Source organism: Kitasatospora sp. NPDC001132 (assembly GCF_053598415.1).
Genome location: NZ_JBSFKF010000006.1, coordinates 1 through 57089 on the forward strand (window position 1 = coordinate 1; position 57089 = coordinate 57089).

The 57089-nt window shown below is 73.0% G+C and carries 49 protein-coding genes and 1 pseudogene (1 of these 50 running past the window's edge); 21 read left to right on the forward strand and 29 right to left on the reverse strand.

From position 1 onward, the window contains the following. Together ACWDBE_RS10115 and ACWDBE_RS10120 are read left to right on the forward strand one after the other, a co-directional pair. A pseudogene (locus ACWDBE_RS10115) lies at positions 1 to 82 on the forward strand (ABC transporter ATP-binding protein); the annotation flags it as partial. Between the two features lie 57 nt (positions 83 to 139). Beyond that, positions 140 to 2704, forward strand: a complete 2565-nt coding sequence (locus tag ACWDBE_RS10120; RefSeq protein ID WP_449807685.1) for an ABC transporter permease — start codon at positions 140 to 142, stop codon at positions 2702 to 2704. Between the two features lie 101 nt (positions 2705 to 2805). Here ACWDBE_RS10120 and ACWDBE_RS10125 read toward each other — a convergent pair whose 3' ends face one another. The 6 genes from ACWDBE_RS10125 to ACWDBE_RS10150 form a co-directional block, all read right to left on the reverse strand. Then, positions 2806 to 3417 carry a DUF4232 domain-containing protein gene (locus ACWDBE_RS10125; protein WP_449807686.1) on the reverse strand — a complete coding sequence of 204 codons (612 nt, stop codon included), beginning with the start codon at positions 3415 to 3417 and terminating at the stop codon, positions 2806 to 2808. A 229-nt stretch (positions 3418 to 3646) separates the two neighbouring features. Continuing rightward, positions 3647 to 4492 (reverse strand): iron uptake transporter permease EfeU, encoded by an 846-nt coding sequence (efeU, locus tag ACWDBE_RS10130; RefSeq protein WP_449793306.1) that lies wholly within the window; start codon positions 4490 to 4492, stop codon positions 3647 to 3649. 49 nt (positions 4493 to 4541) lie between these two features. Continuing rightward, positions 4542 to 5843: an iron uptake transporter deferrochelatase/peroxidase subunit gene (gene efeB / locus ACWDBE_RS10135; protein WP_449793305.1), complete on the reverse strand. Its 1302-nt coding sequence runs from the start codon at positions 5841 to 5843 to the stop codon at positions 4542 to 4544. Between the two features lie 116 nt (positions 5844 to 5959). Then, a complete protein-coding gene (gene efeO / locus ACWDBE_RS10140) occupies positions 5960 to 7108 on the reverse strand; it encodes an iron uptake system protein EfeO (protein ID WP_449793304.1) in 1149 nt (382 codons plus the stop codon). A gap of 129 nt (positions 7109 to 7237) precedes the next feature. Further along, complete coding sequence (locus tag ACWDBE_RS10145; RefSeq protein WP_449807687.1) at positions 7238 to 8062, reverse strand: ABC transporter ATP-binding protein; 825 nt, start codon at positions 8060 to 8062, stop codon at positions 7238 to 7240. A gap of 158 nt (positions 8063 to 8220) precedes the next feature. After that, a complete protein-coding gene (locus tag ACWDBE_RS10150; RefSeq protein WP_449807688.1) occupies positions 8221 to 8622 on the reverse strand; it encodes a GNAT family N-acetyltransferase in 402 nt (133 codons plus the stop codon). Between the two features lie 159 nt (positions 8623 to 8781). Between ACWDBE_RS10150 and ACWDBE_RS10155 the strand changes: the two genes are divergently transcribed. Further along, positions 8782 to 10377 carry a M4 family metallopeptidase gene (locus ACWDBE_RS10155; protein WP_449793301.1) on the forward strand — a complete coding sequence of 532 codons (1596 nt, stop codon included), beginning with the start codon at positions 8782 to 8784 and terminating at the stop codon, positions 10375 to 10377. A gap of 207 nt (positions 10378 to 10584) precedes the next feature. On the opposite strand, the gene ACWDBE_RS10160 is transcribed toward ACWDBE_RS10155, so the two are convergent. The 3 genes from ACWDBE_RS10160 to ACWDBE_RS10170 form a co-directional block, all read right to left on the reverse strand. Beyond that, positions 10585 to 11607 carry a hypothetical protein gene (locus tag ACWDBE_RS10160; protein ID WP_449807689.1) on the reverse strand — a complete coding sequence of 341 codons (1023 nt, stop codon included), beginning with the start codon at positions 11605 to 11607 and terminating at the stop codon, positions 10585 to 10587. Positions 11608 to 11650: 43 nt separating this feature from the next. Further along, complete coding sequence (locus ACWDBE_RS10165) at positions 11651 to 12046, reverse strand: hypothetical protein (protein ID WP_449807690.1); 396 nt, start codon at positions 12044 to 12046, stop codon at positions 11651 to 11653. Between the two features lie 72 nt (positions 12047 to 12118). Next, complete coding sequence (locus tag ACWDBE_RS10170; protein ID WP_449807691.1) at positions 12119 to 12508, reverse strand: hypothetical protein; 390 nt, start codon at positions 12506 to 12508, stop codon at positions 12119 to 12121. A 74-nt stretch (positions 12509 to 12582) separates the two neighbouring features. On the opposite strand from ACWDBE_RS10170, the gene ACWDBE_RS10175 reads away from it, so the two are divergent. The 4 genes from ACWDBE_RS10175 (at position 12583) to ACWDBE_RS10190 (ending at position 16235) form a co-directional block, all read left to right on the forward strand. Then, a complete protein-coding gene (locus ACWDBE_RS10175) occupies positions 12583 to 13536 on the forward strand; it encodes an oxidoreductase (protein WP_449807692.1) in 954 nt (317 codons plus the stop codon). 137 nt (positions 13537 to 13673) lie between these two features. Then, positions 13674 to 14303 carry a histidine phosphatase family protein gene (locus ACWDBE_RS10180; RefSeq protein WP_449793297.1) on the forward strand — a complete coding sequence of 210 codons (630 nt, stop codon included), beginning with the start codon at positions 13674 to 13676 and terminating at the stop codon, positions 14301 to 14303. Positions 14304 to 14475: 172 nt separating this feature from the next. Continuing rightward, positions 14476 to 14703: a hypothetical protein gene (locus tag ACWDBE_RS10185; RefSeq protein ID WP_449807693.1), complete on the forward strand. Its 228-nt coding sequence runs from the start codon at positions 14476 to 14478 to the stop codon at positions 14701 to 14703. Positions 14704 to 16028: 1325 nt separating this feature from the next. Next, positions 16029 to 16235 (forward strand): hypothetical protein, encoded by a 207-nt coding sequence (locus ACWDBE_RS10190; protein ID WP_449807694.1) that lies wholly within the window; start codon positions 16029 to 16031, stop codon positions 16233 to 16235. A 405-nt stretch (positions 16236 to 16640) separates the two neighbouring features. Here the strand turns inward: ACWDBE_RS10190 and ACWDBE_RS10195 are convergent, their stop codons facing one another. The 5 genes from ACWDBE_RS10195 to ACWDBE_RS10215 form a co-directional block, all read right to left on the reverse strand. Further along, positions 16641 to 17015 carry a hypothetical protein gene (locus tag ACWDBE_RS10195; RefSeq protein WP_449807695.1) on the reverse strand — a complete coding sequence of 125 codons (375 nt, stop codon included), beginning with the start codon at positions 17013 to 17015 and terminating at the stop codon, positions 16641 to 16643. A 766-nt stretch (positions 17016 to 17781) separates the two neighbouring features. Next, a complete protein-coding gene (locus ACWDBE_RS10200) occupies positions 17782 to 18651 on the reverse strand; it encodes a hypothetical protein (RefSeq protein WP_449807696.1) in 870 nt (289 codons plus the stop codon). A gap of 579 nt (positions 18652 to 19230) precedes the next feature. Beyond that, positions 19231 to 19854 (reverse strand): class I SAM-dependent methyltransferase, encoded by a 624-nt coding sequence (locus ACWDBE_RS10205; protein WP_449807697.1) that lies wholly within the window; start codon positions 19852 to 19854, stop codon positions 19231 to 19233. Then, entirely contained in the window at positions 19851 to 20375 is a 525-nt protein-coding gene (locus tag ACWDBE_RS10210; RefSeq protein WP_449807698.1) for a hypothetical protein, read from the reverse strand. Before ACWDBE_RS10210 ends, ACWDBE_RS10205 begins: the two co-directional genes overlap by 4 nt. Before the next feature lie 39 nt (positions 20376 to 20414). Next, on the reverse strand, positions 20415 to 20645 hold the full coding sequence (locus ACWDBE_RS10215; protein WP_402413853.1) for a hypothetical protein: 231 nt from the start codon (positions 20643 to 20645) through the stop codon (positions 20415 to 20417). 125 nt (positions 20646 to 20770) lie between these two features. On the opposite strand from ACWDBE_RS10215, the gene ACWDBE_RS10220 reads away from it, so the two are divergent. Further along, complete coding sequence (locus ACWDBE_RS10220; RefSeq protein ID WP_449793290.1) at positions 20771 to 21388, forward strand: hypothetical protein; 618 nt, start codon at positions 20771 to 20773, stop codon at positions 21386 to 21388. Here the strand turns inward: ACWDBE_RS10220 and ACWDBE_RS10225 are convergent. From ACWDBE_RS10225 to ACWDBE_RS10235, 3 genes are all read right to left on the reverse strand, one after another. Then, entirely contained in the window at positions 21379 to 23697 is a 2319-nt protein-coding gene (locus tag ACWDBE_RS10225; protein WP_449807699.1) for an acyltransferase family protein, read from the reverse strand. The two genes, ACWDBE_RS10220 and ACWDBE_RS10225, sit on opposite strands and share 10 nt — an antisense overlap. Positions 23698 to 23831: 134 nt before the next feature. Then, a complete protein-coding gene (locus tag ACWDBE_RS10230) occupies positions 23832 to 25568 on the reverse strand; it encodes a glycosyltransferase family 2 protein (RefSeq protein WP_449793288.1) in 1737 nt (578 codons plus the stop codon). Positions 25569 to 25836: 268 nt separating this feature from the next. Beyond that, a complete protein-coding gene (locus ACWDBE_RS10235; RefSeq protein WP_449793287.1) occupies positions 25837 to 26406 on the reverse strand; it encodes a GNAT family N-acetyltransferase in 570 nt (189 codons plus the stop codon). A 343-nt stretch (positions 26407 to 26749) separates the two neighbouring features. Here ACWDBE_RS10235 and ACWDBE_RS10240 point away from each other — a divergent pair, with 343 nt between their 5' ends. Continuing rightward, entirely contained in the window at positions 26750 to 27634 is an 885-nt protein-coding gene (locus ACWDBE_RS10240) for a lysozyme (protein WP_449807700.1), read from the forward strand. 151 nt (positions 27635 to 27785) lie between these two features. Here the strand turns inward: ACWDBE_RS10240 and ACWDBE_RS10245 are convergent, their stop codons facing one another. The 3 genes from ACWDBE_RS10245 to ACWDBE_RS10255 all read right to left on the reverse strand — a co-directional run bounded on the left by ACWDBE_RS10245 (position 27786) and on the right by ACWDBE_RS10255 (position 32233). Then, on the reverse strand, positions 27786 to 29474 hold the full coding sequence (locus ACWDBE_RS10245; RefSeq protein WP_449807701.1) for a S53 family peptidase: 1689 nt from the start codon (positions 29472 to 29474) through the stop codon (positions 27786 to 27788). A gap of 198 nt (positions 29475 to 29672) precedes the next feature. Then, positions 29673 to 31508 (reverse strand): M1 family aminopeptidase, encoded by a 1836-nt coding sequence (locus ACWDBE_RS10250; protein WP_449807702.1) that lies wholly within the window; start codon positions 31506 to 31508, stop codon positions 29673 to 29675. A 95-nt stretch (positions 31509 to 31603) separates the two neighbouring features. Continuing rightward, positions 31604 to 32233 (reverse strand): maleylpyruvate isomerase N-terminal domain-containing protein, encoded by a 630-nt coding sequence (locus ACWDBE_RS10255; protein WP_449792161.1) that lies wholly within the window; start codon positions 32231 to 32233, stop codon positions 31604 to 31606. Positions 32234 to 32344: 111 nt separating this feature from the next. On the opposite strand from ACWDBE_RS10255, the gene ACWDBE_RS10260 reads away from it, so the two are divergent. The 5 genes from ACWDBE_RS10260 (at position 32345) to ACWDBE_RS10280 (ending at position 35754) form a co-directional block, all read left to right on the forward strand. Beyond that, positions 32345 to 32470, forward strand: a complete 126-nt coding sequence (locus tag ACWDBE_RS10260) for a hypothetical protein (RefSeq protein ID WP_449807703.1) — start codon at positions 32345 to 32347, stop codon at positions 32468 to 32470. Further along, positions 32467 to 33084: a LysE family transporter gene (locus ACWDBE_RS10265; RefSeq protein ID WP_449792159.1), complete on the forward strand. Its 618-nt coding sequence runs from the start codon at positions 32467 to 32469 to the stop codon at positions 33082 to 33084. Before ACWDBE_RS10260 ends, ACWDBE_RS10265 begins: the two co-directional genes overlap by 4 nt. Positions 33085 to 33533: 449 nt before the next feature. After that, positions 33534 to 34256: a TetR/AcrR family transcriptional regulator gene (locus ACWDBE_RS10270; protein WP_449807704.1), complete on the forward strand. Its 723-nt coding sequence runs from the start codon at positions 33534 to 33536 to the stop codon at positions 34254 to 34256. 80 nt (positions 34257 to 34336) lie between these two features. Continuing rightward, positions 34337 to 34666 (forward strand): hypothetical protein, encoded by a 330-nt coding sequence (locus tag ACWDBE_RS10275; protein ID WP_449792157.1) that lies wholly within the window; start codon positions 34337 to 34339, stop codon positions 34664 to 34666. A gap of 14 nt (positions 34667 to 34680) precedes the next feature. Next, the gene (locus ACWDBE_RS10280) at positions 34681 to 35754 is read left to right on the forward strand and encodes a M14 family metallopeptidase (protein WP_449792156.1); all 1074 of its coding nucleotides are present in this window, start codon (positions 34681 to 34683) and stop codon (positions 35752 to 35754) included. Positions 35755 to 35956: 202 nt separating this feature from the next. On the opposite strand, the gene ACWDBE_RS10285 is transcribed toward ACWDBE_RS10280, so the two are convergent. After that, on the reverse strand, positions 35957 to 36583 hold the full coding sequence (locus ACWDBE_RS10285; protein WP_449792155.1) for a TetR/AcrR family transcriptional regulator: 627 nt from the start codon (positions 36581 to 36583) through the stop codon (positions 35957 to 35959). Positions 36584 to 36818: 235 nt separating this feature from the next. Between ACWDBE_RS10285 and ACWDBE_RS10290 the strand changes: the two genes are divergently transcribed. The 4 genes from ACWDBE_RS10290 to ACWDBE_RS10305 all read left to right on the forward strand — a co-directional run bounded on the left by ACWDBE_RS10290 (position 36819) and on the right by ACWDBE_RS10305 (position 40424). Further along, entirely contained in the window at positions 36819 to 37577 is a 759-nt protein-coding gene (locus ACWDBE_RS10290) for an SDR family oxidoreductase (RefSeq protein ID WP_449807705.1), read from the forward strand. Between the two features lie 53 nt (positions 37578 to 37630). Then, on the forward strand, positions 37631 to 38422 hold the full coding sequence (locus ACWDBE_RS10295) for an SDR family NAD(P)-dependent oxidoreductase (RefSeq protein WP_449792164.1): 792 nt from the start codon (positions 37631 to 37633) through the stop codon (positions 38420 to 38422). Next, the gene (locus ACWDBE_RS10300; RefSeq protein ID WP_449807706.1) at positions 38419 to 39390 is read left to right on the forward strand and encodes an NADPH:quinone oxidoreductase family protein; all 972 of its coding nucleotides are present in this window, start codon (positions 38419 to 38421) and stop codon (positions 39388 to 39390) included. The genes ACWDBE_RS10295 and ACWDBE_RS10300 overlap by 4 nt, the downstream gene beginning before the upstream one ends. Positions 39391 to 39464: 74 nt before the next feature. Continuing rightward, positions 39465 to 40424, forward strand: a complete 960-nt coding sequence (locus tag ACWDBE_RS10305) for an ADP-ribosylglycohydrolase family protein (protein ID WP_449792152.1) — start codon at positions 39465 to 39467, stop codon at positions 40422 to 40424. Between the two features lie 192 nt (positions 40425 to 40616). Here the strand turns inward: ACWDBE_RS10305 and ACWDBE_RS10310 are convergent, their stop codons facing one another. The 6 genes from ACWDBE_RS10310 to ACWDBE_RS10335 all read right to left on the reverse strand — a co-directional run bounded on the left by ACWDBE_RS10310 (position 40617) and on the right by ACWDBE_RS10335 (position 48058). Then, positions 40617 to 41093: a hypothetical protein gene (locus tag ACWDBE_RS10310; protein ID WP_449792151.1), complete on the reverse strand. Its 477-nt coding sequence runs from the start codon at positions 41091 to 41093 to the stop codon at positions 40617 to 40619. A gap of 255 nt (positions 41094 to 41348) precedes the next feature. Next, positions 41349 to 41792, reverse strand: a complete 444-nt coding sequence (locus ACWDBE_RS10315; protein WP_449807707.1) for a hypothetical protein — start codon at positions 41790 to 41792, stop codon at positions 41349 to 41351. Positions 41793 to 41962: 170 nt separating this feature from the next. After that, the gene (locus tag ACWDBE_RS10320) at positions 41963 to 43861 is read right to left on the reverse strand and encodes a putative Ig domain-containing protein (RefSeq protein ID WP_449807708.1); all 1899 of its coding nucleotides are present in this window, start codon (positions 43859 to 43861) and stop codon (positions 41963 to 41965) included. A gap of 461 nt (positions 43862 to 44322) precedes the next feature. Further along, positions 44323 to 45615: an alpha/beta hydrolase family protein gene (locus ACWDBE_RS10325; protein ID WP_449807709.1), complete on the reverse strand. Its 1293-nt coding sequence runs from the start codon at positions 45613 to 45615 to the stop codon at positions 44323 to 44325. Positions 45616 to 45781: 166 nt separating this feature from the next. Next, positions 45782 to 47023, reverse strand: a complete 1242-nt coding sequence (locus ACWDBE_RS10330; protein WP_449792147.1) for an acyl-CoA dehydrogenase family protein — start codon at positions 47021 to 47023, stop codon at positions 45782 to 45784. 6 nt (positions 47024 to 47029) lie between these two features. Then, positions 47030 to 48058, reverse strand: coding sequence for a phosphotransferase family protein (locus tag ACWDBE_RS10335; protein ID WP_449792146.1), 1029 nt, complete (start codon positions 48056 to 48058; stop codon positions 47030 to 47032). A gap of 293 nt (positions 48059 to 48351) precedes the next feature. Between ACWDBE_RS10335 and ACWDBE_RS10340 the strand changes: the two genes are divergently transcribed. From ACWDBE_RS10340 to ACWDBE_RS10350, 3 genes are all read left to right on the forward strand, one after another. Next, on the forward strand, positions 48352 to 49575 hold the full coding sequence (locus tag ACWDBE_RS10340) for a hypothetical protein (protein ID WP_449792163.1): 1224 nt from the start codon (positions 48352 to 48354) through the stop codon (positions 49573 to 49575). A gap of 226 nt (positions 49576 to 49801) precedes the next feature. Then, entirely contained in the window at positions 49802 to 51049 is a 1248-nt protein-coding gene (locus ACWDBE_RS10345) for an MFS transporter (RefSeq protein ID WP_449792145.1), read from the forward strand. Between the two features lie 119 nt (positions 51050 to 51168). Next, positions 51169 to 52101, forward strand: coding sequence for a LysR family transcriptional regulator (locus tag ACWDBE_RS10350; protein ID WP_449792144.1), 933 nt, complete (start codon positions 51169 to 51171; stop codon positions 52099 to 52101). 104 nt (positions 52102 to 52205) lie between these two features. On the opposite strand, the gene ACWDBE_RS10355 is transcribed toward ACWDBE_RS10350, so the two are convergent. Together ACWDBE_RS10355 and ACWDBE_RS10360 are read right to left on the reverse strand one after the other, a co-directional pair. Beyond that, positions 52206 to 55265, reverse strand: coding sequence for a hypothetical protein (locus ACWDBE_RS10355; protein WP_449807710.1), 3060 nt, complete (start codon positions 55263 to 55265; stop codon positions 52206 to 52208). Positions 55266 to 55779: 514 nt separating this feature from the next. Continuing rightward, positions 55780 to 57089: the 3' end of an ATP-binding protein gene (locus ACWDBE_RS10360; protein WP_449792142.1), read on the reverse strand. 1681 nt of this gene lie beyond the right edge of the window; the window shows 1310 of its 2991 coding nt (coding positions 1682-2991); the start codon falls outside the window, past its right edge — the gene reads right to left on this strand; its stop codon occupies positions 55780 to 55782.

Consider the following 57089-nt stretch of genomic DNA (forward strand, 5'->3'; position numbering starts at 1 on the left):
CGTCGACGAGCTCCACCACCCCACCGCCGACACCGTCCTGGACCGCATGCGCCGCTTCGACGCCAAGGGCCGCACCAGCTGACACACCGGCAGCCCGGCAAGCACCCGTCCCCGAGTACCCCAGGACTGACAACCCCTCATGTTCCGCACCGCACTACGCAATGTGCTCGCCCACAAGGGCCGGCTGCTGATGACGGTACTGGCCGTCATGCTCGGCACCGCCTTCGTGGCCGGCACGCTGGTCTTCTCCGACACCGTGGGCAACGCGCTCAGGACCCAGAACTCCAAGAGCTACACCGACATCGCCGTCACGGTCAGCGACAGCGAGGCCGCCGGCCGCGCCTACGGAGGCCATGACCAGGTCACCACCGGCCCGACCCTCACCGAGGAGACCCGGACGAAGGTCGCCGCGCTGCCGGGCGCCGCCGAGGTCCGCGGCGTGGTCAGCGGCTTCGCCGGCATCGCCGACAAGAAGGGCGCGCTGATCGGCAACGGCTTCTCCACCACCGGCACCAACTACGTGCCGGGCACCGACGGCAAGGACCCGCGCTACCCGCTGGTCGAGGGCCGCGGCCCGAAGGACGCCACCGAGATCGCGCTGGACGCCAGGACGGCCGAGAAGGGCGGCTACAAGGTCGGCGACACCGTCCGGGTGGCGGTCAACGGCCCGGTGATGGAGCTCAAGCTCACCGGCACCGTGCACACCAACGACCCGCGCGTGATGGCCGGCGGCTCGTTGGCCGCCTTCGACACCGCCACCGCCCAGCGGCTCTACCTGACCCCGGGCCGCTTCGCCCAGCTGGACGTCAAGTCGAAGCCGGGAACCGACGACGCCGCGCTGCTCGCCGCCGTCAGGCAGGTCGTCCCGCAGGACGGCATGATCGAGACCAAGACCGGCCGCGAACTCGCCGCCGAGCAGGACCGGATGATCAAGCAGGCCACCCGGTTCCTGAACACCTTCCTGCTGGGCTTCGCGGGCATCGCGCTGTTCGTCGGGATCTTCATCATCGCCAACACCTTCTCCATGCTGGTCGCCCAGCGCACCAAGGAGCTGGCCCTGCTGCGCGCCGTCGGCGCCACCCGCCGCCAGATCACCCGCTCGGTGCTGATCGAGGCGCTGCTGGTCGGCCTGACCGCCTCGGTGACCGGCCTGCTGGCCGGCATCGGGATCGCCGTCGGGCTCAAGGCGCTGCTCAACGGCCCGATGGACGCCAACCTGCCGGACGGCCCGCTGATCGTCGCGCCGAGCACGGTGATCACCGCGATCGTGACCGGCGTGCTGGTGACGGTCGTGGCCGCCTGGCTGCCCGCCCGCCGCGCCTCCCGGATCGCTCCGGTCGCGGCGATGAGCTCGGTCGAGCAGCCCGCCACCCAGAAGGGCCTGCGGGTCCGCAACACCATCGGTCTGCTGTTCTCCGTGGCCGGCGTCGCCTCGCTGGCGGCCGGTGTGGGCGGCAAGGAGGTCAAGCTGGTCGGCCTCGGCGCCGGTGCGCTGCTGATCGGTGTGTTCGTGCTGACCCCGCTGCTGTCCCGGCCGCTGATCGCGCTGCTCGCCCCGCTGCTGCGCGCCGTGTACGGCGCACCGGGCAAGCTGGCCCAGGAGAACGCCGTCCGCAACCCGCGCCGCACCGCCGCCACCGCCGCCGCGCTGACCATCGGCGTCACCCTGATCACCTCGCTGACCGTGATCGGCGCCTCGGTGAACCAGGCCGTGGACAAGGCCACCGCGACCGACGTCAAGTCCGACTACACGGTCGCGATGCAGAACTTCTCGACGCTCTCCCCCGAGGTCGCCGCCCAGATCGCCAAGGCCCCCGGCGTCAGCGCGATGAGCGCCCAGCGCACCGTCCCGCTCACCATCGGGCAGGGGCAGGAGGACAGTGAGTGGGTGACCGCGGTGGACGCCGCGACCATCGACCAGCTGGCCACCGTCAAGGTCAAGGAGGGCTCCGCGGACGCCCTCAAGCAGGGCAAGCTGCTGGTGAGTTCGGGCCGTGCCGAGCACGCCGGCTACAAGGTCGGCGACACCCTCGCCGTCACCTACCCGGACGGCGCCAAGGGCTCGCTGACCGTCGGCGGCATCCTGGAGGCCAACTCCGCGATGGCCGGCATCGTCGCCCCCGAGGCCGTGGTCGGCCCGCACGCGCTGCCCGGCTCCGGCCTGGACAAGGTCCTGGTCAAGGGCGTCGACGGCCCGACCGAGACGCTGAAGCAGGCACTGCGCGACGCGACCGGCGGCAACCCCCTGATCGCGGTCAAGGGCCAGAAGGAGATCAAGGCGGAGAGCCGCCAGATGGTCACCGACATCCTGAACATCATGTACGGGCTGCTCGGCATGTCCGTGGTCATCGCGGTGCTCGGCGTGGTCAACACCATGGCGATGTCGGTGTTCGAGCGCCGCCGGGAGATCGGCATGCTGCGGGCGGTCGGCCTGAACCGGCTCGGCATCCGCCGGATGGTGCGGCTCGAGTCGGTGCTGATCGCGCTGTTCGGCGGGCTGGTGGGTGTCGGCCTCGGCATCCTGGTGGCCTGGGCCGGCGTGCGGACGCTGGCGGACAGCCTCAAGGGCATCACCACCGTGGTGCCGCCGGTGCAGACCGTCGGCTTCCTGCTCGCGGCCGCCGCGATCGGCCTGCTGGCCGCGCTCTGGCCGGCCCACCGGGCGGCGAAGCTGGACATCCTGGACTCGATCAAGAGCCAGTAGCGGCCCGCCGGTAGCGGTCCGGGAGTACGAAGCCGGGAGCCCCCGGAGCGGTTCCGATCGAACCGCCCCGGGGGCTCCGTCGTGTCGTCAGCCGCGGAACGTCAGTTGAACAGGACCTTCTCGTTGTTCGGCTGCAAGGTGCCGGTCGTCAGCCCGGCGGCCGAGACCAGCAGCTGGCCGGCCGGCTTGCCGTCGGTGCCGAGCACCTCGGCGGTGACCGGCGTGGTCTCGTCCGGCGCGGTGACCTGGAGGCCGGTGAGCACGTGGCAGTTCGCGTCCGACTTGTCGCAGGCGCTCCACTTGAGGCCCGCGTAGCCGGACTTGTTGGGCTTCAGGGTGACCAGCACCGCCGGCCCGGGGTGCGCGTCGCGGTTGGCCGCCAGCGCGTCCGGGCTGTTGTCGGCCTTCAGCCCGCCGAAGCCCGGGTAACCGTACAGGGTGCAGTTGTGGTCGCTCTTGTTCTTGATCGTCAGCATGGCCGAACCCGCGCCCTTGAGCTGCACGGTGGCGGTGATCTCGTCGCTCTTGCACCGCGAGCCGGCCGCCTGACCGGCCATCGGGTCGCCGGGGACGGTGGCCCCGGCGGCGCTCGCCTTCGGGTCTCCCGGCTTGTCGTCGGTGTACTTCACGTCGTCGCACGCGGTCAGCACGACGGTCGCCGCGAGGGCGGCGACACCGACGGCGACTAACCTGGCAGGCCTGCGAACGGTCATGGTCCCCCCAAGGGTGAGTAATGGCATGGTGCTGTCACCCTAAGTACGAAGGCCGTGGCAGAACGGTTCCACTGGGACTGCAGCTTGTCAGAGCTGACCGTTTTCTTCCGTTTCCTGACTGATTTCGGCCGCTCATGGCGAGAACCGGCCGCGGTCACGCGAAACCGCCCCGCCCGGCGGGTGCCGGGCGGGGCGGTACGGGTGTCGACCCGGGGGTCGAACGGCCGGATCAGGCGGCCGGCTTGGCGGTCACCCGCTGGGCGGGCTTGGCCTTGTCGCCGCCGAAGAGGTTGAAGAACACGGCCAGCGTCGGCAGCAGGTAGAGCAGCCAGACCACCAGCTGGAGCACCGTCGGATCCGGCTGGAAGTTGAAGACGCCCTTCAGCAGGGTGCCGTACCAGCTGTCCTTGGGGATGGTGCTGGAGATGTCGAAGGCCACGCTCTGCAGACCGGGCAGCCAGCCGGCCTCCTGCAGGTCGTGCACGCCGTAGGCGAGGACGCCGGCCGCGACCACGACCAGCATCGCCCCGGTCCAGGTGAAGAACTTGGCCAGGTTGATCTTCAGCGCGCCGCGGTAGAACAGCCAGCCGAGCACCATCGAGGTGAGCAGGCCGAGCGCGGCGCCGAGCAGCGGGTTCCAGCCGTCACCGGTGGCCTGGACGGCCGTCCAGATGAACAGCGACGTCTCCAGGCCCTCGCGGCCGACGGCCAGGAACGAGGTGACCACCAGGGCGGTGGTGCCCATCGCGATCGCCGCGTCCAGCTTGCCGTGCAGCTCGGTCTTCAGGTGCCGGGCGGTGCGCCGCATCCAGAACACCATCCAGGTCACCAGGCCGACCGAGATGACCGACAGCGTGCCGCCGAGCGCCTCCTGGGCCTCGAAGGTGAGCTGCGAGGAGCCGAACTGCAGCACGGCGCCGAAGGCCATGGAGAGCGCCACGGCCGAGCCGACGCCGACCCACACCGGCGCCAGCCTGTCCTTGCGGCCGGTCTTGACCAGGTAGGCGATCAGGATGCAGACGACCAGGCTGGCTTCGAGGCCTTCGCGCAGGCCGATCAGGTAGTTGCCGAACACGCGGGCTCCTGGGGGGGTGTAGAGGTGGGACCGGGGGAAGCGGGAGGTGTCAGCCGAACAGGGCCTGACCCCACCACTCCCCCGGCTTGCGCACGCCCGCCGGGCAGGCGAAGTGGGCGGAGCCGACGTGCTGGATGTACTCGTTGAGCTTGTCGCTCGCCGCGAGCTTCTGCTGGAGCGGGACGAAGGCCTTGCGGGTGTCGCGCTGGTAGGCGAGGAAGAACAGCCCCGCGTCCAGGCGGCCGAGGCCGTCGGTGCCGTCCGTGAAGGAGAAACCGCGGCGCAGGATCATCAGGCCGCCGTTGGCGTCCGGGTGGGCGAGGGCGACGTGCGAGGTCGCGGGCATCGCCGCCAGGTCCGGGGCGTCGTGCTCCTTGCCCTTGCCGTACGGGGCGCCCTCGCCCTTGGTGCGGCCGAAGGTGTCCTCCTGGTCCTGGAGCGAGGCGCGGTCCCAGGTCTCGATGTGCATCCGGATCCGCCGGGCGACCAGGTAGGAGCCGCCGGTCATCCACTCCGGGCCGTCGCCGGGCGCGGCCCAGACGTGGTCGGCGAGCTTCGCGGTGTCGGTGCCCGCGATGTTGTGGGTGCCGTCCTTGAAGCCCATCAGGTTGCGCGGGGTCTGCTCGTCCGGGGTGGTCGAGGAGGTCTTGCCGAAACCGAGCTGCGACCAGCGGATGTTGACGGTGCCCATGCCGATCCGGGCCAGGTTGCGGATCGCGTGGACGGCGACCTGCGGGTCGTCGGCGCAGGCCTGGACGCAGAGGTCGCCGCCGCTGCGGTTCGGGTCGAGCTTGTCGCCCTTGAAGTTGGGCAGGTCGATCAGGGCCTCGGGGCGCTTGGCCCGGAGACCGAAGCGGTCCACGCCGTCCTTCTCGAACAGGCTCGGGCCGAAGCCGATGGTCAGGGTGAGCCGGGAGGCCGGCAGGCCGAGGGCCTCGCCGGTGTCGTCCGGCGGCGCCTCCGGCGAACCGGGCACCGCGCCGGCGCCGACCTCACGGCCGCCGGTCATCGCGGCGGCCGCCTTGGTCCACTCCTTGAGCAGCTTGACCAGGGACTCCCTGGTGGCCTTCTCGGAGACGTCGAAGGCGGCGAAGTGCAGCCGGTCCTGGACCGGGGTGGAGATGCCCGACTGGTGCTCGCCGTAGAACGGCACCTCGGCGCCGACCTGGGCGGCGACCGGGACGGCGTCGTCCTGGCGGGTCGCCGCGGCGACCGAGCCGACGGCTGCGGCGCCGAGCGCGACGCCCGCGCCGGCCCAGCCGATGACGGCGCGGCGGCTGACCGCGCCCTTGGTCGCGGTGGCGTCGGCGGCGGCCGGCGTCCCGTTCTGCTGCTCGTTCTCCGCGTCCATCGGCGGGCGGGCCCTTCTCCTGTGCTGGGGACTTCTGTGCTGGCCCGCCGAGGCCGTGGGCCCGGATCGCGGGCCGCCACGGCGTCGGCGGGGTGGTACGGGGTGTGCCTGGCCGGTTACTTGACGACCACGGCGGCGGCCAGCTTCGACAGCGGCTCGCCCAGCGAGTTGACCGCGTCGGAGAAGGTCTTGCGCTCGGCCTCGGTGACCTTGTCGTAGGAGGTGAAGGTGCCGTCGGCCTGCTTGGACTTGGCGAGCAGGGCGTTGATCTCGGTGAACTCGGAGTCCAGCGTCTTGGCCAGCTCCGGGTCCTTCTCGGCGGCGACCGGCTTCAGCAGCTCGTAGGCCTTCTGGGCGCCCTCGACGTTGGCCTGGAAGTCGGCCAGGTCGGTGTGGCTGTAGCGCTCCTCCTCGCCGGTGATCTTGTTGGTCGCCACCTCGTCCAGCAGCTCCTTGGCGCCGTTGGCCATGCTGGTCGCGGTGATCTCGGCCTCGGGGATCTTCTTCTGCCAGTCCTTGAGGTCGGCGACCAGCTGGTCGGCGAGCTTCTTCTCGTCGTCGCCGATCTTCGCGTCGACCCAGAGGGACTTCTCCAGCTTGTGCCAGCCGGTCCAGGCCTGGCCCGGCTCCAGCTTGTCCTCGCGGGTGTCGGTCTTCGGGTCGATGTCGCCGAAGCTCTCGGCGACCGGCTCGGTGCGCTCCCAGCCGGTGCGCGAGGGCGCGTACAGCGACTTGGCCTTCTCCAGGTCGTCCGCCTTGATCGCGGCGGCGAAGGCCTCGACGGCCGGGATGGTGGCGTCGGCCTGCTCCTGGGCGTACTTCCGGTAGGCGTCGACGGCGGCGGCCAGGCGCGGGTCCGCCGACGCGGCGCTGCCGCCCTCACCGGTGACGGTGATCTTCTGGCGGATGCCGTCGCCGACCATGCCGGGCTTGCAGGCGATCTCGTACGAGCCGGCCTTGATCTCGGCGTTGATGCTGGCCTTGGTGCCGGGGCCGATGTTCTCGCGCTCGGTGACGATCTTGTCGCCGGCGCCGTAGACGTAGACCTCGGTGGTCTTCGAGCCCTTGTTGCTGATGTCCAGCACGACGTGGCCGGCCGGGAAGCTGGTCTTGGAGACCTCGCAGGCGGTGTCGGTCGCGTTCACCTTGACCGCGTCGGAGGAGGCCGCCTTGTCGTCCTTCTTGGACGCGCACCCGGCCAGGGTGGCGGTCGCCACGGCGAGGGTGAGCAGCGCGGCTGCGGTGGAACGGCGACGGGCGGACATGCGGGCTCCAACGGAAAGAGGCATGGGTGTGCCAAGGCGGTGCGGCCGGCCGGGGACCAGCAGACCATCATTAGCTAAGGCATACCTTACGTAAAGACCGTTTACCGTCTACACCCACCCCCCGAACCGTTACCTTTCCGGAGTCCGGCGGGCCGCGGCCCGGGCCGTCCAGCGCCCCTCGTGGCGGCTGATCCGGATCGGGTGGCCGAAGGTCTCGCTGATCATCTCCGTGGTCATCACCCCGTCCACCGGTCCGGCCGCGACGCACTCGCCGCCGCGCAGCAGCAGGGCGTGGGTGGTGCTCTCGGGCAGCTCCTCCAGGTGGTGGGTGACCAGCACGCTGGCCAGTTCCGGGTGCTGGTGGCGCAGCAGGTCCAGGCTGTCCAGCAGCAGCTCGCGGGCGGTCAGGTCGAGTCCGGTGGCGGGTTCGTCGAGCAGCAGCAGCCGGGGGCTGGGCATCAGCGCGCGGGCGATCAGGGCCCGGCCGCGCTCGCCCTGGGACAGCGTGGTCCACGCCGCGTCGGCCATCGCCCGCATGCCGAGGGTGTCGATCAGCAGTTCGGCCCGCTCCAGCGCCTCCGGGGCGGGCTTGCGGTGGAACTCCGGCTCGATGGTGTTCGTGTGACCGGTGAGCACCACCTCGCGCACGGTCAGCGGCGAGCGCAGCGGGTGGCGCGGGTTGACGTGCCCGAGGTGGGCGCGCAGCTCGCGGATGTCCACCCGGCCGAGCCGGCGGCCGAGCACGTCCACCTCGCCGCGGGTGGGGTGGGAGACCGCGCCGAGCAGCGCGAGCAGGGTGGACTTGCCCGCCCCGTTGGGGCCGAGCAGCGCCCAGTGCTCGCCCGGGTGGATCTCCAGGGTGATCCCGCGCAGCAGGTGCCGGCCGTCGCGCACGACGTCCACGTCCCGGGTGCGCAGCAGCGGCCCGTCGAAGTCGGGGGCGGATGAGTTCACGGGACTCCGATCGCGGCGCCGGGCAGGGGTGCGGGCGGGGCGGCGTGCCGGGCCGGCGCCGTCCGTCCGCGTGCAGAGTACAACCGCCGGCCTGGGCCGGCCCCGGCCGTCCGAGGGGTGGACGCGCCATGACCCGTCCGCCCGGCGGGAGTTGGGCGTCAGAGCGCCAACAGCCCCGCGTCGGTGGGGCGCAGGCCGCAGGCGTCGAGGTAGAGGGGGCGCAGGTGCGGCTCGAAGTCGACGTGCAGCCAGCCGCAGCCGGCCGCGCGGGCGCCGTCGGCCGCCTCCGCGACCAGCCGGGTGGCGACGCCCCGCCGCCGGACGCCAGGGGCGACCACGGTGTCGAGCAGGAAGGCGTGGGTGCCGCCGTCCCAGGCGAGGTTGACGAAGCCGACCAGGGCGCCGTCGGCGGTACGGCGGGCGGTGACCCAGCCGAGGCTGTGCCGCTCCAGCCGGGCGAGCCAGTCGCCGGGTCGCACCGGGCGGCCGAAGCCCTCGGCGTGCAGGGCGTCGAGTTCGGGGTCGGCGAGCGGGCCGCGCCACAGGTAGTCGATCGTCACGACGGCACTGTAGAGCGCTTGTTAACTTCTGATCATTTTTTATCGACCAAGGACACGACTTGGCAAAGTTATGACCTTTCCTCTAGCTGAATCTGACTGAACCCCGTCAATCTCTGACGCAGCTCCTTTCCCTGCACAGCTACCCCCACTGGAGTCAGAGTGACCCCCACGCCCTCCTCCCGCCGTGCCCGCGTGGCCGCTGCCGTCGCGGTCGTCGCCGCCCTCGCCGGCGCCACCGTCCCCGCCGCCACGGCGTCCGCCGCCCCCGGCATGCGCGAGGCCGCGATATCCCAGGCCCGCGCCAACGTCGCCCACAACGCGGGGGTGTTCGGCTTCGGCTCCGGCCAGGACCTCGTGCTCAAGGACGTCGTGCTGGACGCCGACGGCGCCTCGCACGTGCGCTTCGACCGCACCTTCCAGGGCCTGCCGGTGGTCGGCGGCGACCTCGTCGTCCACCAGGACGCCAAGGGCCGGCTCAAGGACTCCTCCCGGGCGGCCGCCCACGACGCCGCCGTGAAGTCGACCGTGCCGAAGGTGAACGCCCAGTCCGGCGCGGCCGGCGCGCTGGCCGCCGCCCCGGGCGTCAAGGACGCCGTCAGCACCCCCGAGCTGGTCGTCTGGGCCGCCGACGGCACGCCCCGACTGGCCTGGCGCACCACCGTCGAGGGCACCGGCGAGCACGGCCAGCCGGCCGGCAAGGTGGTCGTCACCGACGCCACCACCGGCGAGCAGATCGAGTCCTACGACGCCGAGCACCAGGCGGCCGGCACCGGGAACTCCGAGTACACCGGCACGGTCACCATCGACACCACCGCCAAGTCCGGCGGCGGCTACACCCTGACCGACCCGGTCCGCGGCCACGTCACCAAGGACGCCAACAACCTCTCCGCGAGCTCGCTAAAGGCCTCCTCCGGCACCGCGTTCAACAGCACCACCAACGTCTGGGGCGACGGGAAGAAGTTCTCCTCCGACCGCTCCACCGCCGCCGTCGACGCCCACGCCAACACCGCCTGGACGTACGACTACTACAAGAACGTCCACGGCCGCAACGGCATCAAGAACGACGGCAAGGGCGCCACCGTCTTCGTCCACGTCGGCACCAAGTGGGACAACGCCCAGTGGTCCGACGCCTGCTTCTGCATGATGACCGGCGACGGCGACGGCAGCACCGACCCGGAGCAGGTGGACCTCGACACCATGGGCCACGAGATGACCCACGGCGTCACCAGCGCCACCGCCAACCTGCGCTACAGCGGCGAGTCCGGCGGCCTCAACGAGTCCACCAGCGACATCTTCGGCACCATGGTCGAGTTCTACGCCAACAACACGGTCGACACCGGCGACTACCTGTTCAGCGACCAGTCCACCCCGCCGTGGCTGCGCCGCTTCGACAAGCCCTCGCTGGACGGCGGCTCCGCCGACTGCTGGAGCAGCAGCGTCGGCAAGCTCGACGTGCACTACTCCTCGGGCGTCGGCAACCACTGGTTCTACCTGGCCGCCGAGGGCAGCGGCAGCAAGACCATCAACGGCGTCACCTACAACAGCGCGACCTGCAACGGCTCCACCGTGACCGGCATCGGCCGCGACAAGGTCGCCAAGATCTGGTACCGCGCGCTGACCGTCTACATGACCTCCACCACCAACTACAAGGGTGCCCGCGCCGCCTCCCTGAACGCGGCCCGCGACCTGTACGGCGCCGGCAGCACCGAGTACAACGCGGTCGCGGCGGCCTGGAGCGGGGTCAACGTCAGCTGACGCCCCTCAGCCCGTCGAACGGGCCGTCGTCACCGGGGAGATCGGACGGCGCCGGGGCGGGCGGCGAAGGTGTCCCGGTCGGCCGGGTCCGTCGACCCGTACCCATCGGTGGTTCGTGCTGGTCCGCGGGCATGGACCGGATCCTCCGGGAGGAGCGCGATCGGGCGCGGCCGTCGAATGACGGTGCGTTCGACGGGCCGCAGGGCCTCAGTGGTCGAACCCCACGTGGCAGTGGTCGTGGTGGGTGTCGTCGGTGAAGAACTGGTTCCCGGCGCCCCGGAGCGCCACCGGACCGCCCACGTTGTACGAGCCGGCGGCGGCCGCGTCCCGCATGAAGGACGCGATCAACTGCCGGGACGTCCCCGGGGCGACCACGGCCAGCCCGTCGATCCGCCAGACGTCGAAGGCCCGGCCCAGCGGATGGTCGCTGGGCCGGGTCGTCCCGAAGACGCCCAACGGGTGGCCGGTCCGCACCACGCTCACCGAGAGCATGTACGGGCCGGCCAATCGCAGCATCGCCTCCAGCACGCTGTCGTGGACGGTGCCGCTGCGCAGGTCGGCGGCGGCCTCCGGCGGCAGCTCGATCCGGGGTTCGGCCAGCACCCGGGCCACCGCGGGCGGCGGCGCGGCGGCGGCCGGCCCGGCGTCCCCCGGACGCAGGTCGGTGACGGTCCAGCGCGGCTCGGCCCGGCCGAGCCGGACGTCCACCGTGGTGCCGCCCTCGACCACCGAACCGTCCGGGCCGCGCCGCCACTGACGACACACCACCAGCACGCTCGCCGAGTCGTCGAGGATCCCGCCGTACTGGGCGACGATCACCTCCAGGCTGGCCTCGGTCGCCGCCGGGGCCAGCGGGCCCGCCTGGTCGGCCAGCGCGGGCGGCAGGCCGAGCGCCGCCACCCGGGCGCGAGCCGCCTCCACGCCCTGCCCGCCGGGCGGCCAGGCGCCGAGCGCGGCGACCAGTTCGACGGCGCGGCGCTTGACGTCGGGCTGGATCTCGCCGGGACCGGGCTGCCAGAGGGGCGGCTGGGGCAGCGGGGTGGGTGTGGGTGCCGGCGTCTCGGTGGGCCGTTCGGTGGGAGTCCCGGCCGGGCTCGTGGCCGGACTCGTGGCCGTCGGCTGCGGCCTGGTGCCTCCCGTACACCCCGCCGTGCCCAGCACCAGCGCCGCCGCGCCCGCCTGCAGGATCCCACGTCGCCCCGGGCCCCGGCCGCCGTCTCCACCCGTCATGCCGTCAGTATGCGGCTCCGGGCGGCCCGGCGCTGCGGGCGGGCTATTGCCGTTCCGGGGGCAGCAGGCCGTAGCCCTCCTCGGTCCGCACGATCCAGGAGGGCTCGCCGAGCTTCACCCTCAGCACCGCCGTCAGGTACCTCAGCTCGTGGGTGTGGAACGGCGTGCCGTAGACCTTCCACATGATCGCCTCCGGCTCGTGCACGCCCTCGCCCAACTCGATCAGGCCGCACAGCAGTTTGACGTCGGAGCGGTTCAGCCGCGCCTCGCGGCCGTCCACGGTGACGAGGCGGGTGTCCAGGTCGACGACGAGGCGACCGTCGAAGGCGGTCAGCGAGCCCCGCGACTCCGGCACCACGCCGAAACGCTCGCGGATCCACTCCGCCACGACCCGGTCGTCCGCCGGCTGGGCGTCCCGCGCCGCGTTCTCCTCCACCACGCGGGGCAGCCTAACCGGCGGCGCCCGACACCGACCAGACCACGTTCCGACCGGGCGGGAGGAGCACCCCGATCATCCCTCCCCCAGCGGTGCCGGCGGCGCCAGCAACGCCTCCGCCGAGGCCGTCCGGGCATAGAGCACCTCGAGGTCGCGGCGGACCCGCTCGGCCGGGGTGGCCCGGATCGCGGCCAGTTCGTCGGCCAGCGTGGGGGCGGGCCCGGCGGGGGCCGGGTTGAGGAAGTCCGGCACGTGCCCGGCGGGCCGGACGAGCTCGGCGAGCAGGGCGTACGCCGGGCCGAGCGCCGCCAGCCGGGGTCGCACCTGCTCCGTCCAGGGCCGGTGGACGGGGTGGGCGAGCCCCGAGCGCAGCAGCCGCAGGCTCGGCCCGACCTCCCACATCGGCGAGACCGCGAAGCGCATCCGCGCCAGGTCGCCCACCGTGAACAGCAGCTCGGCCGCCACCGCCCCACCCCTGTGGATTCACACATGTTCGAATCGTTGGCGGTCAGGCTAGTGCAGTGGAGATCATCATGGGCATGACTTCGAACGCCGTCGTGCACACCCCCGCCACCGCCCCCGCCACCGCCGGCACCGCCCCTGTCACCGCCGCCGCCTCCGGCACCTGGAAGCTCGGCGACCGCACCGTCCACCGGATCGGCTTCGGCGCGATGCGCCTGCCGCAGACCGGCCCGGCGCTCGTCCCGCACGCCGTCCCGCGCGACCGCGAGCAGGCACTGCGGGTGCTGCGCCGCGCCGTCGAGCTGGGCGTCGACCACATCGACACGGCCGCCTTCTACTTCTCCCGGCTGCGCTCCGCCAACGAGCTGATCAACCGGGCGCTCGCGCCGTACTCCGACGACCTGGTGATCGCCACCAAGGTCGGCCCCGGCCGCGGCCTCGACGGCGAGTGGGTCGAGCACGCCCGCACCCCCGAGCGGCTGCGCGCCCAGGTCGAGCAGAACCTGCGCCAGCTCGGCCGCGACCACCTCGACCTGGTGAACCTGCGGATCCTCGGCACCGACTCGGTCGCCGAACGCTTCGGCGCGCTGGCCGAGTTGCGCCAGGCCGGACTGATCCGGCAACTCGGCCTCTCCAACGTCCACCCGCACCAGCTCGCCGAGGCACAGACCATCGCGCCGGTGGTCTGCGTGCAGAACCCGTACGGCATCGGCGCCACCTCGGAGCAGGACGAACTGCTGCGGATCTGCGGGGAGCAGGGCATCGCCTTCGTCCCCTTCTACGCGATCGCCGGAGCCGGACGGCAGGACGGCGCCGGCGGGACCGAGCCCGCCCAGGTCCTGGCGGTGGCCGAGTCCCGCGGGGTGAGCACCGCACAGGTACGGCTGGCCTGGACGCTGCACCGCGGCCCGCACGTGCTGGCCATCCCGGGCACCGGGGACGTGGCGCACCTGGAGGACAACATCGCCGCCGGGGCGCTGCGGCTGTCGGCGCAGGAGCTGGCGCTGCTGGACGAGGCCCCCGCGGGCTGAGGGCTTACGGGCTCGGGCGGACGGGCTCACAGGCTGACCGGCTGACCGGCTCACGGGCTTGGGCGGAACCGGGCGCCGCCCGCCGCGCGTCGCCCCGGGGAAAGTCGATCTTCGTCCACCACGAGGAGTCCCCGAACATGACCGACCTTGCCACCCGCTACCTCTACCTGGCCCGCCACGGTGAGGCCGCCTCCGAAGGCGACGGCAGCGGCCTCACCGCCGCCGGGCGACGGCAGGCCGCCCTGTTGGGCCGACGGCTGGCCGGCCGCCCGATCTCGGTGCTGCACCACGGCCCGCTGCCCCGGGCGGCGGAGACCGCGCGGCTGGTCGCGGAACAGCTGGCCGGCGTGCGGCCGCGGCAGTGCGAGGAGGCCGGCGACTTCCTGCCGCACGTTCCCGAGCGGGAGGAACTCCCCGAGGACAGCGCCGAGTTCGTGCTGAACCGCCTCTCGGCCACCACGGCGGAGGAACGGGAGGAGGGCGCCCTGCTGGCCCGGCGGGCCGTCGAGCGGTTCACCGGGCCGGTGCCGGGCGGCGAGGAGAGCCACCAACTGGTCGTCACCCACGCCTTCCTGGTCGGCTGGCTGGTCCGGCACGCCCTGGACGCCCCGGCCTGGCGCTGGCTCGGCGTCAACGCCGCCAACGCGGCACTGACCGTCCTGCGCTACACGCCCGGTCGACCGCCCGCCGTGCTGCTCCTCAACGACCAGGGCCACCTCCCGGAGGAGCTGCACTGGACCGGCTACCCGCCCCAACTCCGCTGCTGACAAAGGGCGGAGGTCCGATCGGCGGCACCCGCCGGGCCCGTCGAACAAAATGCAGACCGGCCCACCATCGCCGCGTGGGAGTCAAGGGCGAGGCGAGCAGGGCTCGACTGACGCCGGGCCCAGGGAACCGATCGAGGCGCAGGGCTACTCCGGCACCGGACTCAACCGGATCGTGGCCGCCACCGGCGCCACGCGCGGCGAGCGCCACTTCCCCGGCGGCAAGGACCAGTTGGTGGCCACCGCGCTCACCCAGGCCGGCCAGGAGGTCCAGGCGCTGCTCACCGGCCCGGCCAGCGAGGGCGCCGACACCGCCACCCTCGCCGAGCGGCCCCTCCCCTCGCGTGACGCTCCCACCTTCAAAGATGACCCGCCGTCAGTTTCGCAAGCTGGGCGGCGATGACACGGCTGAGGCCCGGCCCCGCACAGGCGGGGCCGGGCAAGCACCTGACGGGCAGCGAACGGAGGCCATCCCCGGCGTTCTCCGACCGCGGGCTCCCCCCGTCGGTCCAACCATCGTGCCGACGACCCCCGGCCGGTGTCGCCCTCCTTCGGCGTCACCCGAATCACGGACAATCGGGGCCTCCTCCGCGCACCACCCGAAATCCCCTTGCCGCGGCGTGGGCATCGCCGAAGCGCCAGCCGTCGAACCCGTCGAGCCAGCGCCGGCCCGACACCCCGCAGGAGGCGCGCGTTGGTGTCCGACGGGGTCGAGGAGCACGCCCTCGGGTGATCGGCTCGTCGGGTGCGGCCGAGCCGTCCCGGTCGATCTCCGGGCGGGGAGGAGACCCTTCGAGTGAAGAACCGGGGCAAGGCCGCCTGATTGGCGGTTCGCTGGCTGCCGGGGGGTTTTCCAGACCATACGTTCAACTCCGGCGCTCACGGCGGCGGCACTCGTGCGCAGAGTTCGTCCGCACCTGCCACAGACCACGAAGCCAGGAGGAACAGTCATGCGCCTGACCCGCTGCGCTCTCGCTGCCGCATCGGTGGCGGCTTCCGTCTCGGCCTTCGGCCTGCCCCTGTTCCTCATGAACCGGACGTCCCACGGTTCCGATGACACGCGGGTCCGCATGGTCGGATCCTCCGGCACGTCGCTGAGCAGGGCCGAATCGTCCTGGCCACTCTCCACGAATCCGGGCCCGCAGGAATCAGTGCGCCCCTGTCAAAGCTACGGCGGCCCCTACTGCGTTTGGGTGGGAAAATACTGGGGCGGCTGTGACCGGGAGTGGGGACTGAGCTTCGGAATCAAGAGCCCCAACTTGATCTGCCCCCACGACCCCCGCCCGAGTTCCTCGGCCACGTCGGAACCCTCCGCAAGCAGCAGTCCCTCCTGACCGGTTCCGCCGGGAGGGCGGCCGTTCGGTGTCGCTACGGCTGGGTCGGCGGCACATCGGGCTCCTGATCCGATGTGCCGTCAGGGGTCGAAGGTGCTGCCGGTCCCTGTTCCGGCCGAGTGACACGCTGCCGACGGCGGCGGTTGAGCCAGGCCGCAGTCAGCGCTCCCAGAACCACCAGCAAGCCGCCGGCCGCGATCCCGATGCGCTTCGCACCCAGGCGGCCAACGCTCCCACCGCCGGCCGCGCCATCGGGCGGAGGAGCCAGGCTGGTGCCGCCGGGGGCGGGAGCATCCGGCGCGGGCTGGCCGTTGGTCCCATGGTCCCCTCCCGGGGGCGACGGGGCGCCGGACGGGCCACCCCCCTCGGCAGCCACACCATCGTGCGGACGGGCGTGGTCATCGCGGTCACCGTCGTCGTGGTGCCCGTGGTCGTCGTCGTAGAAGTCGTCGACGCAGCGGGCGGCTGCGAAGGGGAAGACCTGCTCATGGCGGTCGAAGGCCTTCACCACGAAGACCGGGTGTTCCCTGAAGAAGCCACGGATCTGAAACTCATACTGGCCGCTGGTCTGGGCGGGATAATTTACGTTCAAATACGTTGAAACGGAAAAATTGTCCCACGGTGCCTCCGGCGACGAGGACGAAGACGACGGACTCCCCTGGAGAACGAGAGCCTCCGGCCCACGCCGGCTATTGGTCAGAATCGCCCTGAGGGTGGGGTCGATGAGCACGACGCGGCGGGCGCTGAAGCAGTGGCGCCAGGGACTGTAGTGATGGCGGTACCCCTCCCCGTTTTCTTCTCCTGCCCCTTCCCCGTCCTCTTCCCAGGACCATGAGGAGTCGGGCGCGTGCAGTGTGGACGCCTGCGCGGCGACGCCTGCAGGCGCAGGAGCAAGAGCGATGGCCACACCGGACAGGGACGCTGCAACCCAGGGTCGAAGAATCATCAGATGACCTCCAGCGGTGACGGACGCGGGCAACCGCCGGCCGGGCAATACAGTCGAGTATCAGAAGAAGTTAAGAGGGCTCGACTCGTCACACCGTGAACATTCTCGGGAAGCCGCACCCTTGTCACTCAGCCGCAGCAGTTTCATGCCCCGACCGGCCGGGACTTCGAGGCCCTGGCCGGCGGCACAGTCACCGACGATCCCCACTACGGCGAGGAGAGCCGTGAGGATGAGGACCAGGCCGGAGTACAGCGGGCTGTAGCCGAAGCCGGTCTGCACGGTGAGGCTGATGACGAAGACGAAGCCGGCGAAGAAGGCCATGAAGACGGGGACGGCGGCGGCGAGCATCGCCCAGGCCCACAGCGGCCGGCCGGCCTCCCGGCCGAGGACGAGCGGGACGAGGGCCAGGGCGAGCGAGCCGGAGACCGCGGGCACGCCGATGCCGTCGAGGGCGGGGCGGCGGCCGGTGGTGGTGCGCGGCAGGGTTCGCGCACTGATTCACTCCGCCGGGATCGTGGCCGCGATGAGCCACCTGCGGAAGCAGGTCCCGCGGCTGAGACTGCGGGATGCAAGCGCGGGCGCACCGCGAGAGCACGATGTCGAGGACGCGCAGCATCCGGGCCCCGCCCCGGCCCACCGACACGACGCCGACCGCCGACACGACGCCGACCGCCTCGACCAGGTGCTGCAGCAGCAGGTCCGTCGCTGGTACCGCACCGTCAGTCCAGGTACCCGGTCGGCGAAGGCCACCTTCGGACAGGCCAGGTGTTCGCAGTACAGACGTCGTACAGTCAGGTCGGTCTGAACCGGCCGACCGCCGACCGTGGCGTCGGCCAGCAGCCGCACGTAGCGGCGCTGGCCCCACTCGCTCAACGCTCCAGCCCGTACACGCCGCCGGACCACCGGACCGGGTGCGGGCGCGGATCACCACGACAGCACCGAAGACCTCGACCGAGACAACCAGCACATCGGCCAGGTGCGGTAACAGCGCTGTCAGTTCACCATGACACAGTCAGAGGTTGCCCACTGGCGAACCAGCAGACCGCCGCTCCGGGATGATCTCTGCCTATGAAAACCTTGCCAGAGCCACCTTCACCTGTACGCCGACAGCAGGTGCTGGTGCACGTGGGCGGCGGGCTCGGAGCCGTGTCGCGCCCGCTTCCGGCGGGCCGGGATCGCTCCCGTGCTCCGGACGGTGCTGTCACCACTCCCCGCGGTGGCCGATCACCCGGAAGCTGCCCACGACGCCCTCGCAATCGAAGGCGCCACCGAAATGGGACTCGTCCTCGTCGAAGTGGCGGGCCGCCACGCCGTTGGTGGAGCTGTGGGGGCCCACGATGGCGACCGGACCCCCGTGGTCGCAGTTGAAGCCGCGGAAGACCTCGATGGTCTTCCAGCTGTCGTTGAAAACGTTGAAACTGGTGGCACCCAGGCCGCTGGCCGTGGTGATGCAGCCCTCGGTGTGGGCGGAGAACGTTCGTTCGTTGAAGAAGATCCTTCCCTCCTCGTGGCGGTGGCCGCGTCCGCCGCCTTCGTGTCCGCGTCCGCCGCCCCCCTCGTGGCCGCGTCCGCCACCTTCGTGTCCGCGTTCGCCGCCCCCCTCGTGGCCGCGTCCGCCACCTTCGTGTCCGCGTTCGCCGTCCCCCTCGCGGCCGCGTTCGCCGCCCCCCTCGCGGCCGCGTTCGCCACCCTCGTGCCCGCGTTCGCCGTTTTCGCCGCCCTCGTGTCCGCGGTTGTCGTTCTTCTCTCCGCCTGCGTTGCCGCCACCAGGGGCGGCCGCCTTCTCTCCGCCTGCGTTGCCGCCACCAGGGGCGGCCGCCTTCTCTCCGCCTGCGTTGCCGCCGCCAGGGGCGGCCGCGGCCGGGGCGGCTTGTTGGACAGGCTGGGCCGCAGGCGGGGCCGCAGGCGGGGCCGCAGGCGGGGCCGCAGGCGGGGCCGCCGGCTGGGCCGCCGGCTGGACGGGCGGGGGCGCGGGATTGGATACGGGGGACGAGGCGTAGGTGATGCCGGTGGCTGCAAGGACCGTCGTGCCTATTCCGGCAGCGGTCAAAGTCAGTGTGCGCGTGAACATGTCACTTCTCTCTGTCGCGCGGACGCCGACCAGGCGCCCGATCTGCGATGAACGTAATGAGAGCTCCCATGGCTGGCATTCCGGACATGCCCAAGGTGTGACGCCATGGGGCCAGCCAGGTGGAATTGCGGCACGTTTTGCATACCGATCAAAGATCTGTGGCCTGGTGGATCACGGCCCCTTGGAAAGCGACGCGCGGTTCTGAGTGGCGGTCAGCGCACCGTGATCCGTCCCGGACAAGCGCTCGACAGCCAGCGCTTCGCCAGATCGGGACCAGGACAGCGATCGGGGTGAGGGCGATCGCCCGGTGGCCTACCGCCCCGGCGCAGCCCCGTTGCCTTCTTCGTGGCCCTGAAACGGGGCTCCTGGTCTCCGGGCCCCGTGCCCGTCCGACCGACGCAACCTTGACGAAGGGCATAGAGGCAGGCACCCCCCGCAGGCCAGGGCGTACCTGCCGGCCGTACGGGACGGTGCCGGGCCGGGCCGCCCGAGGAGTTGGCCGATCTCACCGAGGAGGAAGAGAGGGCGTCTGCCCGCCACTGTCGATCGAGACCGTCCGCCCGCGCCGCGGCTGGGCGGCTACCCCTCCCGCTCGAAGAGCAGCGCCGTCCAGTGGACCCCGTCCCGGCCGTGCAGGTCCGGGCGAGCAGCGCGGTGGAGGAGGCGCAGGCCGTGGTCGGCGGCGAGGGCGACGGTGGGCTCGGGCGGGAGGTCGAACATCCGGCGGCCGGGCGGGACGGGGCCGTGGCGCAGGGTGAGGGCGAGACGGCCGGCGGGGGCGAGGAGGCGGCTGAGGGCGGCCATCGCGGGCGGACGCTCGGCGGGGGCGAGGTGCATCCAGACGGCGGTGAGCAGGACGAGGTCGTAGCGCCGGCCCTCGGCGACGAGCAGCGGCAGTTCGGGCAGCGCGTCGGCGACCCAGCGGACACCGGAGCCGGCGTGCAACCGCTCGCCGACGGCACGGAGTTCGGGGGTGGGCTCGGCAGCTACCACCCGGTGGCCGAGGGCGGCGAGGGCGGCGGCGTCCCGGCCGGTGCCGGCGCCGATGTCGAGAACGGAGCGGGGTGGGGCCGGGTACAGGTGGTGCAGGTCGCGGTGCACCTCGGCGAAGGTCACGCCCTCGTACTGGACGGCGAGTTGCTCCGCCGCCTCGCCGTATCCCCGCGTCCCGGCCGGCTGGTCCGCCCGCTCCGGCCCGTTCACTGCGCCTCCCGGACGGCCACCGCGTCGCCGGCGGCGGCCGCGCCGGCGAAGAAGTCCCGCAGCTCGCGCAGGTCGTGGACGACGAGCGCCGCCCAGGCCTCGGACCAGGGCGTCGGGTAGGCGAGGTGCGCGACCGTACGGGCGAGCACGCTGTCCTGCTGGCGGACGAGTTCGCCGAGCGCCGAGCCGCGCAGGAAGGCGGCGGCCGTCGCGACCTGTTCGGGGCGCAGCACCGGCATGGCGCCGCCCCGCGGTGCCCCGCCGGGCAGCGCCCCGTTCGGCCGGTGACATCGGCCGCCGTAGACGGGCAGCCGGGCGGCCGGGTCGGGGTGCAGACCGTTCTCGGTGAGCGCGAGTTCCATCAGGACGGCGGTGCGCCGCACGCCGAGGGCGAGGCCCGCGGCGGCCAGCCGGTCGTAGCGGACGTCGCGGTCGCGGGGCACGAGTTCGCCGAGCTCCTCCGGCGAGCAGGCGTCCACGGCCTGACCCGGCAAGCGACGCCAGAAGTGATCCACACTCACCCGCTCAGCGTAGCGGGGTCGGCAACCCCCGCTCGGAGTTCAGGCCTCGCCGGGGTGCCAGCGGGGCCATTCCCAGGGGTGGTCGACCCAGTGGACCCGCTGGGGGTCGCGTGGGTCGAGGTCGGGGAAGAGCTGGTGGACGCGCGGCTCGAACTCTTCCCGTTCGAGCGGTTCCCAGCCGTGGCCCTCGAAGCGGACGAGGCGGTAGCGGTTGTCGGCCCGGAGCTCGGCCACCTCGACCAGGGGTTTGGACGTGCTGTTGGTCTCCATGCCCCCAGCATGTGGCGCGCTGGCAATCAACGCCCGTCCAAACCCCTCTTCCGGGTCATATCCCGGCGTCGGTGCGCTCGTTGAGCACGGAAACGTTCGAGGGGGGCCGCTGGAAGGACGAGCACATGACTGGGCAGCCCACCGGAGGGCAGTGGCAGTGGCCGCAGAACGCTTGGCAGCCGCCACCGGTCCCGACGAATCCGCTACCGCCGTGGTCCACCCCCGAGCCGCCGAGGCGTCTGTCGCGCAAGGCCTGGACGGCCGCGATGGTCGGGACGGGAGCCGTGCTGGCCTCCGTCCTGGTGATGTGCGGGCCGGGGCCGGGGGACGAGAGCGGCGCGGCTGCGCTGCCGGAGTCCTCGCCCTCCGCCGCGGACCCGACGGCGCAGTTGCTGCCGGTCTCCCCCTCCCCGGCCACGCCGGCGCCGTCCCCGCTGCCGCCGCCGCCCACCCCGGGCACGGCGGTGCCGGTGGACGGGCCGAGCGTGGCCGCGCCCGCGGCCGGTGCGGGCGCCGGTGCGGGGGCCGCCGCCCAGCACGCCTCGGCGAGCGCGCATCCCCGGCCGGGGCACAGTCCGCACGCGTCGGCTCCGGCCCATGGCCCGTCGGGCACTGCCGCCCCGGCGAGTGCCGGGGCGGGTTCGGGCGGCGGTCGGGGCACCATCTGCGATCAGGCCGAGCGGGCGGGCCACTGGCCGGTCGGGTCGGACTCGGCCCGGCTCTGCCGCAGCATCTACGGCTGAGTCCACGGCTGGGCCGACGGCGGCCCCGGGGCCACGGACGCGGCCTGACCGGTCGGAGCGGCCGGAGCGGCCTGACCAGTCGAAGCGATCGGACCGGCCGGAGCGGCCTGACCGGTCGGAGCGACCGGGGTCCCGGCCGCCCCCAGCAGCCCCCTGTCCAGCCGGGGTGCCAGCACCCGCGCCAGAGTGTCGGTGATGTGCCCGGTGTCCCGGTACAGCACCACGCCCTCCAGCACGGCCGGGCAGGAGGGCCCGGTGCCGGGGCAGAGCAGCGGGCCGAGGTCGAGGGTCCGCACCCCGTACCGGTCCGCGAGGCCGCCGTCCAGCACCGGGTCGGGCTCGAAGGCGGTGTCGCGCGGGAAGAAGCAGGCGTCCGAGCGCCCGTCGGAGGCGGCCAGGCAGGTGGGGACGTCCTTGCCGGGCATCGGGGTGTCGCCGAGGTAGGCGAGCGGGGCGCCGAGCGCGGTGAGCCGGTCCAGGGTGCGGGTCCAGCCCTCGGTGCGCTCGGCCTGGGTGCCGTAGCGGTTGAGGCCGGCCATCAGGACGAGGCGCGGCCTGGGTCCGGAGGCGAGTCGGGTGAGGGTGTTCTCGCGCCAGCGGTCGCACTCCTCGAAGGTGCGGCCGAGCACGTTGTTGCGCACGGTGAGGGTGGCCAGCGGGCAGCCGGGCTTGACCAGGACCTCCAGGGCCCAGTGCCGCTGCTCGGCCAGGGCGAGGCCGGCGGAGATCCACTGCCCGGCGTGGGAGTCGCCGAGCAGCACGATCCGGTCGGGGCTGTCCACGGCGCCGAAGAGGCAGCGCGGGCTGCTGTCGGCGTCGAGCGGGATCTCGCAGCCCTTGCCGGGCGGGAAGTCCTCCCGGGCCCGGGCCAGCGGGGGTGTCAGGGCGAGCACCCGGGTGCCGGGGGCGAGCAGCAGCGGGCCGTCGGTGGCTCCGGCGGGGGCCGCCACGGGCCCGGAGGAGGGGTCGCCGAGCGCGCGCACGGTGCCGCCGCCGAGGGTGAGCGCGGCGATCAGCGGGATGACCAGGGCGCTGGCGCCGACCGCGAGCCCGCGCCGGGGTGCCGGGCTGCTGCCGTACCGCAGCGGCTGCTCGACCAGGCGCAGGGTGAGCCAGGCGGGCAGCGCGGCGGCGGCGGTGAGGGCGAGCAGGGTGGTCCAGGGCAGCGAGCCGTACCGGGCCTGCGCGATGGTCAGCACCGGCCAGTGCCACAGGTACCAGGCGTAGGAGAGGCGTCCGACGGCCCGCAGCGGGCGGGTGGCGAGCAGCCGTCCGGCGTCGGCCGTACGGAAGGTGCCGGGGGCGCCGTGCCCCGCGAGCAGGACGGCGGCGGTGCCGAGGACGGGCAGCAGCGCGGCGGTGCCGGGAAACGGGGTGTCGCGGTCGTACAGGACCACCGGCGCGAGCACGGCCGCGAGGCCCAGCCACCCGAGCGTCCGCAGCGACCACCGCGTCGACCACCGCACCGGACGCCGCTCGGTGCGGGCGGCCAGCGCCGGGCCCGCCAGCGCCGCGCAGGCTCCGGCCGCGAACTCCCAGAGCCGGCTGCCGGTGGAGAAGTAGGCGAGCGGCGCGGAGCTGTCCGTCCAGCGCAGGCAGAGCGCCAGCGAGGCGGCACCGACGGCCACCGTGGCGAGGGTGGTCGCCAGGGCGCGGCGGCGCCCGTGCTGGCGGCGGGCGAGGCCGAGCAGCAGGACGCCCCAGAGCAGGTAGAACTGGTTCTCCACGCCCAGCGACCAGAAGTGCTGCAGCGGGCTGGGGTCGCGTTCGGCGGCCAGGTAGTCGGTCTGCAGGCCGACGAAGCGCCAGTTGGCGAACTGGCCGGCGGAGGCGATCAGGTCGCGGGCGAGGTCGGTGCCGCGCAGCGGGTCGAGCAGGGCGCCGCCGGCGACGGCGGTGGCGACCAGCACGGTGGCGGCGGCAGGCAGGATGCGCCGGGCGCGGCGGGCGGCGAAGTCCCACAGGCCGAGCGGGCGGCCGATGAGCAGGCCGGTGATCAGGAAGCCGGAGATGACGAAGAAGACGTCGACGCCGACGAAGCCGCCGGTCAGGCCGGGGACGGCGGAGTGGAAGGCGAGGACGGAGAGCACGGCGACGCCGCGCAGCCCTTCGATGTCGGGGCGGAAGGCGGTGCGCCGGCGGTGCGGTCCGCTCCCGGCGACGGGGGCGCGCCGCGGGACGGCGGGTGCCCTGTCGGCCCGGACGGGGCCGGGCAACAGGTCGGCGGGTGGGGCGGAGGCGGCGGACGCCGCCGAGGACGAGACGGTGGAGGCGGCGGAGGACGACGAAGGCGGTACGGCCGTTGACACGGCGGTGCTCCTTGCAGGGCTGGCAGCGGTTGTCGGGCCGCCGGGCCGATGGGGCGGCCGGGCGGTGTCCGCGCCGGTGGGGCGACGCGCAAGGAAACGCAACGATCGAGCGGTACGGCGATTCTGACGGTACGTCAGAAGATCAGCGGGTCGGCCCAGCCGGAGGCCAGCAACCCGCACAGCAGCAGCACGGCGGTGACGGCGACGGCCTCGGCCCGTCCGAACCGGAGGTCGGAGCGGCCCGGTGCGGGTGCGGCGACCTCCCCGACGGACGCACCCTTGCCGCCGGTCCCGTTCAGCAGCGGCCACAGCTCCCGGATCAGCGGGACCATGGTGTACGCGGTGAGCGCGAGCAGTCCGGCGAGCGCCCAGTACGGCCGCCAGCCGTACAGCAGCGCGGCCCAGACCAGTCCGGCGGCGCCGGCGAGGACGACGAGCCCGAGCCAGCCGACCCCGATCCGGGCGACGGCGCGGGCGAGCGAACTGCCGCCGGACACGGCACCGGTGGGCACCCAGTCGGCGGAGCGGCGGCGCAGCGCGTGCGCGATGGCGACCACGTGGCAGAGCCCGCCGAGGAGTTGGACCCGGGTGACCTCGAAGCGCCAGCGGGTGCGGGACATCGCGGGCAGCAGCACCAGGGCGACCCAGATCGGCGGCAGGAACGGCAGCACCTGCCAGGGCCGGATCTCCTCGGGCCGGAAGAACAGCATGATCAGGGCGGGCAGCGGCACGGCGAAGACGTTCACCGCGCTGGTGACGTAGCCGAGGATGCCGTTCCAGAAGCAGAGCCGGGCGGATCGGGAGAGCGGCCCCCGGCGGAAGTCCGGGTCGCGGACCAGGGCCAGGGAGCCGAGGCACCAGCGGTACTGCTGGCTGATGAAGGCGGGCAGGCCGGTGGGCGACATGCCCTTGGCGACCAGCGCGGGGACGTAGCGGGTGGCCCATCCGGCGCGGGCGAGGGCGAGGCCGGTGTAGAGGTCCTCGCTGTGGTCGATCTCGGCGAAGCCGCCGATCCGCTCGAGTGCGGCGCGGCGGTAGAGGGCGTTGGTGCCGCAGCAGACGGTGCCGTCCTGCGCGTCCCGGGAGGGCTGGATCCAGCGGTAGAAGATCTCCTGGGTGGCTCCCGCGGCGCGTTCGAGCCAGGACATGTCGGCGTCCGTGTCGAAGCACTGCGGGCTCTGCACGATGCCGACCCCGGGGTTGTCGAGGTAGGGCACCAGGTGGTGCAGGAAGTCGGGGCGGGGGCAGAAGTCGGCGTCCAGGACGGCGACGATCTCGCCGGCGCCCTCGGCGAGGCCGTGGTTGAGGTTGCCTGCCTTCTTGAACCGGCCCCGGTCGGGGCGGGCGCGGTACTGGAAGCCGTAGGACTCGGCGAGTTCGCGGACCTCGGGTCGGTCGGCGTCGTCGAGGACCAGGACGGTCAGTTCGCCTGGCCACCGGACGGCCGCGGTGTGCCGGTAGGCGTTGTCCAGGACGGCCAGGGGCTCACCGGCGGTCGGCAGCAGCAGGTCCACGCTCGGGGCGCGGGCGGGGTTCCAGGCGCGGAGCAGCAGGTCGTGCGAGTCGCGGGTGAAGCGCCGGGCGCGCTGGCCGTCGGCGAGCGAGAGCAGCCAGGTGGCCGCGTTGAGCAGGGTGAGCGCCAGGAACGGCCAGAGCAGCGGCCTGCTGAGGGCGAACAGGCCGAGCGTGGCGGTGGCTCCCGCGTAGGAGAGGGTGGCGCAGAGCAGCACCCAGCGGCGCTGCGGGCCGAAGTACCAGTAGAGCTCCTCGTCGTCGGGCGGGCCGGGCAGTCGGTTGGCGTCGGGGTCCGCGGGTGTCCGGCGCGGACCGGCGTCGGGTGCGGGCATGGCGGTGCCATGGAGTGCGGGCATGCGGAAATGGCCCCCCTGGGCAGCGGGCGGAACGTGGCCGTTCGCGCCCAGCCTCTCACATTGGCCTAGACCAATAATGAACGAGGTATGACATCCCCGCATCGCCCCAGTTCACCGACTTGACGGTACGTCACCTGCGGAAACCCACTCCGGCGGAACCGAACCCTCCCCCGAGGGGGAGCCGCATCCGACCGTCGCCAACTCCCTTCGCGGCCACCGGTTCACCACCGCCGCAGCCGCCAACTTCCGTACACGGACATCCATCCACTCACGCCCCGGTCTTCAACTCCTTGACGAGGTGGGCGAACCGGAGGTCCGGCCGCCGGGGGATGCCGAAGCGCTCGTCGCCGTACGGGAACGGGCTGAACTCGCCGGTGCGCCGGAAGCCGCGCCGCTCGTACCAGGCGATCAGGTCGGCGCGCTGCTCGATCACCGTCATCTCCATCACGCCGACGCCCCACTCCTCGGCGGCCAGCCGCTCCGCCTCGGCCAGCACGGCCCGTCCGATGCCGCCGCCCTGGAGCCCGGGACGCACCGAGAACATGCCGAAGTAGGCCAGCCCGCCACGCCGTTCCAGCTGGCAGCAGGCCACCGGCTCGCCGTCCAGCTCGGCCAGCAGCACCAGCCCGTCGGGGTGGCTCAGGGCCTCGGTGACGGCCTCCGGGTTGGTGCGCCGGCCGTCCAGCAGGTCGGCCTCGGTGGTCCAGCCGGCCCGGCTGGCCTCGCCCCGGTAGGCGGACTCGACCAGCGCGACCAGCGCCGGGACGTCGGCGGGCGTGGCGGGCCGGAACGCGGGCTCCCCGGCGGGACGGGCGGAGTCGGCGGCGGTCTCGGGCATGGCGGGTCCTCTCCTCGCGTGCGGGGCCGCCCGTGGTGGCCGGCCCGCGGGCATCGTCGCACAGCGGCGGCCGCGCCCCAGGACCCCGGCGGCCTCCCGCCGTCGGCCCGGCCCACCGCACCCGACACCGCCTCCGCGCGCGTTCCGGGCCGCCGGAAACGGGCAGGACCGGCAACGCCGGTTGCCGGTCATGGGGCGCGGACACATCTGACATGCGTTCACTATGTGAAAAAAGATGCCTGGTGGTGGTGCCAGGTACATGGCTACTCTGCGGTACGGCCGGTCAGACCCCGGCCATACCGGGTCATTTCGACCTTCCCACGCTCGGACCAGAGGAGTGCTCATGCCCCGCTCTTCCCGCTCCGCCCGCCCCACCGGCACCGACAGACCGGCCCGCCGCCTGCCCGCGCTGGCCGCCCTCGCCGCCGCGACCGCCCTGGTCGCCGGTGTGGCCGTCCCCGCGTACGCGGCCGAACCCGCCCCTGTCGCCCCCGTGGCCGAAGGCCGCCCCGGCTTCCACCCCGAGCAGGACTTCGCCGGCTCCACCGTCGCCGCCCGCGAGGGCCGCGGCGCCGCCGCGCCGTTCGCCTCCCTCGCCGCCACCCAGACCCCCGGTCTGGACGTCTCCAGCTACCAGGGCAACGTCAACTGGTCGTCGGTGGCCGCCAACGGCGCCAAGTTCGCCTACGTCAAGGCGACCGAAGGCACCGGCTACACCAACCCCTCCTTCGCCCAGCAGTACAACGGCTCGTACAACGCCGGCCTGATCCGCGGCGCCTACCACTTCGCGCTGCCGAACGCCTCCTCCGGCGCCACCCAGGCCAACTACTTCGTCAGCCACGGCGGCGGCTGGTCCGCCGACGGCAAGACCCTGCCGCCCGCGCTGGACATCGAGTACAACCCCTACGGCGCCACCTGCTACGGCCTCAGCCAGAGCGCCATGGTCAACTGGATCCGCGACTTCAGCAACACCGTGCACTCCCGCACCGGCCGCTACCCCACCATCTACACCACCACCAACTGGTGGACCCAGTGCACCGGCAACAACGGCGGCTTCGGCACCACCAACCCGCTCTGGATAGCCCGCTACGCCTCCTCCGTCGGCACCCTGCCGAACGGCTGGGGCTACCAGACCTTCTGGCAGTTCGCCGACGCCGGCACCTTCCCCGGTGACCAGAACTACTTCAACGGCGCGGCCGACCGCCTCCGCGCCCTCGCCCTGGGCTGATCCACCGACCGTCGGACCCCCGTCGCCGAGGCGGGGGTCCGTCGGATGGCGGTGTCCGGAGCCGGGGTGCGTCCGAAGTCGGGGGTCCGAAGTCGGGGGTCCGAAGTCGGGGGTCCGGAGCCGGGGGTCCGGCGCCATGGGAGGTCCGGCGTCAGAGCGCCTTGAGTCCGTCCAGCAGCCCCTGGCCGCCGGGGCTGCCGAGGCCGGTGCACGCGTCCCAGTCGGGCCCGGAGGCGTACGCGCCGTTGCTGCCCTGGGTGATGTCCCGCAGGACGCCCGTCGCGAACTTCGTGTACAGCAGCGGGTCGAGGAAGCCGACCTGGGCGGAGCCGGGCAGGCCCTGGTTGATCCGGGCGAGCAGCGCGGCCCACATCGGGGCGGAGGCGCTGGTGCCGCCGATCTGGTTGAAGTGCACGCCGTCGACGCTCGGGACGACCACACCGGTCTGCGGGTCGGCCAGCGCGGACACGTCGGGCACACCGCGCCCGCGCGCGTGCGGCGGGTCGGCCGACGGCGGCACGTCGACGCCGGACTGGAACGCGGGCACCGGGAAGACCGCACTGATGCCGCCGCCCGTCCGGCTGCCCGGGCCGTCGTCCCAGCAGACCTCGCTGACGACCTGCCCCTGGCGGACCACCAGGCGGGTGCCGCCGACGCCGAGCACGTGCGGGCTGGAGGCGGGGAAGTCGGCGTGGGCGCGCTCGTCGGAGGCCTGGTCGCGGGAGCCGTCGTCACCCGAGGCGCAGCAGACGCTGATGTTCTTCTCGGCCGCGCCGGCGAAGGCGGCGTCCGCCCGCTTCATCGCCCCGACCGTCCACCGACTGCCCGGCGTGGCCTCGGCGTTGCCGTAGCTGTTGGTGATCACCGAGGGCCGGTTGTCGGTGTCGTTGACGATCCGGGTGATCACGTCGACCCAGCCCTGTTCGGTGAACGTGGTGAAGTAGACGACGATCTTCGCCTTGGGGGCGAGGGCGCCGACGACCGCCAGGTCGAGCATGATCTCGCCGCTGCTGTCGGCCGTCTCGAAGTCGGAGTCCTGCCCCGGGTCGTTGCCGGGGGTGCCGACGCCCGGGATCACCACGTTGGTGATGTCCGGCATGTCCTGGTGGAGGACGTTGACGAAGTAGTTCCTCAGCGCGTCCAGCGAGTAGCCGCCGGACGGGATGCCGGGCGGCGTCTCGCCGTTGAAGGCGAGGACGGCGATGCACTGCCCGCTCCCGTCGGTGCCGTCCGGGTAGGCGTACGGCGCCTGGAGCTGCGGCGGGAGGAAGGCTCCCGGCCGGAGCGTCGCGGCGGTGTGCGCCACCGGGGCGGCGTCGGCGGGCCGGCGGATCAGCAGGCGGCTGCCGATCGGCCGGTCGTCCAGGCCGAAGACGTGGCTGACGATGCCGTCCAGCTCCGCGGGGACGAAGATCTGGCCCACTCGGCCACGGTAGGTGCGGGGATTGCCCTTGGCGTCCTGGTAGCGGTAGCGGGCCAGGGTCACCCGGAAGGCGTCCGAGACGTCCCGGGTGGTGCCGGTCAGCTGGACGCTGCGGGCCAACGGGTTCGGGTTCTCGACCTTGAGGCCGTGCTCGGCGGCGAAGGCCTCGACCGCCTTGAGGTCGGTGTCCAGCCACCGGTGGGTGGCGGCGTACTGGTCGTCGGTGGGCAGGACGCGCCGGGTCGGCGCCTGGAGCGCCAGCTCGTAGACGTCCGGCCGCGGCTGCGCGGCGGGGTCGCGGCGCAGGTAGACGGTGACGGTCAGGGGTGTCTGGGGGTGGGCCGGTCCGATGGCCCGCGCTCCGTCGAGCGGAACGCGGGAGCTGTCGGGCAGCGCCACGTAGTGGTTGGTCGACATGATCGCTCCAGCGGTCGGGTCCGCGCCGGGAGCTCGCGACTCTGGGTCGTGTGCTTTCGACTGTCCGCATACGGCACACGCTTATGTCGTATGCGTACAGCGTCCTCCGAGGGCCGGGTGGCGTCAAGGGGCGCCGAGGGAGCGTCAGGGGGCGGCGCCCCCGGCCGGGACCGGGGGCGCCGCCGGGGTGGGGGCCGCTCAGCCGTCGATGCGGTGCTGGCTCCAGAAGGAGGTCAGGTCCACGGTGGTGGCGGCCTGGGCCGCGGCCTTGAACTCCGCGGTGGTGGAGACGCCGTACCAGTGCGCCTGCGCGTAGTTCCGCAGCAGCGTGGTCATCGCGGTGTCGCCGATCGTCCGGCGCAGGTCGTGCAGGGCGCACTTGCCGTAGCCGTAGACGACCGTGGAGTAGCGGGAGGAGTTGGCGTCCCAGTACGCCATCGAGTTGGTGATCCGCTCCGCCGAGGAGGCCCAGGAGACGCTGTTCCAGCAGTTGTTGCCGGTCTTGCCGAGGGCGAGGTCGGTGGCGTAGTCGGTGAAGGCCTCGTCCAGCCAGGGGCCGTTGTACTCGTCGTCGCCCACGATGCCGTACCACCACTGGTGGCCGATCTCGTGGGTGAGCGCCGTGGTGCTGACCAGGTCGAGGACGAAGCCCGGGTACTCCATGCCGCCGAACCAGAAGTTGTTGTCGATCACCGCGTCCAGTTCGCCGTACGGGTAGGCGCCGAAGCGCTGGGCGTGGGCGTCGACCGCCGAGGTCGCGGTGGAGAGCATCGACGCGGAGTCGGAGGAGCTGATCCCCGCCACCGAGTAGACGTTGACCTTCACCCCGGCCGCGGAGGTGCCGGAGATCCTGGTGAACGGTCCGGCGCCCCAGGCGAAGTCGCGGACCTTGCTCGCGGTCGCCTTGGTGACGGTCCGTCCGGCCGCGCCGGGGGTGTCCACCGAGGTGCCGGTCGCGGGCACCAGCAGGCCGGTCGGGTGGTCCAGGGTGACGGTGAAGTCCGAGGCCACCGAATAGAAGGACTCGCCGTTGTTGGTGTAGGGGTCGAGGTGCCAGCCGGCCGCGTCCCGTATCGCCAGGACGGGCAGGGCGTTGCCGAGGAAGTTGTACGCGCCGTCGTGGCCGAAGCGGTCCGCGCCGCTCGGCACGGAGATGCCGAGGTCGAAGCCGACGGTGCCGCTCTGGCCCTGCGCGAGCGGGGCCGGCAGGGTGACCTTGAGCGCGGTGCAGTTCACCGTGAGCGGGGAGGGCGTGCCGCCGGTCACGTTGGTCACCGTGATCGGGGTGCTGGGGCAGCTGCCGTGGGCGTTGTCCCACAGCCGCAGGTACACCTCGGTCAGCGGCGAGGACGAGGCGTTGCTGAAGCTCACGCTCTCGTGCCCGGTCCAACTGCCGCCGGAGGCGTCGCTGGTGAGCGCGACGGTGTACGCCGGTGAGACCGGGGTGCGGGTCGGGTCGCCGGGCTGGGGCGGGGTGCCGCCGCCGGAGGCGTCCAGGGTGACGTCGTCCAGCACGAAGCTGGTCTGCAGGCCGGCGTCCTCGACGCCGGTGAAGGAGAGCGTCGCGCTCCGGCCCGCGAAGGCGGAGACGTCGAGGGTCTTGTGCACGTACCCGCTGCGGGCGTCCAGGTTGGAGTAGGTCGCCAGCGTGGTGGAGCCGAGCTTGACGGTGAGCTTGTCGTAGGCGGTGCTGCCGGTGGTCTCGGCGGTGTCGACGTGCAGCCAGAACCCGAGCGTCGCGGTGCCGCACCCGGCGGGGAGGGTGACGGACTGCGAGAGGGTGTCGGTGTGGCTGGAGCCGTAGCCGTCGAGCCAGGCGTAGGAGCTGCCGGAGTGCGCGCTCTGGCCGCTGTCCGCGGTGATCGCGCCGCTCGGCGCCGTCCAGGACGAACCACCGGATTCGAAACCGCCGTTGGCCACCACCTGGGCGGGTGTGCAGTCCGCGGCGCTCGCCACATCGGGGGTGGCGAGCGCCGCGAGGCCGACTGCCGCGAACAGGGCGGCGCCGGTCAGGGCAGGCAGGATTCTTCTCATCGGAGCCTCTCGTGGGGAGCGGGCCGGGAGCAGCAGCGTGACAGCAAGCCCGCGCCTTTGAAAGGCTCATGACATGAGACGTGTACGCCTCACCCTCACCGGACGACCGGCAGCACCGCCCGCGCACCGCGGCCGGTCGCCGCCTCGATGAAGGCCACCGGGTCGGCGACCCGCGCCAGCAGCACGCGGGTGAAGTCCAGGGCCTCCTCGGCGGGCAGCGGGCCGCCGACGGCCGCGACCAGGTCGAGCAGATGGACGGTCGCCTCCATCAGCGCCACCTCGCCGAGCGCGCCGACCGTCACGCTCCCGAGCAACGGGTGCGCCACCGTGGTGTCCGGCGACAGGTCCGCGATGCCGTCCAGCGCGGCGGGGCCCTCGACGCCCAACCGGGCGAGCAGCACGGCGGGTTCGGCCGCCTCGGCCGACTGCTTCGCCGCCTCGGCGACCTGCTCGGCGGCGGTGTGGGCGATGCCGCCAGGACGGTTGTAGGCGCGCAGGATGCCGGCCCCGTCCACCACTTCGGCCGGCGCGTCCAGGACGGCCGCGCGCAGCCCGGCGAACATCTCCGGCACCGGCGCCACGTGCGCGAACAGCTCCCGTACGGTCCACCCGGGCAGCCGGGTGGGCCGCTCCCAGTCCTCGGCGGCCAGGGCGGCGCCCCGCTCCGCCCACGAGGCCCAGACCTCCGCCAACAGCGCTCGCACCTGGTCGTTCTGACGGTACATCGACTCTCCTCCGGTCTCTTCGGAACGGCGATCACGGGGTCGGCCCCACGCTATCCCGGGCGCCCGGAAAACCGTTTGCCGCACCCGCGGCCGGGCCGCCACCATCGGCCCATGACCGACTCCCCCGCCCGTCCGCTGTCCGCACCCGCCGCCACCCGCCCGGCCACGGTCCCGATCACCGCCCCGGTCCAGCAGCAGCCCCGCCGTCCCCGGAGGCCCGACGCCGCACGCGCGTGAGGGCCGCGCTGGCCGCGGGGCTGCTCGCCGGGCTCGGCGTGGCCGTCCCGGTGGGGGCCGTCGGGGCCTACCTGGTGTCGCTCACCGCACGCACCTCGCTGCGCACCGGCGCCTGCGCCGCCCTCGGCGTGGCCACCGCGGACGGGCTGTACGCGCTGCTCGCGGCAGCCGGCGGCACCGGCCTCGCGCCGCTGCTCGAACCGGTCGCCCGGCCACTGCGGCTCGCCTCCGCCCTGGTACTGCTGGCCCTCGCCGCCCGGACGGCCGTCACGGCACTGCGCAGCCGCCCCGGCACCGCCGCCGACGGACCGCGGGCACAACCGCCCTCCCCCGCCCGGGCGTTCCTGACACTGCTGGGCATCACCCTGCTGAACCCGCTCACCGTGCTCTACTTCGCCGCACTGGTCCTCGGCGGCGGCAGCCAGGGCGACGTCCCGGCCCGGGCGGCCTTCACCCTCGGCGCCTTCGCCGCCTCCGCCTGCTGGCAGCTGCTACTGGCCTCCGGCGGTGCCCTGCTCGGCCGCGCCCTGACCGGCCCGCGCGGCCGGCTGCTCACCGCGCTCGGCTCCGCCGCACTGGTCGCCACACTCGCCGTCCGGCTGCTGCTCGACTGAACGCACCCTCTCTCCACGCGCAGTGGCGTGACCCACCACGACCGGCCCCGCCACCGCCATTGCCGCAACCGCACCCCGCCCCCACCCCGCCCCGGGCCCACCGCCGCTCACCGCACTCGCCACCCGACTCCCACCCGACCGAACACCCGCTCCCCCGCCCCAGCCACGTCACCCACCGCGACCGGCCCCGCCACCGCCATTGCCGCAACCACGTCCCGCCCCACCCACCCCGGGTCGGCTGACCAGCGGGATCGGCGAATCGGCCGCCCGAGTCCGCTCGACCATTTACGTCCGATTCATACCTTGTATCCTGGTTCTGTATCCGCTGAGTGACATCCGCCGAAACCCGGCCCGGAAAGCGGGCCCCGCGTCGCGACTGGTCCGTCGAGTCGGCCGAGCGGCCGGGGCGCGGGCCGACGACACCGGCACCGACCCGGAGGAGTGCGGAGATGGCCGAGCAGGACGCCTCCGAGAAGCGGGGGCGGCTGAGCCGCCCGCTGGTGCTGGGCGCCGCCGTGGCCCTCGTCGACCGCGAGGGCCTGGGCGCGCTGACCATGCGCAGGCTGGCGACCGAGCTCGGCGTGGAGTCGATGGCCCTGTACCGCTACACCCCGGGCAAGGAGGCGCTGATCGACGGCCTGGTCGAGGCCTACTTCGACGAGATCAACGCCCGGCTGCGGGCCGGCTCCGTCCGCGGCCCCCAGCATGACGGCTGGCGCGCCGAACTGCGCCGGATCGCCCGGGCGTTCGCCGCCACCGGGCACGCCCACCCCGAGATCCTGCCGCTGGTCGCGACCCGCCCGCTGGCCGTCCCGGTGTCGCGGCGCCCGACCTCGGTGCTGGACCTCACCGAGCACATCCTGGCCGTGCTCGGCCGGGCCGGCTTCGACGACGCCGGCTCGCTGACCGTCTACCGCAGCTTCGTCGCCTGGAACCTCGGCTGCATGCTGGTGGACAAGCGCCAGGTGGTCGACAACCCGAGCGAGCCGGACCCCGCGCTGCGGCTCGGCCTGCACCGGCTGTCCGCCACGGACTACCCCCGGCTGCGCGCCCTGGTGCCCCGGTTCGCCGACTTCGACGACGAGGCCGAGATGCTGAGCGGCCTGGACAGCCTGCTCGACGGGATGCCCGAGCCGCCCCTTGACGGCTTCTACGGCGGCGACGCATCCTGAGGATACGAGGTACACGTCGGACATATCCGCTCGAATCGGCGCCACCGGCAGCCCGCTGACGGCGCCCGGAAGAAGCCCCCATGTCCTCCGTACCCGACACACCACCCCCGGATGACATCCTGCGCCTCCGCGTCACCGCCAAGGACCCGGAGACCCTGCGCGCGCTGCTGCGCGACACCCGCCCCGACGTCGGCGGACGCCCGCGCGTCGAGGAGGACGGCCGCGTCGGCATCGACGTCTACGCTCCGGCCGACCGGATCCCGACCCTCGAACGCGAGGGCGTCACGGTCACCCTGATCGGCAACGCCAGCGAGGCCGGGCGCGCCGCCCAGTCCGAGGTCGGCAGCGGCGACCGCTTCGCCCCCGCCGACGCCGTCCCGCGCGGCCTGGCCGCCAAGCTCTCCGGCTGACCGGGAGGCCCGCCATGCCGTATCTGAACGTCACCGAGGTCGAGTCCGCCGTGACCAGCCTGGCCACCGCCTACCCCGACCTGACCCAACTCCTCACCCTGCCCGAGCCCTCGTTCGAGGGCCGCACCGCCCACGCCCTGCTGATCAGCGAACCCGCGCCGGCCCCCAAACCGTGCGTCATGATGATCGGGGGCGTCCACGCCCGCGAATGGGGCAGCTGCGAGATCCTCATCCACCTCGCCGCCGACCTGCTGGAGGCCCACCGGGACGGCACCGGCCTCGGCTACGGCGGCACCGCCTTCACCGCCGGTCAGGTCAGCGGCCTGCTCCAGCGGTTGGACCTGGTGTTCTATCCGCTGGTCAACCCGGACGGCCGGCACTACAGCCAGACCGTCAGGCCCATGTGGCGCAAGAACCGCAACCCGGCGAACGCCGGCGGCAACCCGGCCCCGGACTGCGTGGGCGTCGACCTCAACCGCAACTACGACTTCCTCTTCGACTTCGTCACCGCCTTCGCCCCGGGCGCCGATCCCCAGGTGTCGAACGACCCGTGCGACCCGCAGGTCTACGCCGGCCCGAGCGCGTTCTCCGAACCGGAGACCCGCAACGTCCAGTGGCTACTGGACCAGTTCCCGCTGACCCGGTGGTTCGTCGACGTGCACAGCTACTCACAGGACATGCTCTACAACTGGGGCGACGACGAGAACCAGTCGGTCGACCCCGACATGAACTTCCGCAACTCCGACTACGACGGCAAGCGCGGCCTGCCCGGCGACCTCACGTACGCCGAGTACATCCCCAAGGACGACGAGGACGCCGCCGTGCTGCTCGCCGAGGCGTTCTGCAAGGGCGTCAACGGCGTACGCGGCCTGGCGTACAAGCCGATGAGCGGGTTCCACCTGTACCCGACCAGCGGAACCAGCGACGACTACGTCTACTCCCGCGCCTTCGCCGACCCGGACCAGGGCAAGGTACTGGGCTTCACCGTCGAGTGGGGAACCGAGTTCCACCCCCGGTGGGCGGAGATGGAGCAGATCGTCCGCGACGTGGACGCAGGGCTGGTGCAGTTCTGCCTGGCCACCGCCTGAAACGCCGTAGGAGGCCCCGAAGCCACCGTGCCCGACAGCCAGGGCGCCCGCCACGATCGGTCGTGGCGGGCGCCCTCGGTTTGTCCGTACATTTACGAGGCACACGTACGGGAAAAACATACTTCGTATACAAGTCTGCGCGCCGCGCCGGAGTGGGTCAAGGGGTCCGGGGCTCCGGGGCGGCCCGCAGGGCCGCCGTCCCTCAGACCCGGGCGCCGAGCATCCGCAGCACCAACTCCCCGTAGCGGCGTCCGAGCTCCTCCGGCGCCTCGGTGGAGTTGCCGGTGTACCAGCGGGAGACGTCGATGCCCAGCGAGGTGACCGCGCGGGCCGCCGTCCGCACCTCCGCCACCTGGAACTCCCCCGCCGCCACGCCCGCCTCGATCAGCGCGCTGACCTCCCGCTCGATGTCCAGCCGCAGCGCGGCGACCACCGCGTAGGCGTCCTCGGGCAGCGCGTGCAGCTCGTAGTTGACCACCCGGCCGACCGTCCGGCCCCGGGCGTGCCACGCGGTGAACCGCTCGACCAGCCGCCGCATCCGCTCGGCCGGGCCGCCCGGGCCGGCCGCCGCGTCCCGGACCAGGGTGAGCGTGGCGGCGTGGCCGGCCTGGCTGATCTCGGCCAGCAGCGCGGCCTTCGACTGGTAGTGGATGTACAGCGCCGCCGGGCTCATCCCCGCCGCGGTGGCGATGTCCCGGGTCGTGGTGGCGTGGAAGCCGCGCTCCGCGAACGACTCGACGGCGGCCTGGAGCAGCCGGTACGCCGCTTCGGGGCGGATGTCGGCGCCGGGCAGGGTCGGCCACAGGTCGGCGAGCGGGGTGCTGGTCATGGCGCCATCCTCCCAGAGAACTCGTACAGGCTTTCCCGTCGGTCGTCCCCCTCGGGCGGGAGCGGGCGTCCGACGGACTGTTGACAGGCTCCCGCACCGACAGCATGCTGAGCAAGCGCTTAGTCAGCAGTTGGCGGATTCCCCCCGGGACCCCGCAGGTTCCCAGCAGACCCCGCAGATCGCAGCAGTTCCCCACACGTTCCCGCAGGTTCCCGCACGAAAGGCAGGACGCTCCGTGGTGCACTCCTTCAAGGGCCGGGTGGCCATCGTCACCGGATCGAGCCGGGGCATCGGCCTCGGCATCGCGCGCGAGCTGGTCGACCGCGGGGCCAAGGTCTGCCTCACCGCCCGCAACCCCGAGCCGCTGGCCGAGGCCGTCCGCGACCTGGGCGGCCCGGAGAACGCGATCGCCGTCGCGGGCAAGGCCGACAACCCCGCGCACCAGGAGGAGGCGATCACCCGCACCCTGGAGGCCTTCGGCCGGCTCGACCACCTGGTCAACAACACCGGCATCAACCCGGTCCTCGGGCCGATCCTGGACACCGACGAGGGCGCCGCCGCGAAGATCCTCGCCGTCAACGTGCTCGCCCCACTGGCCTGGACCCGCCGCGCGCACGCCGCGTGGATGGGCGAACACGGCGGCTCGATCGTCAACGTCGCCTCGATCACCGGCATCCGCGCCTCACTCGGCATCGGCATGTACGGCGTCAGCAAGGCCGCACTGATCCGGCTCACCACCGAACTCGCCGCCGAGCTGGGCCCCCAGGGCATCCGGGTCAACGCCGTCGCCCCCGCCGTGGTCAAGACCAAGTTCGCCGAAGCGCTGTACGAGGGCCGCGAGGAGAAGGTCGCCAAGGCCTACCCGCTGGGCCGCCTCGGCGTCCCCGAGGACGTCGCCGGCGCCGTCGCCTTCCTGCTCTCCCCGGACGCCGACTGGATCACCGGCCAGACCCTGGTCCTGGACGGCGGGGTCACTCTCGGCGGTGGCATGTGACCACCGGGGCACTCGACGGCCCCACGCCGAACGGCCAGGCGCCGGACAACCAGGTGCCGGACGGCCAGGAGTTCGCCGGCCGGGGCGTGGTGGTGACCGGCGGCGGCCGGGGCATCGGCGCCGCGCTGGCCCGGGCCTTCGCCGCGGCCGGCGCCCGAGTGGTGGTCAACGACCTGGACGCCGAGGCCGCCCGCGCCGTGGCGAAGGAGTGCGCGGGCACCGCCCTGCCCGGGGACGCGGCCTCCGCCGAGGGCCTGGCCGAGCTGGTCGGGCGAGCCCGCGCCGAGCTGGGCGAGATCGACGTGTGGTGCGCCAACGCGGGCGTCGCCCCGGCCGGCGGGGCCGACGCGCCCGCCGCCGCCTGGGCGGGCGCCTGGGAGGTCAACGTCATGGCCCACGTCCGGGCCGCCGACCTGCTGCTCCCCCGCTGGCTGGAGCGCGGCGAGGGCCGCTTCCTGGCCACCGTCTCCGCCGCCGGGCTGCTCACCATGCTGGGCTCCGCCCCGTACTCCGTCACCAAGCACGGCGCACTGGCCTTCGCCGAGTGGCTCTCCGCGACCTACCGCCACCGGGGCGTGCGGGTGCACGCGCTCTGCCCGCAGGGCGTGCGCACCGACCTGCTCGCCTCCACCGGCGCGGTCGGCGAGGCGCTGCTCGCCCCCACCGCGCTCGACCCGGCGGACGTCGCCGAGGCGGCGCTGGACGGGATGCGCGCGGAGCGCTTCCTGCTGCTGCCGCACCCCGAGGTCGCCGACTACTGCCGCGTCCGGGCCACCGAGCCGGACCGCTGGCTCGCCGGGATGAACCGGCTCCAGCAGGGACTGGAGAGGAGCGAAGTGCTGTGAGGGCCTGGCAGGTGGCCGAACTCGGCGAGCCCGCCGAGGTGATGCGGCTGGCGGAGGACGTCGCGCGGCCGGTGCCCGGGCCGGGGCAGCTGCTGGTCCGGGTGCGGGCGGCGGCCGTCAACTTCCCGGACGCGCTGATGGTGCGCGGGCAGTACCAGGTCCGCCCGCCGCTGCCGTTCACGCCCGGCGTGGAGCTGTGCGGCGAGGTGGTGGACGGCGCCCGGCAGGGCGAGCGGCTGATCGGCAACCCGGTGCTGCCGCACGGCGCCTTCGCCGAGTACGCGCTGCTGGAGGCCGACGCCGCGTTCCCGGCGCCCGAGGCGCTGGACGACGCCGAGGCGGCCGCCCTGCACGTCGGCCACCAGACCGCCTGGTTCGGGCTGCACCGCCGGGCCCGGCTGCGGGCCGGCGAGACCCTGCTGGTGCACGCGGCGGCCGGCGGGGTCGGCAGCGCGGCGGTCCAACTCGGCCGGGCCGCCGGGGCGCGGGTGATCGCCGTGGTCGGCGGGCCGTCGAAGGCGCGGGCCGCGCGGGCGCTCGGCGCCGACCTGGTGGTGGACCGCCGGGAGCGGGACTTCGTCGCCGCCGTCAAGGAGGCCACCGAGGGGCGCGGCGCCGACGTGGTCTTCGACCCGGTCGGCGGCGAGGCCTACACCGGCTCCGCCAGGTGCGTCGCCTTCGAGGGCCGGATCGTGGTGGTCGGCTTCGCCGGCGGGCGGATCCCCACCCCGGCGCTCAACCACGCCCTGGTGAAGAACTACTCGATCCTCGGCCTGCACTGGGGCCTCTACAACACCCACGACCCGCGCGCCGTCCGCACCGCCCACGACGAGCTCACCAGGCTCGCCGAACGGGGCGCCGTCCGGCCCCTGGTGAGCGCCCGCGTGCCGCTGGCCGGCGCGGCGGACGCCGTCCATCGCGTCGCCGCCGGACTCACCACCGGCCGGATCGCCGTCCTGGGCGACTGACCCTCCGCGCGGCTCCCGCCCGTGCGGCCGGAAATCCGGCTGCGCGGGCCCACGACCACTGCCAGGATGTGGGGATGACATCGTTTTCCGCCGCTCTCGACTCGTTGGAGGGTCTGGCACTCGGGGACGGCTTCGGGGAGCGCTGGTTCCCCCTGTTCCGCTCACCGAAGGAGGCGTTCGAACAGATCCGGGCCCGGCGGACCCCGGAGGAAGGCCCCTGGCACTGGACCGACGACACCGCCATGGCCCTGTCGGTGTTCGGCGTCCTGACCGCCTTCGACGCCGTGCACCAGGACCGGCTCGCCCAGGCCTTCGCGGCGAACTACCGGGCGGATCCGGGCCGCGGATACGGACACGGGATGCACGCGCTGCTGCCCAAGCTGGCCGAGCGCCCTGCGAGTTGGCGCACCGAGGCACACGGGCTCTTCAACGGTCAGGGCAGCCTCGGCAACGGCGCGGCGATGCGGGTGGCCCCGCTGGGCGCCTGGTTCTCCGCGGACTTGGACGAGGCGGCGGAGCAGGCGGCGCTGTCCGCGGAGGTCACCCACGCCCATCCCGAGGGCGTCGCCGGAGCGGTGGCCGTCGCCCTCGCGGCGGCCCTGGCCGCCCGGGGCCGCTCCGGGCCCTCACCCGTCGGCGCCGGGCTACTGGCCGAGGTCGCGGACCGCACCCCGCAGGGCGCGGTCCGCGATGGCGTGAGCCGGGCCGCCGACCTGCCCGCCGACACCGAGCCCTGGCACGCGGCCGATCTGCTCGGCAACGGGCAGCGGATCCGGGCGAGCGACACCGTCCCGTTCGCGTTGTGGTCCGCCGCTCACCACCTGGACAGCCTCACCAACGCCCTGTGGACCACCGCCGAGGGGCTCGGTGACGTGGACACCACCTGCGCCATCACCGGAGGAGTGGTAGCCGCCCGCACCGGCCTGACGGACGTCCCAACGGCGTGGCTGGCCTGCCGCGAAGCCCTGCCCACGTGGGTCGCCGAGGCCGCGATCGAGGCCAACGCCGAGGCCGAGGCCGACGCCGACGCGTAGAGGCTCACGTGCAGGGGCCCTCACACGGGACCTCGCACAGGACCACCGCAGCGGGGCAGCGGCAACCGGTCGGCCCGCCCGGCCTCGCGAGGCGGGGTTGGCCGACCGGTCGTCCGCCTTCACCGGAGTCCAGCGGTGAAGGCGCGGGCCCGCAGGAGGTTCACGGTCTCGTCGAAGCAGGACGGCTCGGCGTCAGTAGACGAGGATGTCCCAGTGGCTGCCCTCGTTGCAGTACAGGTTGCCCGACGCGGCCTTCCACTGCGGGTAGCCGTCGCCCCGGTAGCCGATGTAGGTGAAGCTGTTCTGGATGTAGTTGTCGATGCAGGAGCTGCGGGAGACGTCGACCTTGTAGCCGTTGTAGTGGCTGTAGGTGCCGGCGGCGTGGCCCACCTCGGTCCCGCCCGTGATGTTGATGGCACAGCCGCTGGCCTGCTTCAGGGTGATCATGGCGCTCACCGTGCCCGAGTTGATCTGGTCGAACGAGGTGCAGGTGGAGTTGGACCTGGTGGTGCAGCCGCCGCTGGAGCTCCACGTGATGCCGGCGCCGCTCAACTGACTGGCGGCCGCCGACTGCGACAGCTTGGTACCGCTGGCGCCGGCCGTGGGCGCCGAGAGGGCGAGGCCCGCCAGGGCCAGGGCGACGACGGTGGCTGCGGTGCGTGGCTTCATCTGCATCTCCCGGTGAGGATGGCGTGCCTCCGACTCGACCCCCGGGCTCCGGGGACCGGCATCGCATCAGAATGGCCTACCACTGTCTATGCGGGTAGACCCCGGTTTGTGAATTTCATGTGACGGACAGTGGCCTTCGGCGCGTCGGAACGCCCCTACGACCGCCCGGACGTGTACGGGCCGACAGCCACCGGCGTACGACTGGCGGGGACGGCGCTCCCGGTGGACGCACCGGCGCCGGGCGAAGGTCGGCGCTCAGCCCTCGACGTCCACCGTGACCTCGTAAGTCCGCTGCTCGGGCGGGCAGTTGAGGGCCTCCCCACAGGAGCTCCGGGTGGCGGTGAGGCGGGCGGTGCCGGCCGCACGGGCGGTGAAGTCCGCGGTGACGGTGCCGCAGCCGCCGCCGGGGCGGCAGGACGGGGACGGGGCGGTGCTCGGGACGCCGTCCGGGGCGAGGACCTCGGGGGCGGAGCTGGTGGCGGCGGACCAGTAGGTGCTGTGGAGCGCGAGCGTCAGCGTCGCGCCGACCGCGATCCGCACGGTGGTGCGGTCGGCGTGCTCGTCCACCGTGACCGTCGCCGGGCCCGGAGTGGCCGACGTGGTGGCGGGCGTCGACGGGCCCGTTCCGGTGGAGGCGCAGCCGGTCAGGGTGAGCAGGGCGGCGGCGAGTGCCAGGGCGGCGGGTCTTCTCGGATTCACGGTGGTTCCTCTTGCCGTTGTTCCAGGGGCCGTTGTTCCGGCGGCCGTTGTTCCAGGGGCACCGGTTCGACGCACCGGCGGCCGGTTCGGATCCGCCGGACGGCCCCCGGGCCGGAAACGGCACCGGGGCGGGCGCTGGGCCCACCCCGGTGCGTTCGGCGCGACGGTGGTCAGGAGACGGTCACGTCGTCGTAGTAGGTGTAGGTCGGGTCACCCGGGTAGTTGTCGTCGTGGTTGCTCAGGGTGAGGGTGTAGCTGTGGCCCGGGGTGACGGTCGCCGTCTTGTTGGTCCAGGTGCCGACGGTGGTGCAGGTCTTGGCCAGGACCGTGGTGGTCGTGCCGGTCGTGTTGTCCTTCAGGGAGGCGGTGGCCCAGTCGTAGGTGACGGTGTCGTTGCACGTGTTGCTGTACCAGAAGGACAGCTTGCTGGAGCCGGTCGGCGCGGTGAAGGTCTGGGCGATCGAGGAGTCCCCGGTCGGGCCGGTGGAGCCGACCATCGCGCCGTAGCTGCCGCTGTGGGCGGCGGAGGTGGTGGCGGAGGCGCTGCCGGCGGTGGTCCAGCCGGTCAGGCTGCCGCTCTCCAGCCCGCCGTTGGTGACGGCGTTGCCGCCGCCCCCGGTGGTGGACTCGGTCCAGGTGAAGGCGGTGTTGCCGGCGGCGCCGGTGCCGTCGGTGGCGGTGACCGTGACGCTGGAGGTGCCGGCGGCGGTCGGGGTGCCGGAGATCAGGCCGGTGGAGGAGTTGATCGACAGGCCGGCGGGCAGGCCGGTGGCCGAGTAGCTCAGCGTCTGGCCGGTGGCCGAGTCGGTGGCGTTGATCTGCAGGCTGGCCGCCGTGCCGACGGTGCCGCTCTGGTTGCCCGGGTTGGTGACGGTGACCGTGTTGCCGTGGGTCAGGATGGCGTGCGAGATCGCGCAGGAGTTGGTGTCGTTGGACCAGCTGGCCTGCTCGGCGTAGCTGCCGAAGGAGCCGAAGGAGATGTTGGCGGCGCCGCCGGTGCTGCCGGGCTGGATCCAGGCGCACTCGTCGGAGTTCTCCTGGCCGTTGTAGCTGCTGCCGGAGACGTGGTTGGTCCAGCCGCCGGCCGGGTTCTGGTCGGACATCATCTCGTGCCACTCGTGGCCGAGGGTCATCGTCCAGCCGTCCAGCGTTCCGGGCGAGTTGACGAAGCCGACGCCGCAGTTGGAGCCCGCGTCGATGTTGTACGGCTGGTTGGAGAAGGCGATGTCGCCGTAGGGCGAGCTCGCCGCACCGCCGGTGAGGGTGGTGTCACCGTTCCAGTCGTGCCAGGCGCAGTACCCGGTGGTGGGGTTCTGGTAGTCGTCCGGGTTGGTGCCGTGCGGCGACAGGACGATGTAGTACGCGTCCCGGTTGGCGGCGGCGGTGGTGTTGCCGAAGTGGCCGGCGGCCTTGACGGCCTCCTGGGCGAGCTGGTTGCCGCTGGCCTGGCTCGGCGAGGCGGCCGCGTTGTCGTACCAGACGCCGGACAGGACGCCGCCGCTCTGGTACGGGATGAAGTTGGCGTTGGACGGGCAGCTCACGGCACCGGTGGCGACGTTGGGGCCGTCGCACCACTGGGTCAGGTCGGCGGACCAGGTCTCGCCGTTGGTGCCGATGCCCTTGAACATCTGCTGGGTGGCACCGGCGGCGCCGGCCGAGTCGTTGGAGAACTTCGCGTTGCCGTTGGCGTCGGTGCTCTGGGTGCCCCACTGGTTGCCGTAGAACACCAGGTAGACCTTGGAGTGCCCGCTCTGCACGCCGATGCCGTCGACGCCACCGCCGTACGACAGCGTCTGCTGGCCCGTCGCCGCGGCCTGGTTGTGGGCGGCGAGCCACTTCTTGTAGTTCTCGTGCTGGGACATGCCGGGCACCGCGCCGTGCCGGTAGGGGTGGCCGTTCTGCGGGCTCCAGGGGTTGAACTCGTTGGTGGAGCTGCCCTGCGAGCTGGAGACGTCCTGCGCGGAGGCCGGAGCGGCCGCGCCGGCCAAGCCGGCGGCGGCGAGCGCGAGCGACGCGATCGCGGTGAGCGCCGCGCACCTCGCGCGTCCTGTCCTGGGGGAGTGACCCATGGGTGAGGGTGCCTCTCTTCTGCCGATCGTCCCGCGGCCCAGGGGGCCGGGAACGATCCCTTTGTGGGGAAGGGCCGGCGGCGGATTCCGTCAGGGCGGGTTCCGGTCGAATGTCGTTCGCGCACCGGAATTGACTGTCCGTCGGCGTTTTGCCGCCTGCGTGGCAAGAAGGAAAGCAGAGCTGATGAACACCGGTCAACGGCGTAGGGTAAGGAACGATTAAGAAGCGCGTCCAAGCAGGTCAAGCGGTTTCCAAGCAGGTCAAGCAGTGTTGATGAAAAGCTGTCGACGCGTGTAGCCATTCACTGAATGGAAGGGGGAAATCGGGCTCCGGAAATCCGCGGTTTCCTGGTGGTGAGGAGGCCTTGACGGCAATTCACCGGCGCGCGCACGGGTTCCTCGTCCGCGGCTCGTCCGGGAGGGGGCGGCGCCGCGGCTGCGCCCGCCGCCGCCCCGGCCCGCTACCGCTCGTAGGCCATCTCCGGGAAGCGCGCCGAGGGGCCGTCCAGCAGGTGGTCGTCCTGGCCGCGCAGCCAGCGGTCGAAGAAGGACGCCACGTAGGAGCGGGTGGCGAGTTCGGCGCGCCCGGGGCGGATGTCGCCGACGTCCTTGCGCAGTTGCTCGGTGCTGAGCACGCCCTGCCGGGCGAGCTGCGGCAGCAGCGGCTGGCCGTCGGTGTACGAGCCGTGGCGGGAACCGGTGAGGGTGACGTCGGCGCGCCAGCCGGTGCTGTGCTGCCACAGGGCGTTCCAGCCGGGCTGGTCGCGGTAGCTGCCGGAGTCGTCGCTGCCGGTGCCCATCAGCAGGAACGGCCGGTCCAGGCCGTCCTCGGCGACGCTGGGCAGGAAGACGCCGGTGTGGCCGTCGGGGCCGGGGAAGTGCAGTTGCCCGTCCATGTTGACGCCGGCGGTGATCCGCGGGTCGTCGTGCATGGTCTGCAGGGCGGTGAAGCCGCCCGCCGACTGGCCGACCATGCCGATCCGGCCGAGGTCGAGGGCCCCGGCGAGCCCGGTGGGCAGGCCGGGGCGCCCGCCCAGCCCGGCGAGTCGGTCCAGGACGAAGCGGGTGTCGGCCACCCGGGTGTCCATCGCCTTGCGCAGCACGGCGCCGATGTCCAGGCCGGGCTGTCCGAGCATGCCGGGGAGCACCGAGGGGGCCAGGTCACCGCCGGGGAAGGCGACTTCGGAGGCCTCGTAGGTGTGGTCGACGGTGACCACCACGTAGCCGCGTGAGGCGAGGTCCTCGACCAGCGCCGTCCCCCAGGTGCGCGGGTCGCCGAGGCCGGGCGAGTAGAGCACGACCGGGCGCGGGCCGCCGGCCAGCGCCGGGGCGTCCCTGCGGGCGTGGGTGCGGATGGCCGACCAGTCGGTGCGGCCCGGCTCGGTACCGTAGTTGAGCAGGCCGACGCCGTCCGGGCCGTCGAAGTGGCGGCCGGCGGCGGGCTCCATGTAGGGGGCGCGGTCGTCGCCGGCGGCCGGGTGGGAGGTCGGGTACCAGAGGCTGATCATCAGCTCGCGCCGCTGTCCGGGGTGCCAGGGGTCCTCCCGTCCGACGTCGGTGAGGTGCAGCGCGGTGGTCCCGATCGGGTACGGCCCGCTGGGTTCCGGCAGCCAGGCCCGGGCCTGCCGCCCGGTGCCGCCGTCGGTCCCGGCGCCGCCGCCGGTCGGCGTGGCCGCTCCGGCCGTGCCGATCGTGCCCACCGCCGCAGCCGCCGCCAGTACCACCGCCGCCACGGCCCGTCCCGGAATGCCCATGGTGTCCCCTCCGTGTTCCGATCGATCGAACACGCAGGACACTACGGTCGGGGACGGGCCGCGGCCGTCATACCAGGGGGCCAACCGGTCCCTGAATACCCCGGTGTCACACCCCTACGGGTAAGGGCGTGTCCGACGATTCGCGCCGGGCGGGCGACGGCAACTGTCAGACACGCCCTGGCCGGTACTGCCGCAGCTCCCTGCGGGCCAGCGAGCGCTTGTGCACCTCGTCCGGGCCGTCGGCGAGCCGCAGGGTGCGGTTGCCGGCCCAGAGCTGGGCGAGCGGGGTGTCCTGGCTGACGCCGGCCGCGCCGTGGGCCTGGACGGCCTTGTCCAGGATCCACTCCACGGTGCGCGGGGTGGCGATCTTGATGGCCTGGATCTCGGTGTGCGCACCGCGGTTGCCGACGGTGTCCATCAGCCAGGCGGTCTTCAGCACCAGCAGCCGCAGCTGCTCGATCCGCACCCGGGACTCGGCGATCCAGTCCTGCACCACGCCCTGCTCGGCCAGCGGCTTCCCGAACGCCACCCGCTCGTTGGCCCGACGGCACATCAGCTCCAGCGCCCGCTCGGCGATGCCGATGGCGCGCATGCAGTGGTGGATGCGGCCGGGGCCGAGCCGGGCCTGCGCGATGGCGAAGCCCGTGCCCTCCTCGCCGATCAGGTTCTCCACCGGGACGCGGACGTCCTCGAACAGCACCTCGGCGTGGCCGCCGTGGTCGGCGTCGTCGTACCCGAAGACCGTCATGCCGCGCCGCACGGTCACGCCCGGGGTGTCGCGCGGGACGAGCACCATGCTCTGCCGGCGGTGCGGTTCGGCGTCCGGGTCGGTCTTGCCCATCACGATGAGGATCCGGCAGTCGGGGTTCATCGCGCCGGTGATGTACCACTTGCGGCCGTTGATGACGTACTCGTCGCCGTTCCGCTCGATCCGGGTGGCGATGTTGGTGGCGTCCGAGGAGGCGACCTCAGGCTCGGTCATCGCGAAGGCGGAGCGGATCTCGCCGTCCAGCAGCGGGCGCAGCCAGCGCTCGCGCTGCTCGGCGCTGCCGAACTGGGCGAGCAGCTCCATGTTGCCGGTGTCGGGCGCCGCGCAGTTGAGCGCGGGCGGGGCCAACTGGATGCTGCGGCCGGTGATTTCGGCGAGCGGGGCGTACTGGAGGTTGGTGAGGCCCGCGCCCGGCCCGCCCGGCAGGCCGTGCTTGTCCACGAAGAACAGGTTCCAGAGGTTCTGCTTGCGGGCCTCGGCCTGGAGGTCGGCGACGACGGGCGGGACGGCCCACGGGTCGCGGGCCCGGTCGGCGAGTTGGGCGGCGAGGACGGGCTCGGCGGGGTACACGTGCTCGGCCATGAAGGCGAGCAGCTGTTCGCGGAGTTCGTTCGTCCGGGCGTCGTAGGCGAAGTCCATCGGTGCTCAGTTCTCCTTGAGGGTGCTCAGGCCGTGCCGGGCGAGGATCGGCGCCATCTCGCCGGCGCGCTCGAAGCCGGCGCCCAGGGTGCGGCCCTGCCGGAAGCGGAAGTGGATGCCCTCGGCGACGGCGGCGAGTTTGAACGAGGCGAAGGCGACGTACCAGTCGAGGTCCTCCGCCCGGCGGCCGGTCGCGTCGGCGTAGGAGGAGACGATCTCGTCGGGCTCGGGGAAGCCGGGGGCGGTCATGGCGGAGGGGATGATGCCGCCGCCGACGCCCGCGAGTTCGGTGTACATCACCAGGAGGCCGATGTCGGTGAGCGGGTCGCCGAGGGTGGACATCTCCCAGTCCAGGACCGCGGCGATGTCGTCGTTCTCGTCGACCAGGACGTTGTCCAGCCGGTAGTCCCCGTGGACGAGGGCGGGCGCGGGCGAGACGGGCAGCCGCCGGCCGAGGAGGTCGTACAGCCGGTCCAGGTCCGGCAGTTCGCGGCTGCGGGAGGCGGCGAGCTGCTTGGACCAGCGGCGCAGCTGGCGCTCCAGGTACCCCTCGGGGTGCCCGAAGTCGGCGAGGCCGACGGCGGCGGGGTCGATCCGGTGCAGGGTGGCGAGGGTGTCGACCAGCCTGGTGCCGAGCGCGTTCACCCGCTGCTCGCCGAGGGCGGCCAGCGGCGCGGCGTCCCGGTGGGCGGTGCCGGGGACGTACTCCATGAGGTACCAGGGGGCGCCGAGGGTGTCGGTGTCCGGGTCGAGCAGCAGGGTGCGGGGCACGGGGACGCCGGTGTCGCGCAGCGCGGTCATCACGCGGTACTCGCGGCCCATGTCGTGCGCGGTGGCGAGGACGTGCCCGAGCGGCGGGCGCCGCAGGACGGCGCGGGAGGTGCCGTCGCTCAGCACGTACGTGAGGTTCGAGCGGCCCCCTTCGACGAGGTCGGCCCGCAGCGGCCCCTGGAGGATCCCGGGCAGCTCGCGGTCCAGGTGGGCCCGGAGACGGGCCAGGTCCAGGCCGGGCGGGTCGACGGGGGTCTCGGCCATCGGGCGGCTCCTCGGGGAGGCGGATTATTGACTAAGCGCTTGCTTAGCATTCAACCCGGGAGGCGCCCTGTCAATGGCATGGACCCCCGGGCCCCCTCGATCCCGTGACGTCGTCACCACCGCCGGTCACGCCGGACGGGCCACTGCCGAACAGCCCCCGAACGGTTCGACCTTGGCGCTCAAAAATGTTCTGATGATCACATTCGTCGATCGTCTTCCGAACACTTCTGATCAGAGATCAGGGAAAAGGGGGTCCCGTGCGGACTGCTCGCGGCTCGGCCATCCTGCTGACGATGGGGGTCCTCGGGGCCTCCGCCCTGGCGACCGGATGCTCCGACACAACGAGCAGACCCACGACCGCCACCGGCACCACCGCGTCCAGCCCCGCCCCGAGCAGCACCACCGAGGCCCCGGCCCCGCCGCCGCCCGTTCCCACCGCCACCTGGGACGGCCAGGTCAAGGTGCTCGGCGACGGCTCCACCTCCTACACCGGCCCGCAGCCCAAGCAGCCCACGCCCGAGCGGCTCAAGCCGGGCGAGAAGCCGCCGCAGTTCGTCGTCTTCTCCTGGGACGGGGCACTGGAGGGCGACGAGCGCATGTTCTCCCGCTTCCGCAAGCTCGGCGTGGAGAACAACGCCCAGATGACCTTCTTCCTGAGCGGCCTCTACACCCTCCCCAAGTCCAAGAGCACGCTGTACAAGCCCCCGCAGCACAAGCCCGGCGACGCCTCCATCGACTACGCCACCGACCCCCACATCAAGGACACCCTGGAACAGCTGCGCCTCGCCTGGCAGGACGGCAACGAGATCGGCACCCACTTCAACGGGCACTTCTGCAACGCCAAGGGCGGCGGCGAGTGGAGCACCGAGGAGTGGAAGAGCGAGCTCGACCAGGCGATCTCCTTCGTCACCAACTGGAAGACCAACACCGGCTTCAAGGACCTCCCGCCGCTCCCCTTCGACTACACCAAGGAACTGGTCGGCGGCCGCGCCCCCTGCCTGGAGGGCCAGAAGAACCTGCTGCCGGCCGAGAAGGCCACGAACTTCCGCTACGACGCCAGCTCCCCCGGCGAGTTCCAGGTCTGGCCCACCAAGAAGGACGACATCTGGAACTTCCCGCTCCAGATGCTCCCCTACTCGGGGAAGTCGACCCAGAGCCTCTCGATGGACTTCAACTTCCTGGCCAAGCAGTCCGGGGAAAGCACCAAGGGCGACCCCAAGAAGTACGACACCTGGGAGAAGGAGACCCGCGACAGCTACCTCGCCGGCTTCGAACGCGTCTACAACGGCAGCCGTGCCCCGCTGTTCATCGGCAACCACTTCGAGGACTGGAACGGCGGCATCTACATGAAGGCCGTCGAGGACGTGATGAAGAGCGTCTGCAAGCGCGAGGGCGTCCGCTGCGCCTCCTTCCGCCAGGTCGCCGACTGGCTCGACGCCCAGGACCCGGCGGTCCTCGACAAGCTCCGCCAACTCGACCCCGCCCAGCCGGCCGACTGGTCCCGCCTGGTCAAGTGACGGGCCCGGGCGGCGCGGGCCGGATCCGGAAACCGCGCACGGCCCGGCGGCAGGGCTTCCGCGGTCATCTCCGATCGAGATGACTGACATTCCGAAGCATCGTCCCGGACGGGGAAGCAGCGGGCGCGGACCGGCGCTCACACCTGTGTGACGGCAGCGAAGAGGCTGCCGTCACCGCCCCGCCCGTGCCGGCCGACCCCGGCCCACTGCTTCGAGAAGGTGCCCCATGTCCGCCTCGTCCGACCTCCCGACCGCCGCGCGCCGGTCCGCACCCGCCGACGCCCCCCACGGCGTGCCGGGCTGGCTGATAGCCCTGCTGGCCGTCGCCTCCGGCATGACGGTCGCCAACCTCTACTACGCCCAGCCCCTGCTCTCCACGCTGAGCGGGGTCTTCCACACCAGCACCGCCACCACCGGGGCCCTGATCACCCTCACCCAGGTCGGCTACGTGATCGGCATGCTCTTCCTCGTCCCGCTCGGCGACCGGCTGGAGAAGCGCAACCTCATCACCGCCCTGCTGACGGTCACCACCCTCGCCCTCGTCGCCGCCGGGCTCGCCACCAGCTTCCCGATGCTGCTGATCGCCTCCCTCGTCAGCGGCGCCACCTCGGTCGTCGCCCAGGTCCTCGTCCCGTTCGCCGCGAGCCTCGCCCCCGACCACGCCCGCGGCCGGATCGTCGGCCGGGTGATGAGCGGACTGCTCACCGGCATCCTGCTCTCCCGCACCCTCAGCAGCCTGGTCTCCGACCTCGCCGGCTGGCGCACCGTCTTCCTCGGCTCCGCCGTGCTGATGGCCGTCCTCGGCGTGGCCCTGCGCGCCGCCCTGCCCGCGCACGCCCCGACCACCACCATCCCGTACCACCACGTCCTGCGCTCCACCGTCCGGCTGGTGCGCACCCACCCCGCCCTGCTGCGCCGCGGCCTCTACCAGGCCGCGATGTTCGCCGCCTTCAGCGCCTTCTGGACCACCGTCTCCTTCGTCCTGACCGGCCCCCACTTCCACTACTCCGCGGTCGGCGTCGGCCTGTTCGCCCTCGTCGGCGCGGCCGGAGCGGCCGTCGCCCCGTTCGCCGGACACTGGGCCGACCACGGGCTGACCCGCCGCATGACCGGCATCGCCTTCGCCGTCGCCGCCGTCTCCTTCGCACTCGCCGGCTTCGGCGGCCACAGCGTCATCCTGCTCGCCCTCGCCGCCGTCCTCATCGACATGGCCGTCCAGGCCAGCCTGATCCTCGGCCAGCACACCGTCTACGCGCTCGACCCGGCCGCCCGGGCCCGCCTCAACAGCGCCTTCATCGCCATGTTCTTCGTCGGCGGAGCAGCCGGATCCGAACTCGGCTCCGTCGTCTACCACGCCTGGGGCTGGAGCGGCGTCGCCACCCTCGGCACCGCCCTGCCCCTGCTCGCCCTGCTCTACTGGACCACCGAACGCCGCCAGGGCGCGGCCGCCGAACCCGGCACCGCGAGCGCGTGACCGGGAGCGGCCCGGCCGCGGCCCGTCCCCGCGGCGAGCAACCGAGGACGGGCCGGCGCGGCGTGCCGGGCCGCCCGCCGCACACCCTCGGGGGCGGCACCGCCCTCCGCATACGATGCGTGAAGATCGACAGCCCACGCCGCCCCGCCCCGGGCGGCGTACGGCCCAACCGGGAGTGGACGATGGATCTGCGGCAGATGGAGGTCGTGGTCGCGGTGGCGGACACCGGCGGCTTCACGGCGGCGGCACGGCGGCTGCACGTCGTCCAGTCCTCCGTGTCCGGCACCGTCCGCGCCCTCGAACGCGAACTCGGCACCCCGCTGTTCGACCGCACCACCCACCGCGTCGCCCTCACCCCCGCCGGCGAGGCCTTCGTCCCCGCCGCCCGCGCGACCCTGCGGGCCGCCGAACTCGCCCGGGAAGCCGTCGACGCCGCCCGCGGGCAGCTGCGCGGCCGGGTGACCGTCGGCACCATGCAGGGCGTCTGGGCCGGCCTCCACCACGCCCTGGCCGCCCTGCGCGCCGAACACCCCGGCGTCGTCGTGCACCTGCGCCAGGCCGCCGTCGCCGACATCCGCCAGGCGCTGCGCGAGGGCACCGTCGACCTGGCCGTGGTGGCGCTCGACCGCCAGCAGCAGCGCGGCCTCACCACCAGACTGCTGTCCCGCGAGTCCATGGTGCTGCTCGCGGCGCCCCGACGGGTGCTTGCCGGGGCCACCCCGGAGGGCGAGGTCACCCTCGCCGACGTCGCCCGGCTGCCCCTGGTGGACTTCACCCCCGGCTGGGCCATCCGCCACGCCGTCGACCGCGCCTTCCGCGCTGCGGGCGTCGACCGCAGCACCACCTTCGAGGTGAACGACATCGTGGCGGCCGCCGAGCTGGTCCGCAACGACCTGGGCGTCTGCATCATGCCCAGGTCGATCGCGGACCGCTTCCCCGACCTCCCCCAGTACCGCTTCGACCGCCACGCCCCGACCTGGAAGGTCATGGTCGTCCGGCCCCCCGGCGAGGCGCCGCCCGCCGTCGCCGCGCTGCTGCGGCACATCACCTGACGCCGTGACGGCACCGGCTCCCCCTGGAGGGCCGGCAACAGCAGGGCGCCCTCCCGACGCCGCGGAGCGGTCGGGAGGGCGCCCGTCGGACGTCACACGAGGCGTCAGCCCCAGTTGCCCACCAGCGGGACGTCGCCCGGGTTGCCGAACTTCGTGCGGTAGATCACCAGGTCGGAGTTCTCGGCGGCCCCGTAGAAGGTCTGGTCGCCGGGCCGGTAGACACCGATGGTCTCCTTGCCGGTGCCGTCCCAGTCGCCCTTGACCGGGATGTCGCCGGGGTTGCCGAACTTGACGCCCGGCCGCACGTTCTCCGTCTGGTTGGAGTCGTTCAGGTAGAAGATCTGGGTCTGCGGGTCGTAGACGGCGACGGTGGTGGTGCCGTTGCCGTCCCAGTCGCCGACCAGCGGCGTCCAGCCCGGGTTGCCCAGCCTCATCCGGTACTTGACGGTGGAGTTGTCGTCGGAGAGGTAGAAGTACTGGTCGCTGGGCCGGTAGACACCGACCGTGGTCCGCCCCTGCCCGCTCCAGTCGCCGACCAGCGGGATGTCACCGGGGATCCCGAACGGGAAGGTGGCGGCCACGGTGGCGTTGTCGTTCGACAGCTGGAAGGTCGCGGTGTCGCGGTGGTAGACGCCGATGGTGTCGGTGCCCGGCCCGTTCCAGTGGCCCGTCAGCGGGACGACGTCGTCGCCGCCGCCGCCGAACACGGTCTGCCCGGTGTACCGGCCGTTGTGGGCGGCCTCGCCGAAGCTGCCGTCGGACCGCCGGTAGACGGCCGCCGAGGCCGGCTTCGGCGTGGGCGTGGCCTTGATCACGGCCCTGCCGATCCGCTGCTGCGCCGCGACGGTCAGCGGCACCTTGTTCGGCTGGTCGGGGCCCAGCCAGCGGAAGTTCTGCAGGTAGACGACGCGCGGGTCCTGCGCGGCGAGCGCCCGGTACTCGGCGTTGTACGCCGCGACGTCCGCGTCGGTCCTGTCGGGGTAGCAGTTGTCGGCGACGTACCGCTCGTTGGTGGACTCCGGGAAGAGCATCAGGTGCTGGTCCGGCGAGGAGAGGAACGTCTTCAGGTTCGCCAGCAGCGGCTGGAGCCGGCCGCGGCCCATGCAGTAGTAGTCGAAGCCGGCGATGTCGACCTCGGGCGGGATCGGCGCGGTCTGCTCGGCGTTCCAGTGGTCGAGGCTCATGATCAGCATCTTGTCCGGGAACGCGGCCCGGATCTGCTTGGCCTGCAGCATGACCTGCTCGGGGGCCATGCCGTGCGAGTAGGGCTCGTCCGCCATGTCCACGGCGGCGATCTTGTCGATGTTCGGCCCGATGCGCTCCACCAGCTTGCGGAGGTTCTCCGCGGCGTCCGGGTTCGGGTGGACCGCCCAGTCGCCCGGCGAGTTCGGGATCACCGTCTCCTGGTTGACGTCGATCACGCAGGAGGCCGGCAGGCACTGGTCCAGGAACTCCAGGCGGGGGTCCTGGCCACGCAGGTAGTTGTTGAGGTTGGTCCACTGCGCCACCTCCGGCGCGTGGTTGACGCCGTTGTTCGGCGAGTCCGGGTCCCGGATGTCGAAGAACCCGTAGTAACCGAGCCCGCCCAGCATGGAGATCCGCAGGTCGTCCACCGTGGTGACCTGGCCGGCCGCCGAGTGGTGGGCGCCGAGCGAGACGTAGCCGTCGCGGGGCAGCTGGACGTCGGTGCGGCCGGAGAACACCGTCGCGCCGTTGACCAGGACGGTCGCCCGTTGCCCGTCCGTCTTGAGCGCGACCGACACCTCGTAGGAGCCCGCCGCCGGGGCCGCGGGCAGGACGGTCGACCGGCCGCCCTGGAAGAGCGTCAGCCCGCCGTCGGCCTGGACGCGCAGGCCGAGCGCGACGTCCTCGGAGTCCACGGCGCCCGTACCGCCCGAGGCGTTGCTGACGGCGAGGGAGGCCCAGTCCTGGCCGGAGGTGCTGCCGACCACCGGGGTCAGCACGGCGTGCACCGTGTAGGCGCCGGTCGGGACGTCCGAGGTGGCCGGCTTGTTCAGGCGCACGGCCGAGGTGCCCTTGGGGAAGGAGAGCACGTTCGGCTGGGCCGGGCTGTTGACCTGCACCGAGCCCGCCGGCGGGTCGAGGGCCAGGCCCTTGACGCCCGAGACGGCGGTGTAGTTCGCGGAGATCAGGCTCGGCTGGCGGGCGCTGAGGTCCTGGTTGAGTCCGAAGTCGGCGGTGGCGTTGGGCGCGCCGTCGAAGGTGTCGACGAGCGGCTTGGCGCTGCGGGTGGCACCGGTGTCGACCCTGCTGACGTTCAACCCGTGGCCGGCGCCGTCGCCGAAGGTGGTGAACCGGTCCGGGTTGGTGAGGTAGGCGCCGAGGTAGAGGAACTCGCTGCCCGGCCAGCGGGTCACCCCGGCCGGCGCCGAGACGGTGAACGGGGTGCCGTTCACCGTCAGGGTGACGGCGCGGTCGGCCCCGGTGGAGACGGTCAACGAGACGGCGTACTGTGCCGTGGGCGCCACCGTGCCGGTCCAGAACGGAGTCTCACCGCCGCCGCCGTGGAAGAGGGCGAGCCCGCCGCGCGAGCTGACGGTCAGTCCGAGGTCGACGTCGCCACCGGTGACGTAGCCGTTGCTGCGGTGGCTGCGGCTCAGCACGATCGAGCCCCAGTCGTTGCCGCCGGTGTCACCGACGACGGGGTCGATCACCGTCGAGACGGTGTAGTGACCGGTGCCGTCCGCGACGGCCGGCGCACCGAGCATGACCGCGGAGACGCCCTTGGCGAACAGCAGCTTGTTGGGGTAGTTGGGATGACTGGTCTGGACGAACCACTGGTCGGGCGCGACCGAGGTGTCCCAGCGGCCGGAGACCCGGGTGTAGGAGATCCCGTGCTGCCCGGCCGGAACCGACTGCCGGGCTTCGAGCCCCACGTTCAGCCCGTACAGCGGGTCGGTGTCCCTGGCCGGGTCCAGCTGGAAGGTGTCCGCGAAGGCACGCGTGGTGTCGAGGTCCACCGGCGTCGGCCCGGAGCCGTCGCCGGCCGGGGCTGCGGCCGGAGCGCCAGCCGGGGCGGCGGTCGGGGCGGCGGTCGGGGCGGCGGCCGCCTTGGTGGGTGCGAGGCCCGCGGGCAGCAGTGCCAGCGCGAGCGCCGAGGCGCCGGCCAGCAGCCCGCGGCCCCGGCGTTGAGTGAGTATCACCGAGTCGTAGTCTCCCGGTCGTCGGATCGGCGGCGCGGAGCCGCGTCGCCGAAAGGGAGCGGACACGACCGGCGTCCTACCAGGTCAGCGGCCTTCCCCCCGGGGCGCGATCATAGGGGGTGGACACGAGCGGCCGCGCCGGATGCCCCGGCGCGGCTCAAGCTCTGGAGCTGGCACTGGCACTGGCACTGGCACTGGCTCAAGCTATGGAGCTGGCCCTGGCTCCGGAGCTGTACTGGCTCTGGCGCCGGCTCAGCACCGACCGGCCGCGCCTCCGGCCGGGTCCGTCCCCTGCGCGGACCCGACCGGCTGCCCATGCGGCGCGTACGGGACGGGCGCGTCGACCGGGCCGGGGCCGGGTGCGTACGCCTGTCCTGTGCCGTGGGGATCGAGCCTAGGCAGGGGCGCCTTACCGTTCGCTTACCGATCGCTCACCGCTCGGCCCACGGACGGCGAACCTCGGCCGCCGGGCGGCCACTCCGTACGGCCCCGGCGCCGTACGGCCCCGGCCGGGCTACCGGATCTCGCTCAACTCCCGCGCCTCCTCCAGCACCCGCGCGGCCGACTCGGCCAGCCCGGCCGCCTCGTACGCCCGGCCGAGCGCGCGGAGCGCCTCCGCGAGGAAGGAGCGCCAGCCGCGGGCGCGCCACACCAGCACCGACTCCTCCAGGTGCCCGACCGCCGAGGCGTGGTCCCCCGCCGCCAGGTCCAGCTCCCCCAGGATGCCGAGGGCCTGGGCGAGGTGGTGCCCCAGGTCGAAGCGGCGGGCGATGGCCAGCGCGGCCTCGGCCGTCTCACGGGCCCGGTCGTCGCCGGTGGCCGCGTACAGCATCGCCAGGTAGAGCAGCGAGAACGCCTCCACGTAGCGGTCCTTGAGCGAGCGGGCCATGGCGAGCGAGCGCAGGAGCAGCTCGCCGCCCCGCTCCACCTGGCCGGCCCGGCCGTGGGCGGCCCCGAGGAACTGGATCGCGGTCGCCTCGAAGCGGGTGTTGCCGATCAGCCGCGCCAGCCGCAGCGCCTCGGTGAGGTGCTCGATCGTGCGGTCGAGGTCCGTCTCCCCGTAGGCGATGGCGATGATCTGGTGGGCCCGGGCCTCGCCGCCCGGGTGGTCGTGGGCGGTGGCGAGGTCCAGGGCCTGCCGGGCGGCGTCCAGGGCCTCCTGCTCGCGGCCCTGGGCCACCAGGCTCCAGGCCGTCAGGACGAGGGCGTCGGCGGTCCCGCGCGGTTCCCCGGCCTGCTCGAACAGGCCTCGCAGGTGTCGCGCCCGGTCGTCCAGCGCGACCATCGTCTGGGTGCCGTCCGGCAGGTCGACGGTCGCCCCGGAGCCGTCGGCCGCGGTGGTCCAGGTCATCACCTCGATCAGGCCGCGGGTGAGCACGGCCGTCCCCAGGCCGTCGCCGGCCGCCCGGCAGGCCTGGAGGGCGGCCAGGTGGGTGGTGCGCCACTCGTCGTACAGGCCGCGCACGTCGCAGTACTTCTCCTGGCAGGCGGCGAGTTCCCACGCCATCGGCACCATGCGCAGCGCGGCGGCCTGCCGGGCGCTCGCGTTGAGGGCCGGCTGCTCGGCGTCGAACCAGGCCGTCGGGTCGTCCAGCAGCGCCGCCGCGACGCCGGACGGCATCGGGTGACGCGGCGCGGCGCCGTGGATCGGCGCGAAGCACGGCCCGGGCACCTGGTCGGCCGCCTGCTCGGCCAGCCAGAGCCAGGCGCCGAAGGCCCGTTCGAGCGCGGCGACGCGGGCGGCCGGTTCGTCCGCGGCCTCGGCGTGCTCTCGCGCGTACAGCCGGACGAGGTCGTGGAAGCGGTAGCGCAGGTGCGGTTCCG

Bases quoted from the DNA above. Each gene is read 5' to 3' on its own strand.
- ACWDBE_RS10250 (WP_449807702.1), bottom strand. From the start codon at position 31,508: ATGAGAAGAATCCTGCCTGCCCTGACCGGCGCCGCCCTGTTCGCGGCA.
- ACWDBE_RS10280 (WP_449792156.1), top strand. From the start codon at position 34,681: ATGCCGTATCTGAACGTCACCGAGGTCGAGTCCGCCGTGACCAGCCTG.
- ACWDBE_RS10215 (WP_402413853.1), bottom strand. From the start codon at position 20,645: ATGGAGACCAACAGCACGTCCAAACCCCTGGTCGAGGTGGCCGAGCTC.
- ACWDBE_RS10275 (WP_449792157.1), top strand. From the start codon at position 34,337: ATGTCCTCCGTACCCGACACACCACCCCCGGATGACATCCTGCGCCTC.
- ACWDBE_RS10180 (WP_449793297.1), top strand. From the start codon at position 13,674: ATGACCGACCTTGCCACCCGCTACCTCTACCTGGCCCGCCACGGTGAG.
- ACWDBE_RS10255 (WP_449792161.1), bottom strand. From the start codon at position 32,233: ATGTACCGTCAGAACGACCAGGTGCGAGCGCTGTTGGCGGAGGTCTGG.
- ACWDBE_RS10325 (WP_449807709.1), bottom strand. From the start codon at position 45,615: ATGGGCATTCCGGGACGGGCCGTGGCGGCGGTGGTACTGGCGGCGGCT.
- ACWDBE_RS10200 (WP_449807696.1), bottom strand. From the start codon at position 18,651: ATGTTCACGCGCACACTGACTTTGACCGCTGCCGGAATAGGCACGACG.
- ACWDBE_RS10220 (WP_449793290.1), top strand. From the start codon at position 20,771: ATGACTGGGCAGCCCACCGGAGGGCAGTGGCAGTGGCCGCAGAACGCT.
- ACWDBE_RS10305 (WP_449792152.1), top strand. From the start codon at position 39,465: ATGACATCGTTTTCCGCCGCTCTCGACTCGTTGGAGGGTCTGGCACTC.
- ACWDBE_RS10320 (WP_449807708.1), bottom strand. From the start codon at position 43,861: ATGGGTCACTCCCCCAGGACAGGACGCGCGAGGTGCGCGGCGCTCACC.
- ACWDBE_RS10335 (WP_449792146.1), bottom strand. From the start codon at position 48,058: ATGGCCGAGACCCCCGTCGACCCGCCCGGCCTGGACCTGGCCCGTCTC.
- ACWDBE_RS10160 (WP_449807689.1), bottom strand. From the start codon at position 11,607: ATGACGGGTGGAGACGGCGGCCGGGGCCCGGGGCGACGTGGGATCCTG.
- ACWDBE_RS10235 (WP_449793287.1), bottom strand. From the start codon at position 26,406: ATGCCCGAGACCGCCGCCGACTCCGCCCGTCCCGCCGGGGAGCCCGCG.
- ACWDBE_RS10310 (WP_449792151.1), bottom strand. From the start codon at position 41,093: ATGAAGCCACGCACCGCAGCCACCGTCGTCGCCCTGGCCCTGGCGGGC.
- efeB (WP_449793305.1), bottom strand. From the start codon at position 5,843: ATGGACGCGGAGAACGAGCAGCAGAACGGGACGCCGGCCGCCGCCGAC.
- ACWDBE_RS10125 (WP_449807686.1), bottom strand. From the start codon at position 3,417: ATGACCGTTCGCAGGCCTGCCAGGTTAGTCGCCGTCGGTGTCGCCGCC.
- ACWDBE_RS10245 (WP_449807701.1), bottom strand. From the start codon at position 29,474: ATGTCGACCAACCACTACGTGGCGCTGCCCGACAGCTCCCGCGTTCCG.
- ACWDBE_RS10240 (WP_449807700.1), top strand. From the start codon at position 26,750: ATGCCCCGCTCTTCCCGCTCCGCCCGCCCCACCGGCACCGACAGACCG.
- ACWDBE_RS10175 (WP_449807692.1), top strand. From the start codon at position 12,583: ATGACTTCGAACGCCGTCGTGCACACCCCCGCCACCGCCCCCGCCACC.
- ACWDBE_RS10340 (WP_449792163.1), top strand. From the start codon at position 48,352: ATGGGGGTCCTCGGGGCCTCCGCCCTGGCGACCGGATGCTCCGACACA.
- efeO (WP_449793304.1), bottom strand. From the start codon at position 7,108: ATGTCCGCCCGTCGCCGTTCCACCGCAGCCGCGCTGCTCACCCTCGCC.
- ACWDBE_RS10330 (WP_449792147.1), bottom strand. From the start codon at position 47,023: ATGGACTTCGCCTACGACGCCCGGACGAACGAACTCCGCGAACAGCTG.
- ACWDBE_RS10345 (WP_449792145.1), top strand. From the start codon at position 49,802: ATGTCCGCCTCGTCCGACCTCCCGACCGCCGCGCGCCGGTCCGCACCC.
- ACWDBE_RS10285 (WP_449792155.1), bottom strand. From the start codon at position 36,583: ATGACCAGCACCCCGCTCGCCGACCTGTGGCCGACCCTGCCCGGCGCC.
- ACWDBE_RS10230 (WP_449793288.1), bottom strand. From the start codon at position 25,568: ATGCCCGCACTCCATGGCACCGCCATGCCCGCACCCGACGCCGGTCCG.
- ACWDBE_RS10260 (WP_449807703.1), top strand. From the start codon at position 32,345: ATGACCGACTCCCCCGCCCGTCCGCTGTCCGCACCCGCCGCCACCCGC.
- ACWDBE_RS10270 (WP_449807704.1), top strand. From the start codon at position 33,534: ATGGCCGAGCAGGACGCCTCCGAGAAGCGGGGGCGGCTGAGCCGCCCG.
- ACWDBE_RS10120 (WP_449807685.1), top strand. From the start codon at position 140: ATGTTCCGCACCGCACTACGCAATGTGCTCGCCCACAAGGGCCGGCTG.